Here is a 54177-nt window from a genome sequence, read left to right as displayed (position 1 = left end):
CTAATCCAACGGCTCGGCGGAAGGGTTAAGGACGCGGGCCAAACTTCCGGTAAGCCTAACGCGTAAGCATCGGCATCCGGTCAATGCGGCCGTGCGGGATCAGAAATCGTTAACGGCGCCTCTGCGTGTCAGGTGAACGCGTTCTCGATGATCGAATGGATGCCGATCGCGATTGTGACCGCGCCGACCGCCATCTGCAGGCCGCGATTGGCCCAGGTCAGCCAGCGCGCGGAGGCCGCGAGCGGCACCGCGATCACGCTGGACAGCACGCCCATGCCGATCATCGAGCCGACGCCGAACAGCGCGACATAGCCGAGCCCGATCACCGGGTTCGGGGCCTGCGATACCGTCAGCACCAGGAGCGCCGCCGAGCCCGCCATGCCGTGCATCAGGCCGACCAGCAGCGTGCGCCAACGGATGCCGTGGGCGTGGCTATGCGCGGCACGGACATGCGGTAGGGTGGACGCAGGCGCCACGGCTTCGCCGGCGTGACTGTGGGCGTGGAAATGCGTCATGCCGCCGTCATGCGAATGGGTGTGGAAGTGCACGCGGTCGCGCCACAGCCGCCACCATACATGCGCGCCGAGGCCGACCAGCATGACGCCAACCGCGGTCTCGATCGGCTGCGCCACCGTCTCCGGGATCGCGTGCCCGAGCAGGATCGCCGCGCCGGCGAAGATAAACAAAGTGAGCGTGTGACCGAGCCCCCAGGTCAGGCCGTGCTTGACGATGTCACCGACATGGGTACGGCGCGCCGCGATGCTCGATACCGCTGCGATGTGGTCCGGCTCCAGCGCATGCTGCATGCCGAGCAGAAAGCCAAGACTCAAGATTCCGAACATCAATCCCCCGCGCCGACGCATGACGGCAGATCAAACACCACATCGCCGATCTTGTCAGGCCGGCAGCTCGTCAACCCAGCACCTCGTCGAACAGGCCTTGCATCGCCGCCCAGGAGCGGCGATCGGCCCGCGCGTCGTGGAGCGCCGACTTCATGATCGAGCCGTCGGCGGTCGGGTTGGTAAAGCCGTGCAGCGTGTTGCCGTAGCTGATCACCTGCCAGTCGGCAACCTTGCCGGCGCGCATCTCGTTCTCGAACGCCGCGACCTGATCGGACGGCGCCAGCGGATCGTCGGCTCCGGTCAAGACCAGCACGCTCGCCTTCACCGCACCCGCTGCCGCAGGCTGCGTGGTCGAGAGCACGCCATGGAAGCTGACGACGGCCTTGAGGTCAACGCCGGCGCGCGCCAGCTCGAGCGCGACGGTGCCGCCGAAGCAGAAGCCGATCGCCGCGCATCTCGTCGCATCGACCTCCGGCAATGCCGTGAGCGCCGCGAGCGCGGCGCGGGCCCGCGCCCGGAGCGTGGCGGGATTGGTGCGCAAATAACTGATCAGCGTCATCGCCTGCTGCAGATCGGCGGCCTGCCGCCGATCGCCGAACATGTCGGCGGCAAGCGCCACATAGCCGTGCTCGGCAAGCCTGCGCGCCCGCTCCATCGCGAAATCGCCGAGCCCAAGCCCTTCGTGGAACACCAGCACGCCGGGACGCTTTGCGCCACCTTCCTTGAAGGCAAGATAGCCGCGCAGATTGGCATCGCCGGCGGTGTAGTCGATATCGCGTGCTTGCATCCAAATCCCCTCAAAAGCGCATAGCCCGGAACGCATCATGCGCGCACGTTTCGGAACTTCACATTGGTTTGAACGCAGGGCAAAGCCGCGCCGGAACGGGCACGGCACGGCGAGATTAGCTCGTCACAACGACGAGAGGAGATCCTGCATGACACAGCTCAAGATCCTTGGCGCAGCAGCCCTGCTCGCTTCGGCACTGGCCACCCCCGCGATGGCGCAACAGACCATCGGCACCGCCGCCCGCTGCTCGAACGCCGCTCCGGACGCCCGATGCCAAACCATGGCGCCGGGAACGACTCCCACCGCCTACCATCACCGCACCTATCGGCGGGACCGCGACTGGCAAGGCAGCTATAACCGCTATGACCCCGGCCCGGCCGACGTTGCCGCGGGCGTGGTCGGCGGCGCGGTGGGCACGGCGGCCGCGATCGCGACCGCCCCGTTCGGCGGCCCCGATTATTATGGCCGCGCCCCGATCGGCGGCGAGGAATATGCCCGGCAGAACGGCTTTGTCTGCACCCCCGGCACCTGGTTCCGCGGCAGCGACGGCCTCCAGCATCCCTGCCAATAGCTCCGGCGAAACGCTGATGCGCAAAAGGCGGCCCTCGGGCCGCCTTTTTGCTGCCGGGCCGGTGGGGGCGATGCGGTCGATCAGCTTTCCGGGTTCTGGCCGTCAGGTTCTGGTCTTCAGTTCTGGTCCTACCCCGCCAAGTCTGCTATGCGAGCCCGCAAATCATTCCATGTAGCCGGCTTAGCTCAGCGGTAGAGCAGCAGTTTTGTAAACTGAAGGTCGGGGGTTCAATCCCCTCAGCCGGCACCATCTTTTCGCGAAATCAATCAGACGGTCGGTGGGCCGTGCCTCGGTACGGAGTACCCAGCATGGTCGCCTTGGCGGGTTGGACAACCGGCTCGTGGAGGCTTGCACTCGCCGAAATCATTCCGCAAAATTGCCCGACAGGGAGCCATGAGCGGATTTCGGGCAGGCACCGGATGACGGAAACGCAGCTGCGGGCAAGGACGTCGTTGCTGAAGGCCATGCTGTTGGTCTGTGCCCTGCTGATGGGCTACTCGGATCTCACCACCACCAACGAAATCCTGCAGCGCGGAATGGGCGAACTGAACCCATTCATGTGGCTCACTCAGGAGTGGCTAGGTGAATGGTGGCTTGTTGCCAAGCTGGGTTTGACCTACCTCGTGATATGGCTGCTTTGGCACGGCAAGAGCGAACGCCAAATGGCTTATGTGGTCGCCCTCATTGCACTGCCCGTCTACAACAATCTGTTCATCCTGGCGGGCGCCAATTGAGCTGACCTCGCGGTTGTGCCGATGAGCCGCCGGTAGCGCTGCCTGGCAGAGTTGCCAAAGGCTCGCTGTTTCACAATGGACACTGCCAAACGCGGTTCCGATGATGAACTGGCCCTATTATCTCGTCGGCGTTGCCGTCGTCCTGCTCCTCGTCGCCTATCGCCTGCATGGCGGGCTGTACAGGAAGGATACGCTGCGGGACGAGCAACTGAATCGACTGATCGATGAACGCATCGATCGCCTGGACCTTAAGCGCGACAAAACGCGCGGGCCGTCCCGGCTATGAAGACTCGCAAGCCACCCTCGTCGCGCGCAGCTTCAGTCGGCCGAGATCGACCGTCGGCCGCAGCAGCCCCGCCAGCTCGTGGGAGAATACGGCAGCTGCGAGCATGGCGAAGCGGGCTTTGACGGCGGCGAACTGGCCGCAGCAGGGTTCTTCGACGCAGACGCCGATGCGGTCCGCCGCTGCAAATCCCTTGATGATCCCGTGAATGCCGACCGTCCTGCCGCCGACGTTGCCTTCAAACCGAAGTGCCTGGGCATCGAGTCCTCCATCCAGATCGACACGGCTTGCGCCGCGCATTGTCCTTGATCCAAGCCGAGCACGTATTCGCGGTTCAATCAAAGAGCCTCGCTTGGATTACCCACAACGTTCAACGGAAGCCGTAGTCTTCCGGTCCCCACGACCATTGGATGATATGCATCATCTCATTGTACTTTGCGCGACGCAACTCGCAAACCTGCCACTGAAAGCCAACGGCGAACCGCGCGCCAATGAAAGCCTCCGCCGGTCTCAGGCGCGCCTCGGATGTCAGCGATCATTCGGCATAGCCGCTCGATATCGACAGCAGCCTGGAAACAGCCGGACGCCCTGTGCGTTGGCAGGAATCGTGGGATCATCCCCGTAGGATCACTCACCCCTCGCCTTGTCTCTGTCCTTGCAGCCCGAAACACGGTATGCAGAATGAGGGGTGGGACTCAGCCAATGACCTATTTGATCCTTGCCCGGGATGGCACCAGTCGGATCGTGCTGAAGCGCGACAGCGAAGATGCGGCCGAGAAGAAGGCGCGCGAGCTGAAGGAGATGGGTTGGTTCGAGGTCGAGGTCCGCGAGGACAAGGCGGGCCACCCGGTCGCGGCTACAGTGACTGATCGGCCCAACACCCTTCAATAACGCTTCCCTTCAATGAAGCCCTCCCTTCAATGACGGCTCGATGAACCTTTGCCGGACGGCCCTTACACATGTGTGAGGAGCCCACGATGTCCGACACAGCCCATTATCGTTTCCAGTCCGATCAGGCGCGGCGGCTGGCCCGCCAGGTCACCGACGCCGCGGTTCGTGAAAAGCTGCTCGAAATGGCCGAAGAGTATGGCCGCTACGCCGACCAGATCGAGGCCCGCAGCGTCGAACAGGCACCTGCCCAGGCGATGACTCACTAGGCCGGACCCGACCGCTGCCGCCGGGCCCATCAGGCCGATGTATTCGCACGCTCGGGTCAGTTCATGACGCACTTTCTCAAACTTGGCACCCAACCGCGCGAAAGCGCCTGAGGATTTGTTCGGAACATTCTGCCCCTTCACGCAATTTTTCCCGCATGAGGGTCCGCGAAACCGACCGCAATCTACTGCTTCTGGGCAGCTTCACCCTGCTGAGCTTGGTCGCTGCCGGCATCGTCGCTTTGCTCGATCCGGCGCCCGCACCGGCAAGCGCCGCGCCCCGGCCTGTAGCGAATCAGGTGCCGACCGCCAGTCAGGCACCGGTCCGGGTCGTCGGTATCCCGTTCGTCCCGAACACCAATCCCCGCCAGCGCTGACTGTGCTCGCATGCAGGTCACGTCACAATTTTGTCACCGTGCCTGCAAAAGAGACGTCTTCGTCAACCATCATGATGGCGAGTGCTTGATTCCCGGGGGTTGCTCTGCTGCAATCCGCGCGCTCAAGGTGCGCCATGAAGTGGATGAAGGAACGCGATCTCCTGATCGCGCAGACAATGGCTTTCGTACAGTCGGTGAAGGGCAAGCTGCCCGACGCCGAGCTGCCTGCGGCTGCCCCGCGGACCGCCGTGCCGCCTGCACCTGCTCCGCTGCCCGCCACCGCGACGGCCGTGGTCGAGGCAGCCTTTGAGGCAAAGCCGGCCTTGGAGGCCAAGCCAGCCTTGGAGGCAAAGCCCGCCTTGGAGGCAAAGCCCGCCTTGGAGGCAAAGCCCGCCTTGGAGGCAAGGCCCGCCGTGGAGATCAAGCCTGCGGCCGAGGGGCAAAGGGTGGTCATGCCGCTGCCGGTGCCGACCGTGCTCGAAGGCCTGCCCCCCGCACCCCCGCCCTTGACGGTCACCGTCGTGGAAGTCCCACCGGCGCAGCCGCCGCATTTCGCCAAGCTCGACATCAGCGGCGACTTCGGATCCGAGGTGCGGGAGCGTGTCGCCAACTTCCGCGCGCAGCAGCAGCGCTTCCTGAAGGAGCGCGAGGAATATTGCACGACGACCATGGCCAAGGTCCGCGCTGCGATCCGCGACAACAGCGAGCTACCGCGATCCGGCAAGTAACCGGCGCCCCTCTTGTCCGGACGTTTGCTGACCCTCAGCCTCGCGCGCCTGATTTCACCGGCTCGGTCAGGAAGCGTCCGCTCGATCGCGCCGGCGCCGGCTCTTCCATGGCGTCAACGCCGGGCTGCCTGCCTTCCGCCATCGATCGCAGGCCGGCCACCGCCTGGGTCATGCGTTCGGCGAATTTGGCCGCGGCGCCATCGAGGAACGCCCTGTCCTTCGGCTTCGGCTTGGCGATCCGCAGCTCGAAACGGGACGTTCCGTCTGGGCCGTCGAGAATGGCCCGGGTCATGATGATGCGCGGGGCTCCGGGCACCGGCAGCGTGATGCCGACCGTGAAGTAATCGACCGGACGCCAGTCGAGTGTCTCCTCGACATTGGTATGGTTGCCGTGCGCGCAATGATTCCTGGTGCCGACACCGCGTCGTCCCTTGCCCGATTCCTCGACGATGTCGTCGGCGTCCCACCATTTCCGCCATTGCCCGGGCACGGTGATGAACTCCCACACCGTCTGCCGCGGCGCGGCGATGTCGAACTCCAGGATCGCGTAGGCGTCTTCGCGCGTCACCTCCATCCGCATTTGCGCGTCGTCGTGCTGCCACGCCGCTTCGAGATCGCGCGCCCACAGCGTCACATGGCCGATGATGTCGATGGTCTCCTGATGCGGGATGAGACCTTGCGCCACCGGATCGACGCCCATGGCGCGGATCGCCGCGTCGCTGTAAAGCGCGTAGGCCCGCCCGCCGAGCTTCTCGCCGACCGTGTTCTTGAGCAGCCGGTGGACCAGGATGACGTCGCGCCCGGCGAGCTCTTCCCGGCCGCCCATCTTCTGCTTCACCATCTCGCCATGATGGACGACGAACTTGAAATCGAGATCGCCCATCGCGACGCAGGCCTTGCACTCGCAGGTCGAGGCCTGGCGGATGTCGCGCAGGCGGCGGCGGAATTTGAAATAGGCGCCCTCGATCGCGTCCTGCAGCAGCGAGCCGTCGATTGTCCCGGTCGAGTAGACGAACGCGGCGTCGCCCTCGAACTTGGCGAGGCGAAACGGCGGGCGCAGCCCCTTCACCACCACGTCCATGAAATCGGCGATGATGTCCTGGGCATGGTCGAGCTCGACCGCCGCGAGGAAATTGGTATAGCCGGAGATGTCGGCAATCGCGAAATATGCCGCTTCAGCCTTCGGAAGCATGGGGACCTCCCGCGTAACCTCTTCGTGCGATTGCGCAGTCTGTCATACCGCGCCATGCAAGGTCGAGGGCGGCGACTCTTGTCCTGACGCGCTTTCGGAGCCGCGAACCGGTATCCACTTCGCTTGAAAACGCTTTACCGCCCGCCGATCTTCTCCAACACCGGCAGCAGATGCTTCAAGAACTCGCTTGGGTTCTCGCTCATCGGGAAATGCCCGAGGCCTTTCATGATGGTGGCCTCGCAGCCGGCAATGCCGCTGGCGACCGCCAGCGTCTCCTCCGGCGTGCAGGAATAGTCGTGCCCGCCCGACAGCACGAACAGCGTCGATCTCGGCGACGCGGGCGCGGATATCGCCGTCGACCTTGTAGAAATGGAGGTCGCAGCGCGTGGGCCGCGACATACAGATTTTGGCTGGAGCCGAATTTTCCTGGAGGCAAATTTCCTAAAGCCAGGACCAGACCAGCGCCACGTTGGCGGCGCAGGCCGCGAGCAGCACAACCGCAAGCGCGAGCTGCACGCGTTCGTAGGGGGGCTGGTGGATCGCTCTCATGGCTCGGAGCATCCGGCGATTCTACCCGGGGAGTCCCGGGGATTCTTTTTTCCGGGGTTTACGGCTCATTAAGGACTCAGGCCCCGCCGGCGAAAGGTTCGAAATGATTCATGTTTTCAGAGGCTTGCCTGAAATCTTGCTCACGGTTCCGTGATCGGAACGGCGATCTGGCCTGAAACCCGGGGGGCGGCCTTGGCGTTGTCGGTTGTTTGGCGGAGGACGAATGCCGTACGCGCTGTTCTATCAAGACGCCAAGCTGAGCAAGGCCTATCCGACCGAGGCCGACGTCTGGAAGCTTGCCCGGAAATCGGGCCTGGTGGTGGATACCGTCTCCGAGGAGGAGAAAGCCTCGCCGCGCCCGGTGCTGGACAATGACTATGAGATCCGGCCCTGCCAGCCCGAGCCGAACGAGGACCCGGTCAAGAACAAGGCCGATGCCGATCGTGAAGCGGGTCTCGAGCCACGCTTGAACTGAACGACGTTGAATTGAGGGACAGCGGATCGTCCGGTGCGCAGGGGCGGACCGGATATTGATGCGGCCGTCCTGCAACCCTTACGGCGTCGCCGTCGCCAGCGACGCCTGTTCGGCGGCGAGCGATACGCAGATCTTCCGCCGATGCAGACCGCGGATCGACCCGGTCACCTTGAGCACCTTGCCGGCCGTACAGGAGGCGTCCTGCACGAACACGACCTCATAGGGCGCAAGCGCCAAGGGTTCGGATTTGAGGATGGTCTGGGCAAAGCACGGAACGGAGACCGCAGAGATGATCAGCCCTAACGCAAAACTACGCATGTTCGTTTGTCCACCAGCCCGGCGATCCCACAATAGCGCATCACGATGAAAGTTCCGTGCAATGCAGGAATTATTTTTTGCATTGCACGATCAGGCGTGAATATCGCCTGAACAAGCAAGCGTCAGGCCAACAAAAAGGCCGACCCGAAGGCCGGCCTTTTCGAACGCAGTGAATGGACGTCGCACTCAGTAGCGGGAGCCCACCGGACCGCCCCAGCCGAAGCGGTAGTTGACCCCGAGCTTGACGGTATGTTCGTCGTTCCGGAAGCTCGCGCCGACAATGTCGGCCGGACCGCTGGTGAAATTGGTCTTGCCGAAATTATAGTACTGGTACTCGGCCTTCGCCGACCAGTTCGGGGCGAACATGTATTCGAGGCCCGCGCCGACCGTATAGCCGTCCTTGTGACCGCCATCGGTGGTGAAGGCCGCCGGCACGCCGCCGACCGACGCCGTGATGTTGTTGTTGTCGCGCCAGGCGTAGCCGCCCTTGGCGTAGAGCAGCGCTGGCCCCCAGGTGTAGCCGAGGCGGCCGGTCACCGAACCGAGCTGGTCGGTATTGCCGGTCACGACCGTTCCGGCGGGGAACACCAGACCATTGTTCGACGAACTCGGCAGCCAGGAGTACTGCGCCTCGATACCCATCACCCAGTTGGGCGCGAACTGATAGTCGAAGCCGCCCTGCACGCCGCCCATGAAGCGCGCGTCGCTGCCCATCAGATTGGTGCCGTCGGTGAACGCGCCGCCAACGTGGCCGCCGATATAGAAGCCGGTCCAGTTGTAGACGAGCGCCGGAGCGGTATAGGGCGGCGGTGCCTTGGTATAGGTGCGGGCCGGCATGTCGGCCGCAAATGCCGGACCAGCAAGGGCGGCCAGCGCGACCGTGCCGAGCAAAAACGTCTTCATCTCTGATCCCCGTTACGAACGCTGCGCTGTTAAGACAAACAACGTGACGCCAATTAGGTTGCTTTGGGGCAATGCCTGACCTGTGATGTTTCCGAGCTGTGACGGGGTCGCAACAACGCCCGTTTGTTCCTTGCCACGGAAGGCTTTTTCACCGGTTAAGCAGCCCTATTTCGGCTGTATGTAAGTCGCAAACGGCTAAGGTGAAGTTCAGCGCTCCCCGAAAAGTGATCGGAGTTCGCTAACGATCCGGCCAGACTTCAGCCGCCGCGATCTATGGCGCGGGCATGATCTTCCCGGAAAATCGCTTCACACTTTCCGGATCACGCCTAGCGCGACATCCTTTCCAGCTCCGGAAATGCCGCATAGGACGCGCCGGCGCAGGCTTCGGCGGCATTGTCGAGGATGCGGTCGAGTCGGCCGTCGACGAACAGGACGCCGCGCTCCCGGGCCGGGCGGTAATTGCCGTCGGATTCCTTCGCGCTGTAGCGCAGGCAGACCACGTAGCGCAGCCGGCCGCCGACCGTGCGCTGCACCGGCTCGGCGATCCCGCCTTCGCGGACCCCAACCGGGTTGTTCAGATAGGTCCGCATGAAGGCCAAGATCTGGTCGCGGTAACGGTCCGGCAACGGCTGGTTGGCGACGCCGCGATCATCGGTGAAAGTTGTCGAGCTGCCGCCGTCATCGCTGGTGAGGCAGCCGGCAAGCGGGATCGAGAGCAGCAGGATCGCTGCCAGTCTTGATGAAGTCCGCAAAGTCAGCTGTTTCATGTTGCCCCGGTGGCGTCTCATAAACCGCCAGGGAGGGAATTCGCAACTCGGTTATTCCCACCAGGCGCAACCGAAGCCCGGACGCACTCCGGCCCGCCGCCATTGGGGAAGCAATGGACGGACGGGCCGGTTCTGCATCCGAAAGGCGCAGCGGGGCAATGTGGATCGAACGACGCCCCTCGGATCAGGGTTCAGCCTCGTTTCATCAGCCGCGCTTGGCCGGCACGACGTGCTTGGTCGCGACCTTGGCATGGACGTGCTTGGTCGCATGCTTCGGCGACTTCACCTTCAGCATGCCCATGTGCTTGTGGTGGCGGTGATGGCGATAGTGCTTGTGGTGCATCTTGGCGTTGGCGTTGCGCACCTTCGAGGGCAGCTGCTCGCTCTTGATGACGGGAGCGGCCTTGGTCGCCGGAGCGGTCGAGGTCGCCGGCGCGGGGGTTGCGGTCTTGCCGGTTTCGGCGGCGAGCGCGGGCGCTGCGATCACGGACATGGCGAGCAGCGCGGCGGAAATCGTCTTCAGCATGGTGGTCCTCCTCTTCGGGATCGAGAGGTCTCCGGCCGGATGGTCGGCCTCACCGATCAATGCACGTGACCTTAGGGGCCGCGCACTGAACCCGTTCTGAAGGGCATGGACGGAATTCATTCATGTGAATGACATCTTGGTCATGTTGCCGGCGCGGCCGGCGACGCGCTGACATCACACAATCGTGGATTCGGCCGGGAATGTTCTGCACCCTTGGGTGTTCAAGTCATCAGGCTTCGGTGTAGGATTACCGAGCACGATCAGGAACGATCAGGAGCAACCAGGAATGAGCAAGTCGCCGAAGTTTCATGGGAAGTTTTTGGGCCTCGCAGTGCTTTCGATGATGCTCGTCGCTGCGCCGGTCATTTCGGCCTACGCCGCAGGCAGCGAGAATCCCGCGCCGCCGGCTTCCGACAGCGGCAGCAAGGGCAAGAAGGCGAAGAAGGACAAGAGCTCCGCGATCGACGATCAGAAGTTCCTGGCCGGCTACCGTGCCGCCTACGCCACGATCTACGACAAGCACGACTACACCGCCGCGATCGAGCAGCTGAAGGCGCTCGGCCAGGATGACCGTGCCGACGTCGCCAACCTGATCGGCTATTCCTATCGCAAGCTCGGCGACTACAAGGTCTCGCAGATCTGGTACGAGCGTGCGCTGAAGGCCGACCCGGCCCATGTGCGCACCTGGCAGTATTACGGCCTCTGGCAGGTCGAACAGGGCAACCGCGATCAGGCGCAATATCACCTGAACCGCATCGCCCAGCTCGCCGGCACCAACAGCGACGAATATCGCTCGCTCGCCGCCGCGCTGGAGAAGCCCCCGGGCACCGGCCTCGTTTACTGAGCAAGGCAAGCGTTCAAACATCGAGCCGGCGCAGCCACAACGACTGCGCCGGCTTTTTGCTGTCCCCTCGCCGCTCGATGGGTGGAGCGCAGCTATGGGTAGTGCTCGAGGCGCCGGTCAGGCTTATGCGGACGGCTTGCGCCGACCGTGCCGCTGTCGGCCGGCTTCGCTGACTTCGCGGTCGGCGGGTCGCCGTCACCGGCCGACTTGCCGGGGTTGATCGCCTGGCCGGTGGTGGTGACGTTGGCCGCCTGCCCGGCCCCTGCCGGACCGGCCGAAGGACCCGAGCTCTGCGCCAACACTGTTCCCGACAGCACCAGTGCCGCCATCAGTATTGCCGCGTTGACTGTCATGGAGGGGCCTTCTGCATCCGAATGATGCACAGCAACGCGCCGCTGCCACGGACGTTCCCCCCGCACCATCATTTAAGGTAAATACGAGGCGAATTCCGCTGCCCGCGGTTTGCCGGCTGCCGGCTCCATTTCAGCCGCCAGCCCATCCTGCGCGGAGCAGCGGTACAGCCGCCGCCTCACTTCGCCTTCTGGATCGCGGTGACGGTGAAGCCGCCGTCGCCCTCCTGGGCTTCGAACCTGACCTTGTCGCCGACCTTGACCTGCTTGAGCAGCGTGGGATCCTTGACGCGGTAGACCATCGTCATCGGCTCGTCCATGCCGAGGCTCTTGGCCGGGCCGTGCTTGAGCGTGATCTTGCCTGCGCCCTCGTCGATCTTCTTGACCTCGCCGTTGATGAACGCGGCCTGCGCGAAAGCGGCGCCCCAAGGCCCACTAAGACTCAGCGCCAGCGTAGCTGCAGCTGCAATCCGGATCATCCTGTTCATCGTCGTCATCCCTTCTTTTGTTGCCATTTTCATTTCACGATGACGCGGCCGGTCATCCCGTAGTCGCGGTGATCGGGGATCAGGCAGGAATATTCGAACGTCCCGGCCTTGGTGAACTTCCAGACGATCTCCGCGGTCTTCTTCGGCGCGAGGCGGACGCCGTTCGGATCGTCATGCTCCATATGCGGATGCTTCTTCATCACTTCGGCATGCCTCAGATTCTCCTCGGTGGTCGCGAGCAGGAACTCGTGATCCTCGGTGCCGGCATTCTTGATCACGAAACGGATCTGCTCGCCGCGCTTGACCTCGATGCGGAACGGCGTGAACTCCATCTCCTTCATCTCGACCTCGACCGTGCGCGACGGCTTGCTCGGATCTCCGGGCTCGCCAGCCGAATAGGATTGGTGATCGTGTTTTTCGTGGCCGCGCGACGGTACTGCTGCGATTGACAGCGCAATCAGCGCGACGCCGATGCTGGTGAGGTGTTTCATTGGATTCTCCATTCTGTGATTGATGCGTGCTTGTCGTGGGATGGCGCGTCGATCCGCTACATCTTCATTCCCTTCATCGATGGCTTGGTCTTTCGCTCGCCAGCCGCGGCTGACGCGCGGGCTCGGCCGCCGGCGTGTCGACCTCATAGGCAACCGTGCCCGGCGGATAGTCGTAGGGACCGGGATCTGCGTAATCGTCGCGGCCGAGCCCCTCGCGGATCTTCATCACCGTGAACATGCCGCCCATCTCGATCGGGCCGAATTGTCCTGTACCCGTCATCATCGGCAGCGTGTTGTCGGGCGCGGGCATCTCCATGTTGCCCATCGCCATCCCGGTCGATCCCATCACCATGGCGTCGGGCGCGAGCTTGCCGACGGCCTTCGCCAGATCCTTTCGCGACACGCCGATGAAATTGCGCACGTCATGTCCCATCGCGTTCATTGTGTGGTGCGACTTGTGGCAGTGAAACCCCCAGTCGCCCGGATTGTCGGCGAGCATGTCGAACGCCCTGACGGCGCCGACCGGCACGTCGGTGGTGGTCTCCGGATATTGCGCGCTCTCAGGCACCCAGCCGCCGTCGGTACAGGTCACCGCGAAATTGTGCCCGTGCACATGGATCGGATGGTTGGTCATGGTCAGGTTGCCGATCCGCACGCGGATCCTGTCGCCGAGCCGGATCGGCATCGGATCGATGCCGGGATAGACCCGGCTGTTCCAGGTCCACATGTTGAAATCGGTCATCTCGTTGACTTTCGGCAGATAGGTGCCGGGATCGATCAGGTAGCTGCTCATGATGAAGACGAAGTCGCGGTCGACCGGACGAAACGCCGGGTCGCACGGATGCACGATGAACATGCCCATCATGCCCATCGCCATCTGCACCATCTCGTCGGAATGCGGGTGGTACATGAAGGTCCCGCTGTTCTTCAGCACGAACTCGTAGACGAAGGTCTTGCCCGGTTTGATGTGCGGCTGGTTGAGGCCACCGACGCCGTCCATGCCAGCAGGCACGATCATGCCGTGCCAGTGCACCGTGGTATGTTCAGGCAGCTTGTTGGTGACGAAGATGCGGACCTTGTCGCCCTCGACCGCTTCGATGGTCGGGCCCGGCGCCTGGCCGTTATAGCCCCACAGATTGGCCTTCATGCCGTCGGCGAATTCGCGCACCACCGGCTCGGCGACGAGATGGAATTCCTTCCAGTCGCCGTTCATCCGCCACGGCAGCGACCAGCCGTTGAGCGTCACCACGGGCCGGTAGTCGGGCCCGCTGGTCGGATGCAGCGGCGGCTGCATCACCGCTTTGTCCATGGTCGGCGCTTCCGGAATGGCGGCGGCCTGCGCGCGTCCACTGACCGCGCTTGCTGTCACCAGCGCCGCGGTGCCGAGAAATCCACGTCGTGAGAACATTGTATTGGCTCCATTCAATGATCGCCGCCTGCCGCGGGTGCGGCCGAGGCGACGGAAGATGGTGTCGATGGCCCGCCCGCCGGGCCGCCGCCATTGATCGCGGTCTGCAGGTCGGATTGCGCCAGCCAGAAGTCGCGTTTGGCGTCGATCGCCGCGCGCAGCGAGGCGAGCCGCTGCCGCGCCTCGGTCAACAGCGCGAACACGTCGACCTGCATGCTGGAGAAGCGCAGCTGCATCTCCTCGGTGATGATCTGCCGCAGCGGCAGCACCTCGCGCTGGTAGTGGCTCGCGATGTCGTAAGCCGAGCGATAGACGCGGTAAGCGTCGCGCGCCTCGGAGCGGACGTTGATCGCCTTCTCGGTCAGACGGTTCATCGCCTGCCGGTAGGTCTCCGCCGCCTGCCGCACCCGCACCTCGCCGCCGTCGAAGATCGGGATCTGGAACTGGACGTCGAAGCCGCGCTCCCTGAACGGCGGGCCTTCGGGATCGCGCGTCCGCCTGTCAATGCCGGCGACGTCGAGCAGCGTGACGAAGCGCGTCTCATCGGTGAGATCGAGCGCCTTGGCGAGTGCGACAATCTCCATCCGTGCGATTTGCAGGTCGACACGGTGGCCGACCGCCGCGACCTCGATCGACGGCTGGTCCAGCGGCCGCTTCGGCAGCGCCGGGAGCTGGTTCGGAATCCGGAAGCCGAGATCGCCGTCCCACAATCCCAAGAGACGCGCCAGCCGCTCGCGCGAGCTCGCCGCGTTCTGCCGCGCGCTGGCAAGATCGGCGGTGATCTCGGCATAGAACACCTGCTCGCGGGCTTGGTCGAGCTTGTTCATGCCGCCGGTCTCGCCGAGTTTTTTGGCAAGCTGCGCCGTCGATTCGGCGGTCGCCTTCGCATCCGTCAGCAGCGCGACCGTTTCGTTCGCGGCCACTGCCGCGATATGACTGCGCCGCACCTCGGCGGCGAGCCGCAAAGTAGCGAGCGCGGCCTTGAGCTGCGCCTGACGAAAGCGCTCGCGCGCGATCTCGGAGCGCGCCGGCAGGGTCGCCAGCGCCAGGATGTCGCCGACCACCTGCCGCTCGACCTCGCTGGCGCCGCCTCCGGTGATGCGGGAGGCCGAGAAGGTCGGATTCGGCGGCAGGCTGTCGGCGACCAGATCCGTCTCCGCCAGCGCGAGCTCGTTATAGGCGGCCTGCAAGCCTTTGTTGTTCAGCAGAGCGAGCTGGACGGCAGCATCCGCCGTCAGATTGCGGGCGAGCAGCCGCTTCACCGCGGCGTCGACAGTCGCGGCCTCGTCCTGGGTGCGAACGAAGGCAACGTCCTTGCCGATCGCCTTCTCCGTCACGTCGGAGACAACTCCCATGCCGCTGTCGGGCGAGAACGAGGCGCATCCCGCGAGCGCGGATGTCAGCAGCAGGATCGGCGCAATGGCCAGATATCGCATGGCGCCCTCCTACCGATCCGACTTCGATTTCGCCGGCGGCGTCACGCCATCGTTGCGCTCGCGCCAGGGCAGCGGCGTCGCCGGCCGCAGGCTGCTGTAGGGCGCGATCGTCGAGCGGTAGCCGACGCTGGCCGTGTGCGCCGACGGGTTGGCCGGATCGGCTGCGCTGGCGACTGGCCGGCCGTCGGCCATGCAGCCGGCGAGCGGTGCGGCCGCGACGATGGCAGCCGCGATCCGCGACACGAATGTGAACGGCGCGCGCCGGCCAAGCCGGTTGCCACGCGGTGTGGCCACGGCGGCGAGCCTCGCGCCGAAATGCGAATACATGGGTCTGTCCCGATCTTCAGATGAATGACAGGCATGCGCACGCACGCGCGCGGCGCAGCCACGATGTCAGCTGCGGATCAGGCGATGGGGGGACGATAGAGTCGCGCGGGCGCCTCGCCGTGCAGGCTCTGGAAGGCTTCAGTGAGACGGGTCGCGATCGGATGCAACGGACCGGCGACGAGCGGAAGAACGGCCGGCAGCGCCGACACGCACATCATCGCGCAGCACGGTCCCGGGGCGCTCTTGCCATCGTGGCTGTGCTTGACCGGCGGTTCGGCGCCATCGGCCGCGTGATGCATATGCATGCCGGCATGATCGTGGCCGGCATGAACGTGCGCGGCGCCATCGGCGTGCGCCATCGAGGCATCATGCACATGCACCGCGACGGCCGGCTGGACCCGATCGGTCAGGCACGGAAACGGCGCTCCGAACGCAAGCGCGATGGACGGCGCGAGCACGCAGAACAGATAGGCCAGGATAATGGCACATCCCGCCCGCACCCGCCCTGACCTGCTCAGTCGCACTAACACCCGCCCGATCGCTCCGATCGCACCCAAGCAGCATGCTAACCGCAAATCAGCCTGCTGCGAACCGGGAGCAGCTATATACCCCCTTAGGGTATCATGCAATCGGTCACGCCTGCTTCAACACCGCCGGATCGACCGGCATCTTCCGCAGCCGCTTCCCGGTCGCTGCGAAGATCGCGTTGCCGATCGCGGGCACGATGCCCGACGTTCCGGTCTCGCCCATGCCGCCGGGCGGCTCGGTGCTCGGTACGATGTGGACCTCGATGGCTGGCGCCTGATCGATGCGCAGCATCTGGTAGCTGTCGAAATTGGTCTGCTCGACGCGGCCGTCCTTTAGCGTGATCTCGCCATAGAGCGCGGCGGTGACGCCGAAATTGATGCCGCTTTGCAACTGCGCCTGCACCGTGTCGGGATTGACCACGGTGCCGCAGTCCATCGCGCAGACGACGCGGTGGACGCGGACCGAACCGTCCTTGGCCACCTCCACCTCGGCAATTTGCGCGAGGTAGCTGCCGAACACGAATTGCAGCGACACGCCGCGGCCGCGCCCGGCCGGCAGCTTGCTGCCCCAGCCGGCCTTGGCCGCCGCGAGCTCGAGCGCCGCCCTGGCGCGCGGCGACTTGCCGAGCAGCGCCTTGCGATAGTCGACCGGGTCCTGCTTGGCGGCCGCCGCCATCTCGTCAATCATGCTTTCGGTGACGAACACGTTGTGCGAAGGCCCGACGCTGCGCCAGAAGGAAGTCGGAATGCCGGGCGGCTCGACCCGGACATATTCGACGTGGAAGTTCGGAATGTCGTAGACCAGATCGATCGCGCCTTCCGTCGTGTCGGGGTCGAGACCGTTGCGGAAAAACGGCGGCGCCCATCGCGCGATGACGGAAGAGCCGGCGAAGCGGTTGTTCCAGGCGACCGGCTTGCCGGATGCATCGAGGCCGACCGCAATCCGGTCGCACCAGTACGGCCGGTACATGTCGTGCTGGATGTCTTCCTCGCGGGTCCACACCACCTTGACCGGCGCGTCGACCTGCTTTGCGATCTGCACGGCGCGGATCACGCCGTCGACCTCGAGCCTGCGGCCGAAGCCGCCGCCGAGCAGATGATTGTGCACCACGACCTTTTCCGGCGGCAGGTCCAGCATCTTCGCAGTCACCGCCTGCACGCGCGAGAGCGCCTGGTTGCCGACCCAGATCTCGCAGCCATCGGCGCGCACATGCACGGTGCAGTTCATCGGCTCCATCGTCGCATGGGCGAGGAACGGCAGCTGATAGCTCGCCTCGAGCTTCGTCGCTGCAGCCGCCAAGGCCTTGTCGGCGTCGCCGACATTCTGCGCGACCGCGCCGGGCTTCGTGGTGGCGGCTTCGAGCTCGCGCGCGATATCCGACGTGGCGAGCTTGGCGTGAGGCCCCTCGTCCCATTCGATCGTGAGCGCCGCGAGACCTTTCTTCGCCGCCCCCATGTGATCGGCCACCACGGCGACTGCGTCGTCGAGCTTCACGATCTGGCGGACGCCGTTGACGGCCTTCGCCGCCGTATCGTCCACGCGCTTGACCTTGCCGCCGAACACCGGCGACTGCGCCAGCGTCGCGATCTTCACACCGGGTGGCCGTGCGTCGATGCCGTAGACCGCCGAGCCGTTGATCTTGGAGGGCGTATCGAGCCGCTTGGCCGGCGTGCCGATCAGCTTGAACTCGGCCGGGCTCTTCAGCGTCACATTCTCCGGCACCCGCATCTGCGCCGCGTCAGCCGCCAGCTCGCCGTAACCGAGCTTGCGTCCCGAGGCCGCATGATGCACCTCGCCGTTCTCGGCGCGGCATGTCCCAGGCTCGACGTTCCAGCGCTTCGCCGCGGCGGCGACCAGCATCGCTTTCGCGGTGGCGCCGGCCTTGCGCATCGGCTGCCAGGCGCCGCGCATCGCGTTCGAATTGCCGGTGGCCTGCACCCCGAGCAGCGGATTGGCATAGAGCTTGTCGCTCGGCGGCGCGTGCTCGAGCTGGACCTGCGTCAAGCCGATCTCGAGCTCTTCTGCGATCAGCATCGGGATCGAGGTGTAGGTGCCCTGCCCCATCTCGACATAGGGCATCGTCAGCACCACCTTGCCGTCGCTGCCGATCCGGATGAAGGCATTCGGCGCGAAGTCACCAGCCGCCACAGCCTCGCTTTCGCGGCCTGCAAACGGCAGGCTCACGCTCAGCAGCAGACCACCGCCCGCCACGGCAGTGGCACGAAGGAAATTGCGCCGCGACAGATCGGCGGCGCGCTCAGACAGATTGTCCAACAGCGTCATGGCTCAACCTCCCGACTGCGCGGCTTGCTTGATGGCTTCGCGAATGCGGACGTAGGTGCCGCAGCGGCAGATGTTGCCCGACATCGCGTCGTCGATGTCCGCATCGGTCGGCTTCGGCTTGCTCGCAAGCAGCGCCGAGGCCGACATGATCTGCCCGGACTGGCAGTAGCCGCATTGCGGCACCTCGTGCGCGAGCCAGGCGTCCTGGATCTTCTTGCCCGCCGGCGTCTTGCCGACCGCCTCGATGGTCGTGATCTTGGAGTCGCCGATGCTGTCGATCGTCGTGATGCAGGAGCGCACCGCGCTATCGTCGAGATGCACCGTGCAGGCGCCGCACAGCGCCATGCCGCAGCCGAACTTGGTGCCGGTCATGCCGAGCACGTCTCGCAACACCCACAGCAGCGGCGTATCGCCGTCGGCATCGACCGAATGACTGGTCCCGTTGATCGTGATCTGGAAAGGCATCCTGACACTCCTGTCCTGGTTCGAGCCCCGCGCGGGATCGCGTCCCTCGGGGCGAATTCGGCGGTATTTCGAAGCAATCGAACCCTCATCGCGTCGATTACTCACTCATGGTAATAAATAGAAATCTTACAGGCTATAAGCGACGCTTTGGTCCACAGTGAAATGACAATTGGTTTATAATCATGGATCGACTGACCAGCATGTCCGTGTTCGCCCGTGTCGCCGATCTCGGCTCCTTCACCGCGGCGGCCAAGGAGTTGCGGATGTCGCCGACCATGATCGGCAAGCATATCCGCTTTCTCGAGGATCGGCTCGGCTCGCAATTGATCAACCGGTCGACCCGGCGGCAGGGCCTCACCGAGCTCGGCCGCAGCTACCTCGATCACTGCAAGCATCTGCTCGAACAGGCCGAGGCCGGCGATGCGCTGGTCGAGGAGGCGTTGAGCGCGCCGCGCGGCAAGCTCCGCGTCGCGACCTCGGTCGCCTTCGGCTCGTACAGCCTCGCGCCGGCGCTGGTTCGTTTCATGAGAATGTATCCGGAGGTGTCGGTCGAGCTCGTGCTCAGCGACAAGATGGTCGATCTGCTCGAGGAAGGCCTCGACGCCGCCATCCGGGTCGGCACGCTGACCGACTCCACCATGATGTCGCGCGCACTATCGCCTTACGCCGGCGTGGTTTGCGCCGCGCCGAGCTATCTCGCCGAGCGCGGCACGCCGTCCCATCCAGGCGATCTGATCCACCATGAATGCCTGCGCTATCCCGGCTGGTCGGACGCGCGGAGGTGGAGCTTCTTTGGGCCGGAGGGCGAAGTGCATGTCGATGTCGGAAGCCGCCTCACCATCAACAACGCGTTCGGCATCCGCTATGCGGCGCTGGCCGGGGCCGGCATCGTGCTGATGCGCGATGAGCTGCTGGCCGAGGATATCGCCGCGGGGCGGCTCCAGGTGCTGCTGCCGAACTACACGACGCAAGCCCGCGCGCGGCAGATTCTGTGGCCGAGGCACCGCAAGATGACACCGAAGCTGCGGGCGCTGATCGACTTCATCGTGGAGACCTATGGCTAACCAAACCCGCTCACTTCACCAGCGCCTCGACCTCCTTGCGGAATGCCTGGCGCGAGCCGTCGCGGGAATAGAACATGTGGCCGCCGGGGTAGACCACGAGCCTGGTGCGGCTCGGACCCGCGAAGGCCGGCAGCTGGTCGAGGATGATCTTCGAGGCGAAGTACGGCGTTGCGAGATCGAACAGGCCGTGACCGATCAGCAGCTTCAGCTTCGGATCGAGCGCCAGCATCTGGCGTAGCTGCGTCACCGATTCCGGCGGGCTGATGCCGTGGCCGAACTCCCAGCCCTTGTTCACGCTTTCGCTGAGCAGATGATAGGAGCCGTCCGGCCGCCAGTTCAGTCCGCGCGTGGTGAGATCGACGGCGGCGCTGGTCAGCGGCGCCATCAGGGGATCGCCGGACGGATCGTTGAAGCGGAAGGAGCTGGAATCCGGATAGGGATCGAAGCCTTCGATCGAGGCATCGTAGCGGCCGGTCACCTTGCCGTTCTTGCGATCGAACTCGCGGCGGAATTCGCCGATGTCGAAGCGGCCGGCGAGCCGGCGGCTCACCGCCGGATCGATGCCGGTCAGGCTTGCGACCTTGTCGGCGAGCCGCGCAGTGGCCTCGGCATCGGCCTGCCCCTTGACGAGATCGAGCAGGAAATCGCCGCGCGCGTAGCTCTCGACGTCGGCGAGATCCTCGCGCGTCACCGGCGCCTTGGCCTGTCGCGCGACCGCCGTCATGGTCGGCAGGCTCGCGACATATTGCAGGATGCTGGAGCCGGTATAGTCGCGGAAATCGAGCACCGGCGAGATCAGGATCAGGCCGCGCACGCCGACGCCCTGCTGCATTTGCAGATTGCGCACCACCTTCGGTCCGCGAATGCCGCCATAGCTTTCGCCGGCGACATATTTCGGCGAAGTAAGCCGGTCATGTTTCTCCAGCCAGCGGCGGATCACCAGCGCGACCGAATTGGCGTCGCCGTCGACCGTAAAGAAGCGCTTGCGCGCCTCTTCCGACGTGGTGACGAAACGGCTGTAGCCGGTGCCGACCGGATCGATGAAGATGAGATCGGTGAAATCGAGCCAGGTGTCGGCGTTCGGTTGCAGCTCGGGCGATGCCGACGACACCGCACCATCGCCGTCGAACGGCAGCCGCCACGGCCCGACATTGCCGAATTGCAGCCAGGCCGACGCGGAGCCCGGCCCGCCGTTGAACAGGAACGTTACCGGACGGCTCGCCTTCTCGGCGCCATCGAGCTGATAGGAGGTATAGGCGATGTCGGCGAGCGGCTCGCCCTTGTCGTCGAACACGCGGATCGAGCCCGCGGTCGCGCTGAAGTTGAGCGTGCGGCCGGGCAGCGCGACCGATTGCTTGGTCGTGGAATCCGGCGGCAGGCGGTGCTGCTCGGCGGCAGGCGTGGTGGCCGTGGCGTTGGCGCCGGAGCCGGAGCCGGTCTCGCCGCGCCCTGCCCGTCCCTTCTGGCCGCTTGGGTTCTGACCGCTCGCGGCCTGCGCGCTCGGCGACGGCGATGGCTGCGACGCCTCGTCGTCGGCCCGCGCCGCGGTTGCGAGGCAGGCCACCAGCAACGCCGCGGTGAGCCGTGTCGCAAAACTGTTAGCCATGCCGTTCACTCCCTGGGCCGACATTTACGCATTTCATCCGCAAACTGCGCTAGCTTGGCGGCACCGGCAAGGCATGCGGTCCGCTCCCGGACCACCTCGACAAGGCCGCCCGGGATGTATAGACGAGCGCGGCGTGTTCCGTGCCAAACGAGTTCGTGAGCGATGGCTAGCTCCAAGCGGTATGACAAGATCGCCTTCGTCGCCAGCGCGAGCTCGGAAGCGCAGGCGGCGCTCGAGCAGCTGACTGCGATGTACGGCAACCATCCGGCGGCCGATGCCGACGTCGTGGTTGCGCTCGGCGGCGACGGATTGATGCTGCAGACGCTGCACGCCAACATGCGCAGCGGCAAGCCGATCTACGGCATGCATCGCGGCACCGTCGGCTTCCTGATGAACGAATATTCCACGCATGATCTGCGCACGCGGCTTGCGGCCTCGCGGGAGTCGCTCATCAATCCGCTGCTGATGCGCGCGACCGACATCCACGGCGCGGTACATCTGCATCACGCCATCAACGAGGTCGCATTGTTCCGGCAAACCTACCAGGTCGCCAAGCTGCGCATCCTGATCGACGAGCACGAGCGGATGCCCGAGCTGATGGCCGACGGCATCCTGGTGGCGACGCCGGCCGGATCGACCGCCTACAACCTCTCCGCCCAGGGGCCGATCCTGCCGATCAATGCGGCGCTCCTGGCGCTGACTCCGATCAGCGCGTTCCGGCCGCGGCGCTGGCGCGGCGCGCTGCTGCCGAACTCCGCCTTCGTGGTGATCGAGGTGATCGAGGACGAGAAGCGCCCGGTCGCCGCGGTCGCCGACCATGACGAGGTCCGCGACGTTCGCCGGGTCGAGGTGCTCTCCGACAAGACGATCGCGATGCGGATGCTGTTCGATCCCGGCCACTCGCTGGAAGAGCGCATCCTGCGCGAGCAGTTCGGCTATTGACGGCGCGCGGCATCCCCCCTAGCCCGGCAACCAATCATTAACCCCGGGCGGGATATGGTTAACGTCGGGTAATACCGCATTGGCGAGGTAATGCCCTATCAGGGCCGGACCATGTATCGCATCGATTTCAACAAGCTGCGATTTTTGATTTGCGACGACAATCCGCACATGCGCCGCATCCTGCGGACGCTGCTGCATTCGTTCGGCGCGCGCGAGGTCTATGAGGCCGAGGACGGCGCCACCGCGCTCGAGATGTACACCCACTATGTGCCCGACATCGTCATCACCGACTGGTCGATGCCGATCTTCGACGGGCTCGAGCTCGCGCAGATGATCCGGCAGCCGGAGTCCAAGGGCAATCCCTATGCGCCGATCATCATGCTGACCGGGCATTCCGAGAAGCGCCGCGTCACCGTGGCGCGCGATGCCGGCGTCACCGAATTCCTGGCCAAGCCGATCTCGGCCAAGGGCCTCTACCAGCGCATCATGAACGTGGTCGCCAATCCACGCCCGTTCATCAAGACCAAGACCTATTTCGGCCCCGACCGCCGCCGCAACACCACCAACACCTATATCGGTCCCGAACGCCGCGGCAGCGGCGAGGTCGAAATCCTGCAGCAGCCGTCGCTGCTCGAGAAGGCGCGCTCCGCCATTTAGGAACCGTCATGGCCAAGGACAATTCCAAGGACAAACCAGGCGCCATCGAGGTCAAGAGCTTCGGCACGCACCATGTCATCACGCAGCCGAATCCGCTGCGCAAGGTGCTGCTGCGCGTTCCCGAGAGCGATCTCGACGATCCAGTCGGCCGCGCCGAAAAGGCCCTCGCAGGTCTGTCGGGCGAGTTCAAGGAATGGATGACGATCGAGGCCGACCGCCTCTCCGCCGCGCACGCCACCGTGCTGCGCGAGGGCTTCAACGACAAGACGCGCGAGGAGCTGTTCCGCGCTGCGCACGACATCAAGGGCGATGCCGCGACATTCGGTTATCCCTCGGCGGCGGCGGCGGCCGAGAGCCTGTGCCGCATCATAGAGCACGCGCCCGACCTCGCCGCGGTGCCGTCTCAATTGATTGCCCACCACATCAACGCCGTGCAGGCGATCGTGCGGAACCGCACCAAGCTCGACACCGCGATCGTGGCCGGCGTGCTGAGCAAGCAGCTTCGCGGCATCGCCGATGAATTCCTGACCCACGCCAACCGCGACCGCCCCGAGCATCTCGAGGCCATCCTCGCGCCGAGCATCGTGCCGGGCGAATAGCAGCGCGCCGCGGCAGCGGCCACGGCTTCAGATATCGTCAATGTCGGGAAACGCGGCCTTCAGGCCGCGATCAGATCATCGTCGTAAGGCAGCACCGCGATCGCGTCTTCGGCGGCGAGCTCCTCGCAGAACATGCGCGCATCCTCTCGGGCCGATTCCGTCGCAAAGCGGCGCAGCAGGATCAATAGCGGCCCGGCGGCCGAATGATCGGTCTCGCAATGGGTCAGCACGCGCTCGACCATGCGGCGATGCAGCCGCGCCGCACCGTCGCCGCTGTCGACATAGCCGACCTCGTGGCTGGCCTCGAGCGCGACGCGGAACGCCGCGTAGGTGGATTCCGGCAGGCCGGCGCGCCGCAGCAACGCCTGCAGGCCGTTGCCGCCGCGGTCGTTCAACAGCGCGGAAACCCGCCCATAGGGCAGTCCGGACAGCTCGGCGAGCGCGGCGCCAAACAAATCGAGATTGCCCGACAGCAGCGCGCGCAGGATCAACCCTGCGGTGAGCTGACCGGTGGCGCGCAGATGCGTGATCAAATTCTGCATGTCGTCGCCGAAGGCGCGCGCGGCGATGTTCACCGTGGAACGCTCCTTCGCCTCGCCGGCGATGCGGTCGGCACGGTCGGCGCCGAGCCAGTTTCGCGCGACGACGAACTGCGCCAGCGTGTCGGAGAGCTTTGCGACCAGAGCCAGCCGCGTCGCCGACGGCAAATCTTCCAGCTGCAGCATCGATTCCCTGATCGCCGCGAGATGGCCGTGACGCTCGACGATGCGGTCCCAGGAGAACGGCGCAAGCCCGGCGTAGGGATTCTCGATCAACTCGAGCGCGGCCGCCGCCGAGCCGACTTCGGCAATCGCCGCCGCAACCGAGGCCGGCAGACTGGCGCGGCGCGCGATCGCGCACTGCATCTCGTCGGAGCCGGTCGCGACGATGTCGACCAGGTCGGCATCGATCAAGAGCGGTGAATGCTCCAGCACCGGCAGCGCGATCGCCGGCTGATCGGCCGACAGCGCCTGCACGATCGTGGCCGGCGCCTCCGCGCTGTACGCAAACACCTCGGCCATCGCCTGTCGCACCAGCGGCGACGGGTCGTCGAGCAGCATCAGCAGCGCGCCCTCGGCTGCGATGCGGTCGTCCTCGGTGAGATCCGAAATGAGCCAGGCGCGGGCCAACGCCCGTGTCGCCTCTGCCCGCTCGCCCGCTGGAGCGGTCCTAATCCAACTAATGAACTGCCGAACGATCATGGTCCTGCCGGCTTACGCAACGAGACGGCATCGACATACGACGCCACTACAAGGAAAAATAAACCATGACGCTTAACAAAGGGTTCACCATAAACGTTTGGGATTATTGACGTTTCGTTAAGACGGCCACGGCGCAGGGGCTGCGCGCGTGCAGCAAGACGGCGCTAGCCGTTGCTGTAGGTGCCGTTCGGGTCGCTGAACAGATCAAGCCGCCCGGGCGCGCGGACCTTCGGCGTCGCCGACGTGGTCAGCGCGGAAGAATTGCCCCACAGTTCGTGCACCGCCGGGGAGATCGGCTCCGAACGGTCGCCGCCCTGGTAGAGCGAGCGGAACGCCGGCGCCGGCTGCGCCGAGGCGACGGTCGAGATCGCACCGGCCGATGAGGCCGCGCGAGCATTCGGGAAGGTCGAAAGATAGGACGCGGTGTCCATGGACAGCGGTTGCGTCGGCGCAGCACTTGCGATCGCATTCGGGCTCATGGTGCCGCCGCCCGCCGCGGCAAAGGCCGTGCGCGTGTCGCTCGAATTCGCAGCCGCGGCGTAGCGTGTGGTCAACACCGAATAGACCTGGCTGACGCTGCGCGCGCTGCCCGACTTGTCGTAGAAGATCGACTGGTTGGCGGCCGCCGCCTTCGGAAACATCGCGGCGGCATTGGCGCTCGGACTGTCCTCGGCGCTCGAGATCAGCTTGCCGGCGCCGCCGACGCCCATGAAATGCGCCATATAGAGCTCGGCGTCGGTCGGGCGACGACCGAGCGTGCCGGTCAGCTTGAAGCTGTTGGATTGCGTCAGCACCGCCGCCATCGAGGATGCCGCATCGGGATCGTCGCGCAGCTTCATGACCGCGCTGCGCGCAGAGGGATCGCTGACCGAATAGCTGCCGTCGGAATTCCTGGTGATGGCGTCGGCATACTGGCCGTAGCCGAGCTGGCTTCCGGCCTCCTTGACGGTGCCGAGCCAGGTCTGGTCGATGAATTGATAAAGCCCATGCGCCGACGAGGTCGTGGCGCCGGCCCGCGGATTGAAATTGGATTCCATCTTGGCGGTGGTGAGCAGATATTCGAAGCTCGTACCGGTGGTCGCGGCCGCCTGCTTGATCGAGCCGGCGACCTTCAGGCGCGATGCATCGACACCTGCCGAAGCCGTCGCATTGAAGAGGTCGACCGCCATCTGTCCGGGTGCCTTGCCGGGCGCCGGCAATCGGCGCCCATGTCCCGTCAAACTGCCGCAATTATGGTTAACGGCGCGTTAAGATCCAGCAAGACCCGTTATTTGCGATAGACCTGCGCCGGATCGAACAGCCGCTCGGCGTCGACGAAAGACAGGCTGACATGACCGCCCTCGTCCTTCACGGCGCGATAGAAGCAGGAACGCCGTCCGGTGTGGCAGGCGGCGCCGATCTGCTCGACCTTGATCCACACCGCGTCCTGATCGCAATCCATCCGGATCTCGACCACGCGCTGGGTCTGGCCCGAGCTCTCGCCCTTGCGCCACAGCGCGTTGCGCGAGCGGCTGAAGTACCAGCCCTCGCCGGTCGCGATCGTCTTGCGCAGGGCTTCGTCGTTCATATGCGCGACCATCAGCACGTCACCGGTCGCAGCATCGGTCGCGACGCAGGTCACAAGACCTGCCGCATCGAATCTGGGCTGGAAGGCCAGCCCCTCTTCGCGGTCGTGATCGTGGGTCGGTGCGGACACGAAAAACCTCGCTTGGACAAATGCGAGATTACCGGTTCGGTCCTCGCACCAGGGACAGGAAACGCTGCTGCTCCGCCGGATTGTCGCGGAACATGCCGGTGAAGCGGCTGGTGAAGGTCGAGGCACCATGCTTGGCGACGCCGCGCACCGACATGCAGGTATGCTCCGCCTCGATCAGCACGGCAACGCCGCGCGGCTTCAGCACCTCGTCGATCGCGGCCGCGACCTGCGCGGTGAGATGTTCCTGGGTCTGCAGGCGGCGGGCAAAGATATCGGTCAGCCGCGCCAGCTTGGAGAGACCCACGACGCGCTCCACCGGCGTGTAGGCGATATGCGCCTTGCCGTAGAACGGCATCATGTGATGCTCGCACTGCGAGGTGAATTCAATGTCGCGGACCAAAACGAAATCGTCGTAGCCGGCGGTCTCGCCGAAGGTACGGTTCAGCACCTCCGCAGGGGCCTGATGATAGCCCTGATAGAGCTCGTCATAAGCCTCGACGACGCGGCGCGGCGTATCGAGCAGGCCCTCGCGGAGCGGATTCTCGCCGATATAGCCGAGCAGCGTCTTGACGGCCGCCTCAGCTTCGGCCCGCGACGGACGTGGCTGGTCGGCTCGAACGGCGGCGCCCATGAACTCGGAAGGGTCGAGCTCGGTCTTGGCGTCGGTTGGCTTGTTGGGGCGAATCGGCTTGATCAAGGCGTCCATGTCTTCTCCGTTCGACCGGCCAGGCATTTGCCTTTGGGCCGGATGTGTCACCGGGCAGACGGGGCGGATCGTCGAACCGCCGGGCGCCTGAGTCCCATTTTTGTAGCACCGCCGCGGCGCAAGTGGCCCGCGGTGGAAGCATAGCCGGGCTATGTTTCGGACGATGCCGTTCATATATAGGACGGTGAGACCCAGCCGCCAAGAGCGCCCGGCGTAGCCGGAACCAGGCATCTGTCCCCATGCTGAACGACATTTATAACAAGCGGATCATCGAGTTGGCCGGCAATATTCCGCGCCTCGGACGACTGGCCGAGCCGGACGCCAGTGCCACCGCCCATTCGAAATTGTGCGGTTCGACCGTCAAGGTCGACCTCAAGATGGACGGCCCCGTGGTGACGGACTTCGCCCATGACGTGAAGGCCTGCGCGCTCGGCCAGGCCTCCTCCTCGATCATGGCGAGCCATGTGGTGGGATCGACCGCCGACGAGCTGCGCGAATTGCGCGAGACCGTCCGCAAGATGCTGAAGGAAAACGGTCAGCCTCCGCAGGGCGGCAAATGGGCCGACATCGCACTGCTCGAGCCGGTGCGCGACTACAAGGCCCGCCACGCCTCCACCCTGTTGACCTTCGATGCCGTGGTCGATGCGATCGGCCAGATCGAGGCCAAGGCAAAGCAGCCGGCGTAAGCCCCGGCTGCAAACCTTATTGCGACGGCTGGATCGGCGCCGGCGCGGCGGTGCCGCCGGTCGGCACCACGGCTTCGGCGGTCTTGGTCGCCTTCGCGGCCTGCGGCAGCGCCTCACCTTCCATCGCGCTACTCACGAAGCGATCGCCGTTCTTGGGCTTGGCCTCGGCGACGGGGATTGCGTTGTCCTGATGCGGCAGCACGTCGGCAACCGCATCCGTGGTGACGAGGTTGGTCACCCGCAACTCGGCCGCCGACAATTCGTGCAGGTCTTCCCACGGCGGCACGCTGAGTGCGAGCGACAACAGCTCGCCTGCGCCACCCATATCGAAGGTGTATTTGGCAAGACGGCCGATATCGCGCTCGACGATCATCAGGTCCTGCGCGGTGTAGCTGGCGGCCTTGGCGTCGTCGGCGCGATCGCCCATCCAGATCTGATGCACCCGGATGTGCGCGGCCGGTGGCACATAACGCGTCTTGCCCGACAACAGCAGGAACACGCACATCGACTCGCAATAGGCGTCCGGCAGCACGCTGGCGCGATCGCCTTGCGCGGCCTGATTGACGACGCTGGTACCGACTGTGGTCAGCGCGCCGAGACCGCGGAAGCGGCGGCCGAGCGCGATCGCGTCGTTGACCGAGCCGCCGCTGGAGTCGAGCACGATAGTGGCGCCGGCAAGCTGGCGGCTGCGCGCGAACTCGTCGAATTCCTTGGGGCTGTCGGCCGTGATGATACCGACCGCCGACACCCAGCCACGGCAATTCGGCTGGCATGCGATCCAGCTGAACTTCATCGGCAGCTTGCGTTCTTCGAGGGCCGAGCTGGTCTGCGTGGAGTTACCCGCCCATGTGACGGTGCCGGAAACCGCGAAGCAAAGAGCAACGGCGCTGGTGAGCACCCAACTGCGCAACGAGAGCGACCTGACGAGCCTCAATTTGGTTCCTTCCCCCAAGCCCTTGGTGATGCGAGCGGTGGCAATTGGCCCCATGGCAATGCGCCACGAGTCTGTCATCGGCGCGTCATGGGAACGGTAGCGTTGCTGACCTGGACCGTCCATAGGACCCTTGCTGCACCGCGACCAGCGCTGTGCGATAACGGTGAACTGTGGCGCAAATATCTGCAATTGAACAGTTCCTTCGCTTGGAACCCCCGCAAGATTACGTACATACTTGCGTATGCCATCGACAGATCATTCAACGCCGCACCATCCGCAATGCACGGACTGTGCCAGCGCCATGCGCCGCATGCCGCGCAATTTCGGCCGCGCCTTGATCTGGATCTATCGGCACACGCTGTCGCCGCTGGTCGGCTACAACTGCCGGCATCTGCCGACCTGCTCGGTCTATGGCGATGAGGCGATCGAGCGCTTCGGACTCTGGGCCGGCGGATGGATGACGCTGGCAAGATTGCTGCGCTGCCAGCCCTGGGGAACCTCCGGCATCGACAATGTCCCGCAGACGGAGCCGCTCGGGGCACGCTGGTATCTACCCTGGCGCTACGGCCGCTGGCGCGGCGTCAACGAGGGTTGACGCGGCGTCAACGACGCTTGATCTGCTGCAGCGCTCCCAAACGCCACGCGCATGGCTGTTCCCGCGGAACTGTGGCGATCGTTGACGCATTATTTCATTACCCGCATGGGATCCCTTGGGATCCCCTTGGGGAGGAAACAACAATGCGCTGGAAACTCAGCCACAACGGGCACGATCCCCGGCAGATCGATTTGCTGGCCGTGCTCGCCCTGCTCGTCGTGATCGTTGCTGCCTACGGCTACTTCACCCACAATCCGAACAAGCCGAGCACGACCGCATTCATCGTGCCCAGCCAGAGCGTGAAGTGGTGACGCGCGGCGCGCCTCACGTGGACCAGTCCTCACTTTGCTCTAAAACGCTCTCGCGCGCGCCAAGCGCAAGGCTCACTCGGCTGCGGCAGTGCGCGCGGTCCGTCGCGGTCGGGTCATGACAACGACCGCGAGCGCCGCCGCGACGAAGGCCGTGGCCACATAGCCCGCGCTAAAGAGCCATTCGCGCGCGAACAGCAATCCGCCGATCGCGGAGCCGATGGCCTGGCCGACATACAGCACCGAGGTATTGAGCGAGACCGACGCCGACGCGAGCGCCGGCGCCGCGCCGACCAGGCGCACCTGCTGCATCGAATTGGTCGACGCAAAGCCGAGGCCCCACACCGCAACCGAGGCGGCCATCAATGCGTAGGCGCCGGCGCTCACGGCCCAGCCGGCCACGCCGGCGAGCAGCAGCACCGTGAACAGCACCGACGTATTCCAGGCGCCCCAGGAATCCACGATGCGGGTCGCGATCGCAATGCCGACGAACCCGAAGATGCCGTACAGCGCGAACACGATGCCGACGGCGTCGGCATCGGCGCCGGTCAATTTGCCGAGCAGCGGCCCCATGAAGGTGAACACCACGAACTGGCCGGACATCTGCAACGCCGTGATCGACAGCAGCAGGATGACGGTCGGATTGCGGCCGAGATCGGCCCAGGTCCTCAAGTCGACCGGCGCACCATGCAGTCCGCCGGGCAGCCGCCACCACAGCAGCAGGCAGCTCACGAGCCCGGTCAGCGCGATCACCCCGTAAGTCGTGCGAAAACCGTAACGGCTTGCGATGAAGGTGATCAACGGCAGCCCGATCGCAGCGGCGAGCGACCAGCCGAGGAAGATATAGGCGATCGTGCTGCCGCGCTTCTCCACCGGCACGATCAGCGCCGCGGTGCCGGCCGCCTGTGGCGTGTAGAGGACACCAACCGCGAGCATCACCAGGCGGATGATCAGAAGATTGTCGTAGTCCGGCGCGAAAGCAGATGCCGCGTTGGTCAGCGCCAGCACCAGAAGCGTAGTCGTCAGCAGCGCGCGCCGTTCGAACCGGCTGGTCAGCCACGCCGTCAGCGGCGAGCCGACACACAGCACGATCGCGCCGAAGGTGATCAGCAGACCCGCGGTGTGAATCGTGACACCGAGGCCATCAGACAGCTTCGCCAGCATGCCGGCCGGCGCCAGCACCGAGCAGCCGGTGACGATATTGCCGAGCATCAATGCGGTGGGAGCGAAGCGTTTCACGCCGCGTTGATAGCAGACCTCGAAATCAATGCAACTGCATCTAAATGCATGGCACCTGATCGATGGCACGTGATCGGATGGTACCGCTTGCGCTCACGGCGCCGGCGATGCGGCCGGCACCGCGTTGACGCTCGGCGACACCGCGGCCGGCAGCGGGGTCGCCGGCTTCGGTCCAACGCTCGTCGCCGGGCACGACGCCAGCAGCTGCGTCCAGCCCTGCTCCAGCCCGGTCGTGTCGATATCGAATGTCGTGAAGCCCGGCTTGATGTCGGACTTCACGTCCGCCTTGGCATCGGACTTGGGGTCGGACTTGCGATCCGCCTTGCCGTCCGACGACGGCGTGCTTTCGCCGATCTGCAGATGCGGAACCGCCAACATCGCCTTGACGATGTCCGAACTCACCGGGTCGCTCCAGACCTCGTATTTGCCGAACCGCGCCGGCAACCTGCCGAACGCGACGGTTCGGGTGGCGCCGGCCATCATCACCACCATGCTCTTGCCGGCGGCGCCCTCGTCGAACTCGCGCACGAACATCAGCCGTCCGCGATCCTTGTTCTCACAGAACAGGCGCCACTCCATCATGCGGAACGAGCTGCCGTCGCCCTTCTTCTGCTGCGCGATCTTGCGGACGTAGGGCCGCGTTTCCTTCTCCACCGCCCACATCGTTTCCGGCAGCGGTCGCGTATCGATTCCGAATCGATAGAGCTCCGGCCGCGTCAGCACGTGCAGATTCTCGAACTTCACGGTCCGGATCAGCTCGCTGAGCTCATGGCTGATCCCCATTGCCGCGAGGAACAGGTTGCGGTCGCGATCGGCGCTGACCATCTCACGCCGCCTGAAATCGGCGACGACCTGCGGCGGCGGATGGCCGTGGACCACGAACATCAGCCTGGAGTTATGTACCGCGAGCACCGAGTCGGGTGCCACTTCGCGGTCGGTCGCGCCCACGAACAGATAGGCGCAGGCCGAAACGCACATCGCGTTGCGCGTGGTGAGTTCGGCCTCGACCTCGCCTTTCGCAGCCTTGATCTTCTGGCAGGCGGCGTCGATCTCAGTGCCCGCGGAACAGGCGCCCACTCTGGTGCGGCCGACCCGGGCAATCGCCTTGCGTGCACGCAGAAACCGCGCGATCGCGTAGGACTGCTCGACGTTTCCGCCCGGCGAATGAACGTAAATCGGAAGCTGCGGGTCCTTGACGGCAAGCAGGAAGCTGCGAATCCGCGCCGCGGCGTTCCGATCGATCTCGCCTTCGATCGCGATCCAGCGATCGCAACCGGCGCCGCAGGCATTCGGCGGTCCCTTGGCGAGGTAGATGGTCAGCCTCTTCGCAAATCCGGCCTTCTCCACCGGTGTTTCTTCCGCCCGCAAGATGCCCGGGACCAGAAGCAACGCCACGAAAAGCAGGAGACGGGAAAACATGAACCTTGCGGAGCGCGCGATGGCGGGACAGTCGACATTCGACGTTAAACGATGATCGGCAGCGTCGCAACGATCAGAGCCGTCACGTGCAGGCGAGTTCTCCTGAATTCGGTGCGGCTGACGGCCCATTTTCTTGATATTGCCGGATTGCAGGCGTCAAATCCCCTGCTATACCGCTGCTTTCCGCTTACCTGCGCTCGTTCGCAGGAGTGAGCTACAGGAGACATCGATGGCAGAATCGCCCAAATCCGAGTCCGGATTCCAGTACAGCCTCTCTAACCTCAAGCCCGCAGAACCCGTGAACAAGATCGCCCTCACCTTCCCTGACGGAGCGAGGCGCGATTTCCCGAAAGGGACCACCGGCCTCGACATCGCCCGGGGCATTTCGCCCTCGCTGGCCAAGCGCACCGTCGCGATGGCGCTCGACGGCACGCTTGCCGACCTCAACGATCCGATCGAAGCCGACGCAAAGATCGAGCTGATCGGCCGTGAAGACCCCCGCGCGCTGGAACTGATCCGGCACGATGCCGCCCATGTGCTCGCCGAAGCCGTGCAGTCGCTGTGGCCGGGCACCCAGGTCACGATCGGCCCGGTGATCGAGAACGGCTTCTATTACGACTTCTTCCGCAACGAGCCGTTCACCCCGGAAGATTTTGCCGCCATCGAGAAGCGGATGCGCGAGATCATCGCGCGCGACAAACCCTTTACGAAAGAGGTTTGGGATCGCGAAAAAACAAAGCAGGTGTTCCGCGAAAAAGGCGAGGCCTTCAAGGTCGAGCTGGTCGACGCGATTCCCGGCAACGAGCCGATCAAGATCTACTTCCAGGGCGACTGGTTCGATCTCTGCCGCGGCCCCCACATGACCTCGACCGGCAAGGTCGGAGGCGCCTTCAAGCTGATGAAGGTGGCCGGCGCCTATTGGCGCGGCGATTCCAACAATCCGATGCTCACCCGCATCTACGGCACGGCATTCGCCAAGCAGGAAGACCTCGACGCCTACCTCAAGCAGATCGAGGAAGCCGAGAAGCGCGACCACCGCAAGCTCGGCCGCGAACTCGACCTGTTCCACTTCCAGGAGGAAGGCCCCGGCGTGGTGTTCTGGCACCCCAAGGGCTGGACCATCTTCCAGCAGCTGATCGCCTATATGCGGCGCCGGCTGCTCGGCGACTACAACGAGGTCAATGCGCCGCAGATCCTCGACAAGGTGCTGTGGGAGACCTCGGGCCACTGGGACTGGTATCGCGAGAACATGTTCGCGGCGCAGTCCGCCGGCGACGAGGCCGAGGACAAGCGCTGGTTCGCGCTGAAGCCGATGAACTGCCCGGGCCATGTGCAGATCTTCAAGCACGGGCTGAAGAGCTACCGCGACCTGCCGTTGCGGCTCGCCGAGTTCGGCGTCGTGCACCGCTACGAGCCGTCGGGCGCGATGCACGGCCTGATGCGGGTGCGCGGCTTCACCCAGGACGACGCCCATGTGTTCTGCACCGAGGAGCAGCTCGCCGATGAGTGTCTCAAGATCAACGAGCTGATCCTGTCGACCTATTCCGATTTCGGCTTCGACGGCGAGCTCACGGTGAAACTCTCGACGCGGCCGGAGAAGCGGGTCGGCACCGACGAGATGTGGGATCATGCCGAGCGCGTGATGGCGACCGTGCTGTCGGAGATCAAGGCCAAGGGCAGCAACCGGATCCGGACCGAGATCAATCCGGGCGAAGGTGCGTTCTACGGACCGAAGTTCGAATATGTGCTGCGCGACGCCATCGGCCGCGACTGGCAGTGCGGCACGACCCAGGTCGACTTCAACCTGCCGGAGCGGTTCGGTGCGTTCTACATCGATCACGACGGCTCGAAGAAGGCACCTGTCATGGTGCACCGCGCGATCTGCGGCTCGATGGAGCGCTTCATCGGCATCCTGATCGAGCACTATGCCGGCAACTTCCCGCTTTGGCTGGCGCCGACGCAGCTCGTGGTCACGACCATCACCTCCGAGGGCGACGAGTACGCCAAGGTGGTGGCGGCAGCGGCGCGCCGCGCAGGCTTGCGGGTCGAGATCGACCTGCGCAACGAGAAGATCAACTACAAGGTCCGCGAACATTCGCTGGCCAAGATCCCGGCCCTGCTGGTCGTCGGCAAGAAGGAGGCCGAGACCCATTCGGTCTCGGTCCGCCGCCTCGGCAGCGAACGCCAGGTCGTGATGCCGACCGACGAGGCAATCGCCGCACTGGTGGATGAAGCAACGCCGCCGGACGTGAAACGGGCACGATCCGTCGCCTGATCTTCACAATCGGTCTAAACCGGCTTTCGCTGGCTTGGTCGTGCCCCCATCTTGGGGGCACGACTCCACTTGAAGGACATGTCCGTGCCCGACGCCATTGAACTCCTGAAGACACGCCGCTCGATGAAACCGCGTGAGATGACCGGCCCGGGCCCGTCCGCGGCCGAGCTCGAGACGATCCTGACCATCGGCGCGCGCGTGCCCGACCACGGCAAGCTGGCGCCGTGGCGCTTCATCGTGTTCGAGGGTGAGGCCCGCGCCCGCGCCGGCGACGTGATCGCCAAAGTGTTTGCCCGCAAGAATCCCGGCGCGCCCGCCTCCGATATCGAGGTCGAGAAGAAGCGCCTGACCGATGCGCCGCTGGTGATCGGCGTGGTCTCCTTCACCAAGCCGCACCCGAAGGTGCCACCTTGGGAGCAGGAATTGTCGGCCGGCGCCAGCGCGATGAACATCGTCACCGCGGCCACCGCGCTCGGCTACGGCGCCTGCTGGCTGACCGGCTGGTTCGCCTTCGACCGCGACGTGCTCGATGGCCTCGGCCTGAAGCCCGACGAGAAGCTGGCCGGGCTCATTCATATCGGCACGCCCACCAGGCCGAGCGAGGATCGCCCGCGCCCGGCGCTGTCGGATATCGTGACGCGGTTCTGAAACCGTAGACCCGTCATTGCCGGGCTCGACCCGGCAATCCATCAACAAAGAATCATTTTTCTCCAAGAGGATGGATGGCCGGGTCAAGCGCGGCCATGACGAGCAGACAGAGCTCACGCCGCCTTCGAGGCACGCTCCGCAAAGCCGCTTATCAAGGCCGCGATCTCGTGCCCGGGTCTCGCCGCGCTGAACAGGAATCCCTGTACCTCGTTGCAGCCTTCGGCGCGCAGCCAGTCGAGCTGATCCGTCGTCTCGACCCCTTCCGCGGTCGTGGTGATCCTGAGGCTGCGGCCGAGGCCGGAGATCGCGCGCACGATCGCCAGGCAGTCGGAGCGCCGCGCCAGGTCCTTCACGAAGGAGCGGTCGATCTTGATCTTGTCGAACGGGAAGCTGCGCAGATAGCTCAGGCTGGAATAGCCAGTGCCGAAATCGTCCATCGAGATGCTGACGCCAAGCTCGCGCAGCTGATGCAGGATCGCGAGATTGGCCTCGGTCTCCGCCAGGAACACCGACTCGGTGATCTCGAGCTCGAGCCGGCGCGCCGACAGGCCGGAATGCGCCAGTGCAGAGATCACGGCCTGGACCAGATTGCGGCTGCGGAACTGTACCGGTGACAGATTGACGGCGACCTTCACGTCGGCAGGCCACTTCATCGCCTCGGCGCAGGCTTCGCGCAACACCCATTCCCCGAGCGCGACGATCAGGCCGATGTCTTCGGCAACCGGAATGAACTCCGCGGGCGAGATCATGCCCTTCTGCGGATGCCGCCACCGCAGCAGCGATTCGAAACCCGAGATGCGGTCGGCCGCGATATCGACCAGCGGCTGGTAGTGCAGCTCGAATTCGCCGTTGCTGAAGGCCGCGCGCAGATCGCGCTCCATGTCGCGTCGCTTCTGCGCCTGCTGATCCATCTCCGGCTCGAAGAAATGATGCACACCGCCGCCCTCGGACTTGGCGCGATACAAGGCCATGTCGGCGTTGCGCATCAGTTCTTCCGACGTCGTGCCGTCGCCCGGCGACAGCGCGATCCCGACACTGGCGCCGACCACGACTTCGAGCCCGTCGATCGTGTAGGGCGCGCTCAGCACATCGATCAGCCGTTCGGCAAAGCCGCTCGCCGCGTTAGGCGAGACGTCGGCGGCAAGCACGATCGCGAACTCGTCGCCGCCGAGGCGGGCCGCCACATTGTCGTCGCGGACCACCTCGCGCAGCCGCTCCGCCACCAGCTTGAGCAGCCGGTCGCCCATCGGATGCCCGAAGGAGTCGTTGACGTTCTTGAACAGATCGAGATCGATGCACATCACAGCGACGGGCTTATTGCCGCTTAGGCCGCGCTCCAGCGCCTCGCGCAGGTGCTCCTGGTAGAAGTCGCGGTTCGGCAAGTTGGTGAGACCGTCATGGTGCGCCATGTGCGCGATCCGCGCTTCGGCGGCGCGGCGCTCGGTGATGTCGACCACTGCGACCAGATAGCCGTCACGGCCCTCGAACGCCACCCTGCGTCCGAAGGTCAGCACATGGATCTCGGTGCCGTCGGCCCTGATGTGCCGCCAGTCGCGGCTCGATTGATAGACGTCGCCGATCTCGCGCAACGCGGCACTGTGCACGCCCCACTCGTCCTCCGGCCAGATCTCGCGCAGCGTCATGCCGAGAAATCTCTCCCGGCTGTACCCATAATGCTGAACGGCAGCGTCGTTGACGCTGAGGAATTCCATCGTGCCGGCGTCGAATACCCACATCGGCATCGGATTGTTCTCGAACAGCAGGCGGAACGACAGCTCGCGCTGCTTCAGCGCGGTGACGTCGGAGACGGTCAGCGACAGCATGTCGCCGAACGCCGTGACGCCGAGCCGCAGGCAGCGATCGCCGCTGTCGATCTCGAACTGGCCGCCGGGACCGCCGCCGACGAAGCCGCGCAGGCGATTCATCACCGCCGGCGCCGCAAGCGGATTGCCGCCGGCGCTGAGCCGGCGCCACAGCAAATCGGTTGCAGGCTGCATCAGCAGCCTTGCGGCGCCCTGGTTGAGATGCACGATCTGGAAGTCGGCCGGCTCGCCCCGCGCGTCGCGGATCGCGGCGAGCGACAGCACGCCCTCGTCGGTGGCCGAGAAAATCGTATCGAGAAGACTGTACTGTGCATTGCGCTCGTTGACATAGACGCCGACCAGGATGCCGCCCCAGCGCGACCGCGTCGGCAACGCCAGTACGTCGAAGGTCCGCACCAGGCCGTCGCGCACGCAATGCGCCGACGCCAGATAGGGCCGGCAGTTCTCGCGCGCATTCGCGGCGGCTTCGGACAACGCCGTCGCGCAGTCCGGCGGCAGCGCGCTGAGCGGAATGTCCCAGCGCTCGTCGTTCAGCCAGGTCTGGACGTAGCGGCCGGTGTGCGAGACGCTCAGTACGCCGTCGACGTTCCGCAGCAGCACGATATGATCGGCGAGCCGGCCGAGACTGCCGAGCATCACGTCCTCATAGTGCGGCAGCTTCTCACCTGGACGAACCGCGGCCTGCCACTTGCGTTGCAGAACCGGAACGTCGGCGAACATCTCGGAATTGAACTTGGCCGCTGTCTTTGCTGATTTTTTGTTGGCCATGACCATGGCATGCCCCGTTCACGCGAACGCCGGAGCATGATCCGGAAGAGCGCGAAGCGCTTTTCGAAAGATCATGCTCAGGCAAAAAGCCAAGGCGCGATGACGACACGACGTGAACTCAACGCGCATTAGTCCCCGTGGCATCCAAGTCATGCCGCGGCTTAACGCCGTGTAAAAATAGCGAGCCCGTGCGTCGCCGCCACCGATTATGACAGCTCAAATTCGCGCGATGGTTAGTTCACGTTAGAGACTATGACAGCTGCATGAAATGCAGCGCGGCCGTACCGTCAGCGCGCCACGACCTCGACTTCGCCATCGACGCCGTTGACGACGTTGAACGGACGCTCGAACACCTTGCCCTCGTTCTTGGCGATCGCGCGATACTCGCCCTCGGAGAGCACGACGCGCGGAAACGCGCCGATCGATTCCTTGATCACGTCGCCCCCCGGTGTGATCACCGACCACGCGGTGTTGGCGAGCGCCTCGCCGCCCTTCTCGCTGACCAGCTTGAGGGTGATGACGGCCGCGCGATGCGTGACGGTGACGTCGGTCAGCTTGCTCGCCGAAACGCGAATGTCGGAGCGCACCACCGAGTTGGCGTCGCCGTAGTTGGAAACGATGTAGTAGGTCCCCTCCGGCAGCAACGCGACGTCGCCGGCGGACACGTTGGGCACCAGCGGGCCCCGGTCCGATCCGTCGAACTGGCTGCCCTTATAGATCGCGAACGAGATCTGGTTGGCCGGGATCTTGCTGGAGCCGACCCGGCCCTCGATCCGCAGCCCGCCGGCAGGCAGCACGAAGGACTCGCGGTCGGTCTCCGACTTCAGGCTGACGGCACGTACCGCGCTGACGAGGCCGAGCGCGACGTGGACCACGTAATTGCCGGGCGGCAGCACGACGTTGGGCGTCGCTCCGCGCTCCTCGCGGATCAGCTTGTAGGTGCCGTTGTCATCCGGCCTGTCGGCGAACACCCGCCACACCAGCCCGCCATTGATCACCGGCAGGTCCTTGCCGTACCGCGCCGTCAGCGACAGCACCGCTTGCCCCGCGGTCGGCGAGCCGGCCGGCGGCGTCACCGGAGGTACGGTCGCAATGGACGGCTGGACGATGGTCGGCTGGGTCAACGGACCGGGCAGAACGGGCCCTGAACCCGGCCCGGACGGCGGCGCCAAATTGAGCGCCGGGCCGGAGGGTACGTCCGGAACCGAGGCGGGCGGGATCGGCGGCGGCCGGTCGCTGAAGAACTGCGCCGACACGGAAGTGGGGATCAGGGGGAGCAAAAATGCCGCAAGCGTCAATAGCGGAAGGAGCCGCATGCCCCGCCCGCATCCGCCGATGCCGTTGCCCCTCGAAGTCATCACCATGCTTTTCAACGAAAACGCGGCAAATTCAAGCCTTCGTGCAAGGCGATCCAGGTGCGTCCAAGGCTTTGTCACATTCCCGAGGGCGCCGTCCCCGGCTTGGAACCGCTCGATCAAGCCGATGTTAGCCCTATCGTCGCGGTCCAGTCACATTCCCTGCCTACCGCGGACCACTCGGGCATGAATCATGCCTTCAGGGAATAACCATGAAACCGGACGATGCTGGCGTAGCCGTGCCGCGCGGCCTAGTCTCGTGCTGGCAGGAGATTTGTCGTGTTGGATAGCTGGATGGGCCGCGGCCAAAAGAGCTCCGACGGCCCTGGCAAGGTAGGATTGGGAACGGTTCGCCGTCCGGTGATCGGACTTGCGCTGGGCGGCGGCGCCGCGCGCGGCTTTGCCCATATCGGCATCATCAAGACCCTGCTCGCCCATGGCATCGTCCCCAACGTCGTGGTCGGCACCTCGATCGGCTCCGTAGTCGGCGGCGCTTATGCGGCCGGCCACATCGACACGCTGGAGCAGTGGGCCCGCAGCCTGCAGCCGCGCAGCGTGCTCGGCTACCTCGACATCCGCCTCAACGGCTCCGGCCTGATCGGCGGCACCAAGCTGGCTGCCGAGATCGAGGCGGCGCTCGGCCAGGTCATGATCGAAGACCTCGCGGTCAAGTTCGCCAGCGTCGCAACCGAAGTCCGCACCGGGCACGAAATCTGGCTGACCCAGGGCCGCGTGGTCGACGCCATGCGCGCCTCCTACGCCCTGCCCGGCATCTTCGCGCCGGTGCTGATCGGCGACCGCTGGCTGGTCGACGGCGCGCTGGTCAACCCGGTGCCGGTCTCGGCCGCCCGCGCACTCGGTGCCGAGATCGTTATCGCGGCGAACCTCTCCAGCGATGTGTTCGCGCACTCGACCACGATCTACAATCACGGGCCGTCGGCCGCGCCCGAGGTGACGGTCGCGGTGACCGCCGAGGCAGAAATTGAGCCGGAACCTCCGAAGCGGCGGTTCGGCCGCTTCTTCTCCGCCGAACGAACCGTGAAGCGGGAGTTTTTCGGCAGCGCCAGTCGGCCCGGGATCTCGAGCGTCATGGTCGACGCCTTCAACATCATGCAGGACCGTATTACCCGTGCGCGCCTCGCCGGCGATCCGCCTGACATGCTGATCTCGCCGCGCGTCGGTCAGATCGGCTGGTTCGACTTCCATCGCGCCGACGACCTGATCGCACACGGCATCCGCGCCGCCGAACGCGCCATCGGCGCGATCGAGGAAGCCATCGATATCCTGGTGCCGCCGTCCAACGGCGCGGGCACCACCGGGAAATAGCCGCTCAGGCGGTCTTGATGTAGTCGCGCAGCGCTTCCTGCTCGTGCTCATATTCCTGCACGCGGCGCTTGACGACGTCGCCGATCGAGATCAGCCCGACCACCTTGCCGTCCTCGACGACAGGGAGATGGCGAAACTTGCCGGTCGTCATCATCTCCATCAGGCCGCTGACGGTATCGGATTCGCGGCAACTCACGACCTTCTTCGTCATCACTGCGCTCACCGGCTCGTCCAGCACACCCGCGCCGCGCTCCGAGAGCACGCGCACGATGTCGCGTTCCGACAGAATGCCTTCCATTCGGCCCTGCTCCATCACCAGCACGGCGCCGATCTTGCGCTCGCCGAGCAGCTTGACCGCGGCGGAGAGCTTCGCGCCGGGCGCGACGCTCATCACCTGATGGCCCTTTGAATCAAGAATGGAACGTACCGTCATTGTCGCCTCCCTGAATCCGTTCGGCGCCCGCTTCAGCGGGTCGAACCTGCTCGCCAGAGTCTTCAATCAACAGTTCCGCGCCGATTCGGTTTCGGGGCGCGGTCGGTAGCTGGGCTCGATGTGCCGGCCCGCTTTGTTCTGTGTCGCAAAGATGATGATGGAATTCGAACCGAGCCGCAAGCGGCGATCAGACGTGGCCGGACTGGTCCACCGACGACGCATCCGCAGCATCTTCTCGCGCGCGCGGAATCGGATCGAACAGCGCGAACAGCAATAGCCCGGCGAGGAAGCCGCCGATATGCGCCTGCCAGGCGACGCTCGCGTCCTCACCGCCAAGCGACAGCGAGGTGGCGCCGAACAGAATATTGACGCCGAACCAGATCGCCAGGAACGCGAGCACCCGTCCGTTGCGCAGCGCCCGCCACAGCGACAGCGCGGGCACCTTGGCGGCCGCGTCGGCATCGCCCCGGCTGAACGACAGGAAGCTGCCCTTCACAAAGGCGAAGCGGATCGCCGCCGCCATCGTCCCCGACACCGAGGCCGACGCGCCGATCATCGGCGCTATGGCGTGCTCGTGAGTCAACAAATGCGCGAGCGCGCCGGCGGCCGCCGTCACCGCCATAAAGACAAAGAAGCGCACCGCGCCGAAGCGCCGTGCCAGCGCGCTACCGAACGGCAGCAGCCACAGCACATTGAAGCCGATATGCGTGAGGTTGGCGTGCAGCAGCGAATAGGTGACGAAGGTCCAGACCTTGGCGCCGTCTCCGCCCGGGAAGGTGACGTCGAGCAGCGTCGAATCGTAGCGCTTCGGGATGAAGCCGAAGACATCGATGGTCCAGTTTTCCATCTCCGGCGGCAGCAGCACCCGCAGATGGATCACCGCGATCAGGAGGACGTAGGCGGTGAGCGCCGCCGGCAACGTCAGGATCGGCTCGCGCGGCGCCTGCGGCGGCGGCTCGAGCGGGGATTCGGGATGGGAGTCCAAGGGGTCGGCGACCTCGCACGCGGCTGTGCATCCCAGATAGGCGGCTTTCACACCGCTGTGCAAGTGCACAATCCCGAAATCGGACACCGCTGGTGTCCCGGACGCGTCGCAGCACGAAAGTATTGCGACGCAGAGCCGGCCCTGCAGCGCATCGCCTCGCGCTGCACTGCCTCCGGGACACGATATCTTGGCAAAAAGATAAGGGAGGGCGCTGAGAACGCCCTCCCTGATCGGCTGGTCTTCTCGTGCCCCAGAGGGATCGGGAGAACATCCCCACCCCTCCCCGCACGGTGACCAAACTGTTTGACGCCACCTGTGTACCAACCACGCCGGCGCTTGGGGCAGCCGGCGAACGGGAACGCGCGGACCCTACGCGCAGGTTCCACGGCCGCCAAGGACATAGTTAAATTTACGTTAACAACACAAAGCTGCCGATAAGCCGCCCAAACCGCGGCCACGGCATGGACGCTGCACAGCCTTCCCTGCACAACAGAGAAGGGAAGGCGCCTGAGCAAGACCGGGACAGATGTGTCCCGCCGAGCCAGGTGCCGGGCAAGGTTCTTTAGATGAAACACAGCTCCAGCCGCGAGTTCTTCGCCTATTGGAATGCGAAGCGCGGCGCTGCGCGTGCACCCGACCGGAGTGAATTCGAACCGTCCGCGGTGCGCGAGCTGCTGTCCGACATCTTCGTGCTGTCCTATGACGGCGAGACCCGCTTTCCGTTCCGCGTCGCCGGCACCCGCACCTCCGCCCTGCTCGGCTGCGACCTCAAGAACCGCAGCTTTTCCGCCCTTTTCACCGGCGAGAGCCGCGGCGAGATCGAAGACATCATCACCTGTGTCGTCGAAGAGACCCTGCCGGCCATCGCCGGTGTCACCGCCACCACCGAAACCGGCTCCAGGGCGCACCTTGAACTGCTGCTGCTGCCTTTCACCGCCCGCGTCCATATGCCGGCGAGCCTGACCGGCCTGCTCGCCCCGTTCGAGGACGACGTCACGAGGCTGCACGACCTCGTCCTGACCTCGTGGCGTTACCTGTATCCCCAGGAGCGGCTGGTGCCGCGGACCCTGCGCAAGCTCGCCATCGCGCGCGGCCTGATGGTCTATGAAGGGTTGCGCTAGCTCCTGACACCTTGCCCGGTCCAGCGACGAGACCGGCGCCACGCCGGTCGCTTGCACTGCGGGCCGCGGAACTCTATTAGCTGTTGCGCCGCCATGGCGGGGTGACCCGCTTATTGCAGCTGCGGCGGGGCTCGGCATGTTTCGCAATTCGATCAGGCAGAAGATCGTCGGCATTGCCGCGGGACTGATTGTCCTTGCGGTGATCACCTCGCTGCTGTCGATGGTGATGGCGGGTCAGGTCGGCCATCTCCTGGATGAGCTCACCAACCGCTACATCCCCGCCTACGGTCATCTCGCCCGCGTCAACATCCGCTCGCTGGAGCGATCCCTGGCGATGCGCCGGATGATGATGGCAAAGATGCAGGCGCCGGGAGAAACCAGCGGCTACGACGCGGCGCGCAAGACGTTCGACGAGATCGAGCCCCAGATCAAGCGCGAGGCCGACGCCGCGCGCGCGCTGATCGATTCGATCATCGCCGATCCCTCGACCCCGTCGGACAACGCCGCTCTCGGGCGCCTCGATGACCGCATCGACAATGCCGTCAACGACCTCTTGATGCGCCTGAATGCCGAGAACAAGACGCTGCTCGACCAGCTCGACGCCCAGGACTTTGCGGCCGCGAAAGCGACCACGCTCCGCGCCGACGTCCTGCGCGACGACTTCAACAACAGAATCGAAGGCATTCGTACCGACATGCTGGCGCAGGTCGCTTCGGCCGCAGCGAAGGTGATGGGCGCCCAGCAGCGGGCGATCATCATCTCCGGCGTGGTGACCGCGATTGCCGCGATCCTCGGCTTCGTGTTCGCGATGCTGGTCGGCAGCGGCATCACGCGCCCGGTCATGCGCCTTCTCGAGAGCACCCGCGAGGTCGAGGCCGGCCGACTCGACGGCGCCATTGCCATCACGACCCAGGACGAGATCGGCCAGCTCTCCGCCGCCTTCAACCGCATGATCGAGACGCTGCGTCACAACCAGCGTATCCGCGAGACCTTCGGCCGCTACATCAACCCGCGGATCGCCGAGGGCTTGCTCGAGCAGCCGGCGATCGCCGCCACCGAAGGACAGCGCCGCATCATGACGGTGATGTTCTGCGACATGAAGGGCTTTACCAGCTTGAGCGAAGGCGTGACGCCGCGCGGTCTCGTCAAAATCATGAACCTCTATCTGTCGACGATGTCGGCGCCGGTCCATGCGCATCGCGGCATCATCGACAAATATATCGGCGACGCCATCATGGCCTATTGGGGCGCCCCCTTCGTCGAGGAAGCCGAGCAGACCCATCTGGCCGCGCTCGCCGCCATCGACATGATCGGCCAGGTCAACCAGCTGCGCAAGGATCTGCCCGAACTGCTCGGCGTGCGCGCAATTCCGGCCGATTGCGACATCCGGATCGGGATCGCGACCGGTGAAGCGCTGGTCGGCAGCATCGGCTCCGAATTCATGATGAGCTACACCGTGCTCGGCGACACCGTGAACCTCGCCTCACGGCTGGAAGGCGCCAACAAGTTCTACGGCAGCCGCAGCCTGATCTCGGAAGCCACCGCGAGCGCCTGCGCTGCGACCATCGAGCTGCGCGAGATCGACCGCCTCGTCGTCGTCGGCCAGACCCAGCCGGTCGCCGTGTTCGAGATCATCGGCAAGAAGGACGAGTTGACGCCGGCGCAGATCGAGTTGCAGCATCGCTACGCGGATGGTCTCGCCGCCTATCGCGACCGCCGCTGGGACGACGCCGAGCGAGCTTTCACCGCGGCGCTGGCTGCGGCGCCCGCCGACGGCCCGTCGATCGCGATGAAGACGCGCGTCGCAGCGTTCAGACAAAATCCGCCGGCCGCCGACTGGGATGGTGCCTGGCATCTGGAGCAGAAGTAGCGGCAGTTGCAGCACGCATTGGCGCTGGCCTGCCCTTCGCACTGCTCTCGCACGACCGCACAATCTAACACCGATGTTAGTTTCGGCTCCGTTGTTCGACGTCGCGACCCAACAGCGCGCACATGCAAGCATGACATCCGGAAGCGACAACGCCATTGCCGCTTCGGCAAACAATTTTTCAAATCGCGCGGAATGCTCTCCTCGATCGGGAGTTAGTGCTTCAGAGCAATGACTGTCCTTCTACTCGGGAGGTGTGCATGTTCAAGTCACCAACGCAGCTCGCAATGCTTGCGGCATGTCTGACAGCGCCTATCGTCCTGCTCCCACCGCACACCGCCATCGCCGCCGGCGGAGGTGGTGGCGGCGGCGGAGGAGCAGGCGGCGGAGACTTCTACGGATCGAGCTACGGCACGCCCACGCCGGCGTATCCTCAAGCGAAGGACAGAAAGACCACACACAGGGTCAAGAAACCGATCAAGCAATCCGGCTTCGACGACCCGGCATTCCGCGACGGCTATCGCGCGGCCTATGCGACGATCTACGAACGCAACGACTACGCTGCCGCGATCGATCAGCTGCACGCGCTCGGCCGCGACGATCATCCGAACGTCGCCAACCTGATCGGCTACTCCTATCGCAAGCTCGGCGACTACAAGCAGTCGCAGGTCTGGTACGAGCGCGCGCTGAAGGCCGATCCGAGCCACGTGCTGACGTGGAACTACTACGGCCTGTGGCAGATCGAACAGGGCAATCGCGACCAGGCGCAGTATCATCTGCAGCGGATAGCCGAGATCTGCGGCACCGACTGCGAGGCGTATCGCACGCTGGCGGCGGCGCTGGAGAAGCCGCCGGGTACGAACCTCGTCTATTGAACGCGCCGGCGTGAAGCGGGCATGAGCGAATGCGTGATCACCGGATCTGAAAGAGACGATGCTGCGCTGCGGCCTGGTGCCGGTCGCCGCCTGACCGCTCGGCGCGAGAGGCTTGCAGCGCCGGCGGCCCAGCTCAAAACCGCGTCGTGCCGAGCGGCAGGCCGAGCTTCGCGCGCCCGGTCAGCGTATAGCTGTTCGGCGTCATCGCGACATGCTTGATCGCCGCCTGGACGTCGCGGATCGAACGCTCGAGCGTGCCGGTCTCGAAGATCGCGGCCGTCCCGGCGGACGCTGCGATCATTTCGACGATTCGGGCGGCGGTTTCGCCGGCGTTGGCGCAGGCGATCCGGTGCAGCAGCCGTGCTTCCACCAGCCGCTCGCCTCCGATGTCGCTCGCCGCCATCAGCTCCGTCATGCCCTCGACCAGCAGCGCCCGCGCCGACCGCAACGCCGTTTCGGCACGGCCGACCATCGCCTGCACCAACTCGCCGTCGCGCAGCTGGCCGGCGCCTCCGAGACGGGGCTTCTTGCCCGCGAGCGCGATGAAGGCGTCGAGCGCGCCGCGCGCGATCCCGAGCGGCACCACCGAGACCGTCCAGGAGAACGCCGATACACCCGGCAGGCGGTATGGGATGCCCGGCTGGGTCGGCTTGAAGTCGACCAGCGGGTGGGTGTGGCTGTCAGGCACGAAGCAATCCTGCATCTCGAAGTCACAGCTTCCGGTGGCCCGGAGCCCTGACGCGAACCAGGTGTCGTGGAGATGGACGTCGGCGCGATCGACGTAGCAGCAGATCGGCGGGCCATCCTTGCCGTCGGGGCCTTTGACGCTCGCCAGCCCCATGAACTTGGTCGCGTGAGGTGCACCGCTGCCGAACGGCCAGCGACCGCTGACGCGGTAACCACCCTCGACCTCGACCGCCGTTCCGATCGCCCCGGTGGCGGCGGCGATGAACGCCAGCGGATCGGCGAACCAGCCCCGCGCCACCCCCTCCGGCAGGTAGCCGCCGGCCCTGCTCATGCCGCCGCCATTGCCGACCAGCCAGCCCACCGAGCCGTCGAGCGCCGAGGCTGCCTCGACGATCGTCATGAAGTCGAGCGGCGAGAATTCCGGCCCGCCCAGCGCTTTCGGCAGATACAGCCGAAACATTCCGGCCTCGGCCAGGGCGCGGACCACGGCGTCGGGAAGCCGGCGCTCGCGGTCGAAATCGGCCCGGTGCTCGGCAATCAGCGGGGCAAGCCGCGCGAGTGCGGTCAAATGATCGGCAACACTGGGGGTGGCAGGCTGGGGCATGACGCCTTTCCTTTCCGAAAGCTGGCAATATCGGGAGTTCAGCGCGAAGACGCGGATTTTGCCATGGCACTTGGCGTCGCAGCGGGATTGTCATCTCTTTGTCATGAATTGTGCAGACAGGTTCAGCGGACCAGTTTCGGGGACACGCATGGACTATTTCAAACGCTTCAACTTCTTGTTCGCCGCGCCGGTTTTCGAGGCCGACGACCTCGAAGGCATCCGGTTCAACCAGATCATCACGGAGATCGAGCGCTCCGGCTTCGAAGTGGTCCGCGCCCGCAAGCTGGAAGATGCCGAGATCGCGGTGCAGACCGATGCGGCGATCGGCTGCATGGTGGTCGACTGGGGCAAGAAGGGTCTTGAGGGCAAGACCGCGGCGTTGATCAACCTGATGCGCCGGCGCGGCCTCGATTTCCCGATCATCCTGTTGATCCGCCGCAAGCGCTTCGAGGACCTGCCGGTCGAGGTGCTGGATTTCATCGACGGCTACGTGTTCCTGTCCGAGGAAACCCCGCCCTTCATCGCCAAGAACCTGATCTCCAGGCTCAAGCAATATGCCGAGAACCTGAAGACGCCGTTCTTCGGCGCGCTGGTCGACTATGCCGAGGAAGGCAACCAGCTCTGGACCTGCCCCGGCCACAATGGCGGCGTGTTCTATAGCCGCAGCCCGATCGGGCGGGTGTTCGTCGAGCATCTCGGCGAGGCCGTGTTCCGCGACGACCTCGACAATTCCGTGCTCGACCTCGGCGACCTCCTCACCCATGAAGGACCGGCGCTGAAGGCGCAGAAGGAAGCGGCGCGGATTTTCGGCGCCGAGAAGACCTATTTCGTGCTCAACGGCACCTCGACCTCCAACAAGGTCGCGCTCGGCTCGCTGGTCACCGACGGCGACCTCGTGCTGTTCGACCGCAACAACCACAAGGCCGCCCATCACGGCGCGCTGCTGATCGGCGGCGGCATCCCGGTCTATGTGCCGACGGTGCGCAACGCCTGGGGCCTGATCGGCCCGATGCGCTGGGACCTGCTCGACGAGGGGAGCTTGCGCGACCAGATCCGCAAGCACCCGCTGGTCAAGGACGAGAACGCCTGGAAGAAAGAGCGTCCGTTCCGTGTCGCGGTGGTCGAGCAGTGCACCTATGACGGCACCATCCACTCCGCCGAGATGATCCTGAAGCGGATCGGCCATCTCTGCGACTACATCCTGTTCGACGAGGCCTGGGCCGGCTTCATGAAGTTCCACCCGATCTATTCCGGCCGCTTCGCGATGGGACTTTCGAATCTCGGCCCCGAGGCGCCCGGCATCATCGCCACCCAATCGACCCACAAGCAGCTCGCGAGCTTCTCGCAGGCCTCGCAGATCCACATCCGCGACCGCCACATCAAGGGCCAGAAGCGCCGGGTCGAGCACCGCCGCTTCAACGAAAGCTTCATGCAGCACGCCTCGACCTCGCCGTTCTATCCGATCTTCGCCTCGCTCGACGTGGGCGCGCAGATGATGAAGGGCCGCTCCGGCGAAGTGCTGTGGGACGACACGATCCGGCTCGGCATCGAGCTACGCAAGAAGATCCGCGCCGTGAAGCGCGAGTTCGAGGAGAAGGAGACGCGCGCGGAGCGGCGCTGGTTCTTCGAGCCGTTCGTGCCGGACCGCGTAATGATCCCCGACGTCGCCCGCGAGAACGGCGTGCACAATGTCGCTTGGGAGACCATATCGACCGATCAGCTCGCGACCAATCCGTCCTATTGGCAGCTCAGTCCCGGCCAGACCTGGCACGGCTTCCCCGAGCTGACGGAAGGCTTTGCCATGACCGACCCGAACAAGCTCACCTTGCTGACGCCGGGCTTCGATCACGCCACCGGCGCCTATGCCGACCACGGCATCCCCGCGCCGGTCGTGGCGCAGTATCTGCGCGAGAACCAGATCGTCGCCGAGAAGAACGACCTCAACTCCCTGCTCTTCCTGCTGACACCAGGCGTCGAGGCCAGCAAGGCCGGCACGCTGGTGTCGGGGCTGGTCGCCTTCAAGAAGCTGCACGACGACAATGCGCTGGTCGAGGACGTCATCCCCGAATTCTTCCGCCGCCGCCCGCAGCGCTACACGGGCGTGCGGCTGCGCGACCTCTGCGGCGACATGCACCGCTTCTTCCGCGACGGGGGCGTCAGCACCTTGCAGGCCAGGCAATTCCTGCCCGAGCATCTGCCTGACATCGCGATGTCGCCGCGCCAGGCGGCGCAATACCTGATCCGCAACGACGTCGATTATCTGCCAATCGACCAGATCTTCGGCCGCATCGCGGCGACGCCGTTCGTGGTCTATCCGCCCGGCATCGCCACCATCGTGCCCGGCGAGCGGCTGTCGGAACGCAGCAAGCCGATGATCGATTACCTCAAGATGTTCGAGGCGAGCTTCAATGCCTTCCCGGGCTTCGAGGTCGAGGTGCAGGGCATCTACAAAGAGATCGACGACACGGGCCGGGTCCGCTTCTACACCTATGTCGTGTCCGAATAGCCAGCGGACGCAGCACAATGGAGAATGATCACAAGATCACCGTCCGCCCCTCGCGCGACAGCGACGTCGATGCGATGCTGTCGATCTACCGCTATCACATCCGCCACGGCATCGAGGAGAGCGTCGATGACAGCGGCACGCCGGAGCCCGACGACCTGCGCGACCGCCGCAAGAACCTGCGCAACACCCGCCTGCCCCATCTCGTCGCGCTGTGCGACGGCGAGGTGGTCGGCTACGCCTATGTGGTCCAGTTCCGCAAGCGCCCGGCCTATCGCTACACGGTGAAGCATTCGATCTATATTGACCACCGCTTCACCGGCAAGGGCGTCGGCGGCCGGCTGTTGCAGGAACTGGTCGACGCCTGCGCCGCTTCCGGCTTCCGCCAGATGATCGGCTATATCGACAGCGACAACGCCGCATCGCTCGCGCTGCACGACCGCTTCGGCTTCACGCGCGTCGGCCATTTGCCGGGCGTCGCCTATCGCTACGGCCGCTGGTCCGACACCGTGATGGTGCAGCGCTCGCTCGCCGCCGGCGCCACCGCCCCGCCGCCACCCGCGCCGCTGTCGCGGCGGTGATGGGGACTACGCGGGCTCCCTCCATTCGCCGTCCTGGCGAAAGCCAGGCCCAACCACCGCATTCGGTGATGAACGGGACAGCCGTCATCGCCCGGTCCATGCGCGCAATTGCGTACAGGCCGGGCGACGACAGTTGCAGTGAGGGACGAATTGAGGCCGCCCTACTCCAGCGTGAAGCCGACCCGCAGCGTGACCTGGTAGTGCCGGACCTTGCCGTCTTCGATATGGCCGCGGGTCTGCACCACCTCGAACCATTTCATTTCCCGGATCGTCTTCGACGCGCGGCTGACGGCATTCTCGATCGCCGCCTCGATGCTCTTGTCCGATGATCCGACCAGTTCGAGGATCTTGTAGACGTGGTCCTTGTCGTCCGTGGTAGGCATGTCGACCTCCTCTGTGGATGCGCGATCCGGACAATTTGCACTCCGATCCGGACAGTCCGTCGTCCGATGCGCCGTCGTTAAACGACGAATGCTGCGCGGCAACACACCGGTTGACTTGGATCAACGTGTCACGGCGCCTTTGGTGCCAGCATGCATTTGGTGCCGGTCGGGCACCTGCCCTTGTCGGCTCCGTTACCTATGGTAGCATGCTTTGATCTCGTATTCGGGAGCGATCGATGTCCACAGCGTCCAGCTCACCCGCTACACCTCCTCACAGCCTCGGATCCGGGCTTGCCAACCTTCGCGCGAAGTGGGGCTGGATCGTCGCCCTTGGCGTGATCTACCTGATCGCAGGCGTGCTCGCCTTCGGCAGCGTGTTCTTCGCCACCGTCGTCAGCGTGCTGTTCGTCGGCGCCATGATGATCGTCGCCGGCGTTGCCGAAATCATCAATGCGTTCCAGTTCAAGACGTGGGGCAAGTTCCTGTTCTGGCTGCTGCTCGGCGCGCTCTATGTCGTTGCCGGCTTCATCACCTTCGAGAACCCGCTGCTCGCGGCCGCAACGCTGACGCTGTTCCTCGGCATCGCGCTAGTGGTCTCCGGCATCGTCCGCATCTTCCTGGCGTTCGGCATGAACTCGGCGGCGCCGTGGGGAATGGTCGCGATCTCCGGGCTGATCACGCTGGTGCTCGGGGCCATGATCCTGGCGCGCTGGCCGGTGTCGAGCCTGTATGTGCTCGGCATTTTCCTCAGCGTCGACCTGATCTGCGCCGGCGTCAGCTGGATCAGCATGGGCATGGCGCTGAAGCAGCGCGCGTGAGGCGCGAATCCGGAGCGGGTTAGCGACAGCGTAACCCGCCGCAAATCTCACGGGCGGAACGATGGCGGGTTATGCTTGCGCTAACCCGCCCTGCTGATCTCACGGCTGCGCGAGGTGCCAGGCGCCGTTGAGAAAACCGTCGCCGTTGGTGTCGCCGGCCTTCTGGTCCTTGGCGAAGGTATAGAGCGGCTTGCCCTTGTAGGCCCACTGCTTCGAACCATCGTCGCGCGAGATGATGGTGTAGCCGCCTTCGGCCTTGTCGCTGGCCTCCGCCTTCAGCACCGGCCAATTCATCGCGCACGGGCTGTTGCAGGCCGACTTGCCCTCGGTGTCCTTGTCGAAGGTGTAGAGCGTCATGCCCTTGGTGTCGGTCAGGACCGAGCCCTTCGCCGTGGTGCCGGTCTTGGTCGGCGGCGCGGCAAGGACAGCGGATGCGAGCGCGAACGAAGCGGCGGTAGCGAGCGCGAGTGCGAGTGTCGTCTTCATGAGTCTCCCTTTCGAATGCTGATGGCTTGCATGCGTAAGGACGCTGAAGGGCGCACCGTATTCCGTTGGCGGCGCGTGAAGAATTTTCGGCCGAGCGCCGGACGTGAGGGGAATAAAGCCGAGAGCGCGTGCGGATACCGGCAGCTACCGTCTGATCTCCTCGGCCGCGCGCACCAGCGGGCGGTCGGAGAGCTGGATCGGGCCGGAGAACGGCGTGCTCATTTCGAGGATCAGATAGATCGCGGCCGCGATCAGCGCCGCCGCGGCGACATAGGTCGAGACCACCACCGCATTGCGCGGCGCGCGAAAGCCGAGCGTGGCGAACATCAGCGTCAGCCACCCGACCAGGATGCAGATCAGCGGTGACGGGAACGACCCGTCGGACTGCTCGACGAAGGTCCAGCGCTGCTGCACCGCCTGGCGATAGACCGAGCGCGCGTCGTTCCACAGCGCGATCTTCTGCTCGTCGTTGAACTTCAGCTCGCGGAGACTGTTGCCGACATCGTCGAGCAGATGCTCGGACACCTCGTTAGCGCGCGAGATCGGGGCATCCTTGAGGGCCTGCTCGACATAGGCGAGCAGCCGCTTGCGCGGCTCGTCGGCGCTGGGGCCGAGCGGCCGCAGGCTGCGGTCGAGCAGGATGAGGTCGGTGGCGAAGACATGGAGGTTGCGGTCGACCGCCGCATAGGTGTTGGCCGAATTGTTCATCATCAGGCCGAGCAGCAGCGACGGCATGGTGACGAACAGGGTCGCGACCAGCCGTACCGAGGTATTGGTCTCGTCGCTGCGGTGATGCTCGCCGAGCCGGGCATGGACCGCCATGGTCGCAAGCGCGGCGCCGCCGAGCAGCATGAAGATCAGGATGGCGACGACGACTGCAACCACGGCTTGCGGAGACCTGCGAGAGAATCACGTGCGCAGGATAGCAAGTGCCGCGCGGCGGCGCATGCCCGGTTGACTGGCCCTTGCCACGCGCTATCCAGTCCGGACCGGCCTTGGCGCTCCGGTAGGCGCGCCAGGGCGCCCGAGGAGAGAAGCACGTGCATATTGTCGACGACAGCGAGGTCAACCGCGTCCTGAGTTTTCCGATCCTGATCGAGGCGATCGAAGCCGCACACCGGCGGCCGAAGATCGCGGTGCACGACAGCTATCTCGGCGACGACAGGGGCCAGCAGCTGGTGACCCGCAGCGCGGTCGATGCCGGCCGCTTCATGATGACCAAGCTGTACACCAGCTTCCCGGGCAATCTCGCGCACGGCAAGCTGCCGGCCGTGCAGGCGGTCTGCGTGCTGTTCGACGGCAATGACGGACGGCCGCTGGCGGTGATGGACGCCGCCGAGATCACCCATTGGAAGACAGCCGCGGACTCCGCGCTCGGCGCCAAGCATCTGGCGCGGCCGGATGCCGAAACGCTGCTGGTGGTCGGCGCCGGCGAGATGGCGCGCTGGCTGGTGCGCGGCCATCGCTCGGTGCGGCCGTCTCTGAAGCGGGTGCGGATCTGGAACCGGACGGTCGAGCGCGCGCAGGAGCTCGCCACGCTGCTGGAGGGCGACCGCATCGCCGCTGAAGTCGTCACCGATCTCGATACCGCAACGCGCGAGGCCGACATCATCACCACCTGCACCCGCTCGCGCGAGCCGCTGGTGAAGGGCGCCAACCTGAAGCCCGGCACCCATCTCGATCTGGTCGGCGGCTTCACCCCCGAGACTCGCGAGTCCGACGACGAGGCGGCGCGGCGCGCGCGCATCTTCGTCGACCGAAGGGAATCCGCCTTCGACGGCGTCGGCGACATTTTGCAGCCGATCGCGAGCGGCGCGATCAGAGAAACCGACGTGCTCGGCGATCACTACGACCTCGCGACCGGCAAGGTTGCCGGCCGGCTTTCGGATAGCGACATCACCTTCTTCAAGAACGCCGGCGGCGGGCATCTCGATCTGATGACCTGCGAGACCGTGCTTGCTCAGCTGGGGAAGGAGCTAAGGTGAGCTCCGCGGGTTAGCGCAGCGTAACCCGCCCTACGCTTTTCTACGTCTCCCGCAGCCAGACCTCTCCGATCGAATGGTCGGCGCGCTTGCGCAGCACGACGTCGGCCCGCGTTCGCGTCGGCAGGATGTTCTCCCT

General features: G+C 65.1%; 62 protein-coding genes and 1 tRNA gene (1 of these 63 cut by a window edge). 28 read left to right on the top strand and 35 right to left on the bottom strand.

Features of this window, described 5'->3' with window-relative positions; all coding sequences use genetic code 11:
* Window positions 1-128: 128 nt before the first annotated feature.
* Both AKN83_RS31250 and AKN83_RS31245 read right to left on the bottom strand, forming a co-directional pair.
* Window positions 129-842: a HoxN/HupN/NixA family nickel/cobalt transporter gene (locus tag AKN83_RS31250; protein WP_050402811.1), complete on the bottom strand. Its 714-nt coding sequence runs from the start codon at window positions 840-842 to the stop codon at window positions 129-131.
* Between the two features lie 70 nt (window positions 843-912).
* Window positions 913-1629, bottom strand: a complete 717-nt coding sequence (locus AKN83_RS31245) for a dienelactone hydrolase family protein (RefSeq protein ID WP_172803649.1) — start codon at window positions 1627-1629, stop codon at window positions 913-915.
* Between the two features lie 148 nt (window positions 1630-1777).
* Here AKN83_RS31245 and AKN83_RS31240 point away from each other — a divergent pair, with 148 nt between their 5' ends.
* The 4 genes from AKN83_RS31240 (at window position 1778) to AKN83_RS31225 (ending at window position 3220) form a co-directional block, all read left to right on the top strand.
* A complete protein-coding gene (locus AKN83_RS31240) occupies window positions 1778-2200 on the top strand; it encodes a hypothetical protein (protein ID WP_050402813.1) in 423 nt (140 codons plus the stop codon).
* 174 nt (window positions 2201-2374) lie between these two features.
* Window positions 2375-2449: transfer RNA gene (locus AKN83_RS31235), tRNA-Thr, on the top strand.
* Window positions 2450-2508: 59 nt separating this feature from the next.
* The gene (locus tag AKN83_RS31230; RefSeq protein ID WP_157113653.1) at window positions 2509-2934 is read left to right on the top strand and encodes a DUF5658 family protein; all 426 of its coding nucleotides are present in this window, start codon (window positions 2509-2511) and stop codon (window positions 2932-2934) included.
* A gap of 100 nt (window positions 2935-3034) precedes the next feature.
* Complete coding sequence (locus AKN83_RS31225) at window positions 3035-3220, top strand: hypothetical protein (protein WP_050402814.1); 186 nt, start codon at window positions 3035-3037, stop codon at window positions 3218-3220.
* Here AKN83_RS31225 and AKN83_RS31220 read toward each other — a convergent pair.
* Complete coding sequence (locus AKN83_RS31220; protein WP_050402815.1) at window positions 3215-3517, bottom strand: hypothetical protein; 303 nt, start codon at window positions 3515-3517, stop codon at window positions 3215-3217. The genes AKN83_RS31225 and AKN83_RS31220 overlap by 6 nt on opposite strands.
* A 402-nt stretch (window positions 3518-3919) precedes the next feature.
* Here AKN83_RS31220 and AKN83_RS31215 point away from each other — a divergent pair, with 402 nt between their 5' ends.
* The 4 genes from AKN83_RS31215 (at window position 3920) to AKN83_RS31200 (ending at window position 5476) form a co-directional block, all read left to right on the top strand.
* Window positions 3920-4108, top strand: coding sequence for a hypothetical protein (locus tag AKN83_RS31215; RefSeq protein ID WP_050402816.1), 189 nt, complete (start codon window positions 3920-3922; stop codon window positions 4106-4108).
* Window positions 4109-4194: 86 nt separating this feature from the next.
* Window positions 4195-4374 (top strand): hypothetical protein, encoded by a 180-nt coding sequence (locus AKN83_RS31210; RefSeq protein ID WP_050402863.1) that lies wholly within the window; start codon window positions 4195-4197, stop codon window positions 4372-4374.
* A 155-nt stretch (window positions 4375-4529) separates the two neighbouring features.
* Complete coding sequence (locus AKN83_RS31205; protein ID WP_050402817.1) at window positions 4530-4748, top strand: hypothetical protein; 219 nt, start codon at window positions 4530-4532, stop codon at window positions 4746-4748.
* A gap of 134 nt (window positions 4749-4882) precedes the next feature.
* Window positions 4883-5476, top strand: a complete 594-nt coding sequence (locus AKN83_RS31200) for a hypothetical protein (RefSeq protein WP_063695616.1) — start codon at window positions 4883-4885, stop codon at window positions 5474-5476.
* Between the two features lie 34 nt (window positions 5477-5510).
* Here the strand turns inward: AKN83_RS31200 and AKN83_RS31195 are convergent, their stop codons facing one another.
* Window positions 5511-6668 carry a DUF2652 domain-containing protein gene (locus AKN83_RS31195; protein ID WP_050402819.1) on the bottom strand — a complete coding sequence of 386 codons (1158 nt, stop codon included), beginning with the start codon at window positions 6666-6668 and terminating at the stop codon, window positions 5511-5513.
* A gap of 134 nt (window positions 6669-6802) precedes the next feature.
* A complete protein-coding gene (locus AKN83_RS31190; RefSeq protein ID WP_050402820.1) occupies window positions 6803-6982 on the bottom strand; it encodes an alpha/beta fold hydrolase in 180 nt (59 codons plus the stop codon).
* 458 nt (window positions 6983-7440) lie between these two features.
* On the opposite strand from AKN83_RS31190, the gene AKN83_RS31185 reads away from it, so the two are divergent.
* Window positions 7441-7692, top strand: a complete 252-nt coding sequence (locus AKN83_RS31185) for a hypothetical protein (protein WP_050402821.1) — start codon at window positions 7441-7443, stop codon at window positions 7690-7692.
* A 78-nt stretch (window positions 7693-7770) separates the two neighbouring features.
* Here the strand turns inward: AKN83_RS31185 and AKN83_RS31180 are convergent, their stop codons facing one another.
* The 4 genes from AKN83_RS31180 to AKN83_RS31165 form a co-directional block, all read right to left on the bottom strand.
* Window positions 7771-8010, bottom strand: a complete 240-nt coding sequence (locus AKN83_RS31180; protein ID WP_050402822.1) for a DUF6719 family protein — start codon at window positions 8008-8010, stop codon at window positions 7771-7773.
* A gap of 186 nt (window positions 8011-8196) precedes the next feature.
* Complete coding sequence (locus AKN83_RS31175; RefSeq protein WP_050402823.1) at window positions 8197-8913, bottom strand: outer membrane protein; 717 nt, start codon at window positions 8911-8913, stop codon at window positions 8197-8199.
* Window positions 8914-9239: 326 nt separating this feature from the next.
* A complete protein-coding gene (locus AKN83_RS31170; RefSeq protein ID WP_244522171.1) occupies window positions 9240-9680 on the bottom strand; it encodes a hypothetical protein in 441 nt (146 codons plus the stop codon).
* 205 nt (window positions 9681-9885) lie between these two features.
* Complete coding sequence (locus tag AKN83_RS31165; RefSeq protein ID WP_244522170.1) at window positions 9886-10206, bottom strand: His-rich protein BRANT; 321 nt, start codon at window positions 10204-10206, stop codon at window positions 9886-9888.
* Between the two features lie 286 nt (window positions 10207-10492).
* Here AKN83_RS31165 and AKN83_RS31160 point away from each other — a divergent pair, with 286 nt between their 5' ends.
* Complete coding sequence (locus tag AKN83_RS31160) at window positions 10493-11050, top strand: tetratricopeptide repeat protein (RefSeq protein WP_050402825.1); 558 nt, start codon at window positions 10493-10495, stop codon at window positions 11048-11050.
* Window positions 11051-11142: 92 nt separating this feature from the next.
* Here the strand turns inward: AKN83_RS31160 and AKN83_RS31155 are convergent, their stop codons facing one another.
* The 9 genes from AKN83_RS31155 to AKN83_RS31115 form a co-directional block, all read right to left on the bottom strand.
* On the bottom strand, window positions 11143-11403 hold the full coding sequence (locus AKN83_RS31155; RefSeq protein ID WP_063695615.1) for a hypothetical protein: 261 nt from the start codon (window positions 11401-11403) through the stop codon (window positions 11143-11145).
* A gap of 176 nt (window positions 11404-11579) precedes the next feature.
* On the bottom strand, window positions 11580-11888 hold the full coding sequence (locus tag AKN83_RS31150) for a copper-binding protein (protein ID WP_050402865.1): 309 nt from the start codon (window positions 11886-11888) through the stop codon (window positions 11580-11582).
* Between the two features lie 29 nt (window positions 11889-11917).
* On the bottom strand, window positions 11918-12379 hold the full coding sequence (locus AKN83_RS31145; protein WP_172803647.1) for a cupredoxin domain-containing protein: 462 nt from the start codon (window positions 12377-12379) through the stop codon (window positions 11918-11920).
* A gap of 73 nt (window positions 12380-12452) precedes the next feature.
* Window positions 12453-13787 carry a multicopper oxidase family protein gene (locus tag AKN83_RS31140; protein WP_050402828.1) on the bottom strand — a complete coding sequence of 445 codons (1335 nt, stop codon included), beginning with the start codon at window positions 13785-13787 and terminating at the stop codon, window positions 12453-12455.
* Between the two features lie 14 nt (window positions 13788-13801).
* On the bottom strand, window positions 13802-15223 hold the full coding sequence (locus tag AKN83_RS31135; RefSeq protein ID WP_050402829.1) for a TolC family protein: 1422 nt from the start codon (window positions 15221-15223) through the stop codon (window positions 13802-13804).
* 9 nt (window positions 15224-15232) lie between these two features.
* Window positions 15233-15550 carry a hypothetical protein gene (locus AKN83_RS31130; protein WP_050402830.1) on the bottom strand — a complete coding sequence of 106 codons (318 nt, stop codon included), beginning with the start codon at window positions 15548-15550 and terminating at the stop codon, window positions 15233-15235.
* Between the two features lie 77 nt (window positions 15551-15627).
* Window positions 15628-16080 (bottom strand): hypothetical protein, encoded by a 453-nt coding sequence (locus AKN83_RS31125; protein ID WP_050402866.1) that lies wholly within the window; start codon window positions 16078-16080, stop codon window positions 15628-15630.
* A gap of 103 nt (window positions 16081-16183) precedes the next feature.
* The gene (locus tag AKN83_RS31120) at window positions 16184-18361 is read right to left on the bottom strand and encodes a xanthine dehydrogenase family protein molybdopterin-binding subunit (protein ID WP_050402831.1); all 2178 of its coding nucleotides are present in this window, start codon (window positions 18359-18361) and stop codon (window positions 16184-16186) included.
* 3 nt (window positions 18362-18364) lie between these two features.
* Window positions 18365-18826: a (2Fe-2S)-binding protein gene (locus AKN83_RS31115; RefSeq protein WP_050402832.1), complete on the bottom strand. Its 462-nt coding sequence runs from the start codon at window positions 18824-18826 to the stop codon at window positions 18365-18367.
* Between the two features lie 182 nt (window positions 18827-19008).
* On the opposite strand from AKN83_RS31115, the gene AKN83_RS31110 reads away from it, so the two are divergent.
* Window positions 19009-19890, top strand: a complete 882-nt coding sequence (locus AKN83_RS31110; RefSeq protein ID WP_050402833.1) for a LysR substrate-binding domain-containing protein — start codon at window positions 19009-19011, stop codon at window positions 19888-19890.
* Between the two features lie 10 nt (window positions 19891-19900).
* On the opposite strand, the gene AKN83_RS31105 is transcribed toward AKN83_RS31110, so the two are convergent.
* Window positions 19901-21496, bottom strand: a complete 1596-nt coding sequence (locus tag AKN83_RS31105; protein ID WP_050402867.1) for a S10 family peptidase — start codon at window positions 21494-21496, stop codon at window positions 19901-19903.
* A gap of 162 nt (window positions 21497-21658) precedes the next feature.
* Here AKN83_RS31105 and AKN83_RS31100 point away from each other — a divergent pair, with 162 nt between their 5' ends.
* The 3 genes from AKN83_RS31100 to AKN83_RS31090 all read left to right on the top strand — a co-directional run bounded on the left by AKN83_RS31100 (window position 21659) and on the right by AKN83_RS31090 (window position 23694).
* Window positions 21659-22438, top strand: a complete 780-nt coding sequence (locus AKN83_RS31100; protein WP_050402834.1) for an NAD kinase — start codon at window positions 21659-21661, stop codon at window positions 22436-22438.
* A gap of 111 nt (window positions 22439-22549) precedes the next feature.
* Complete coding sequence (locus AKN83_RS31095; RefSeq protein ID WP_050402868.1) at window positions 22550-23095, top strand: response regulator; 546 nt, start codon at window positions 22550-22552, stop codon at window positions 23093-23095.
* A gap of 8 nt (window positions 23096-23103) precedes the next feature.
* Complete coding sequence (locus tag AKN83_RS31090) at window positions 23104-23694, top strand: Hpt domain-containing protein (protein WP_050402835.1); 591 nt, start codon at window positions 23104-23106, stop codon at window positions 23692-23694.
* 59 nt (window positions 23695-23753) lie between these two features.
* Here the strand turns inward: AKN83_RS31090 and AKN83_RS31085 are convergent, their stop codons facing one another.
* From AKN83_RS31085 to folE, 4 genes are all read right to left on the bottom strand, one after another.
* Entirely contained in the window at window positions 23754-24935 is a 1182-nt protein-coding gene (locus AKN83_RS31085; protein ID WP_050402836.1) for a DUF2336 domain-containing protein, read from the bottom strand.
* A gap of 164 nt (window positions 24936-25099) precedes the next feature.
* Window positions 25100-26104: a transglycosylase SLT domain-containing protein gene (locus AKN83_RS31080; protein ID WP_157113652.1), complete on the bottom strand. Its 1005-nt coding sequence runs from the start codon at window positions 26102-26104 to the stop codon at window positions 25100-25102.
* A 98-nt stretch (window positions 26105-26202) separates the two neighbouring features.
* A complete protein-coding gene (hisI, locus tag AKN83_RS31075; protein WP_050402837.1) occupies window positions 26203-26631 on the bottom strand; it encodes a phosphoribosyl-AMP cyclohydrolase in 429 nt (142 codons plus the stop codon).
* A 28-nt stretch (window positions 26632-26659) separates the two neighbouring features.
* Window positions 26660-27337: a GTP cyclohydrolase I FolE gene (gene folE / locus AKN83_RS31070; protein ID WP_050402838.1), complete on the bottom strand. Its 678-nt coding sequence runs from the start codon at window positions 27335-27337 to the stop codon at window positions 26660-26662.
* A 239-nt stretch (window positions 27338-27576) separates the two neighbouring features.
* On the opposite strand from folE, the gene AKN83_RS31065 reads away from it, so the two are divergent.
* The gene (locus AKN83_RS31065) at window positions 27577-28023 is read left to right on the top strand and encodes an iron-sulfur cluster assembly scaffold protein (RefSeq protein WP_029080129.1); all 447 of its coding nucleotides are present in this window, start codon (window positions 27577-27579) and stop codon (window positions 28021-28023) included.
* Between the two features lie 16 nt (window positions 28024-28039).
* On the opposite strand, the gene AKN83_RS31060 is transcribed toward AKN83_RS31065, so the two are convergent.
* On the bottom strand, window positions 28040-28816 hold the full coding sequence (locus AKN83_RS31060; RefSeq protein WP_244522168.1) for a COG3904 family protein: 777 nt from the start codon (window positions 28814-28816) through the stop codon (window positions 28040-28042).
* On the opposite strand from AKN83_RS31060, the gene AKN83_RS41475 reads away from it, so the two are divergent.
* From AKN83_RS41475 to AKN83_RS40755, 3 genes are all read left to right on the top strand, one after another.
* Entirely contained in the window at window positions 28749-29057 is a 309-nt protein-coding gene (locus AKN83_RS41475; RefSeq protein ID WP_244522175.1) for a hypothetical protein, read from the top strand. The genes AKN83_RS31060 and AKN83_RS41475 overlap by 68 nt on opposite strands.
* Window positions 29058-29258: 201 nt before the next feature.
* The gene (yidD, locus tag AKN83_RS31055) at window positions 29259-29552 is read left to right on the top strand and encodes a membrane protein insertion efficiency factor YidD (RefSeq protein WP_050402839.1); all 294 of its coding nucleotides are present in this window, start codon (window positions 29259-29261) and stop codon (window positions 29550-29552) included.
* 143 nt (window positions 29553-29695) lie between these two features.
* Complete coding sequence (locus AKN83_RS40755) at window positions 29696-29863, top strand: hypothetical protein (protein ID WP_172803646.1); 168 nt, start codon at window positions 29696-29698, stop codon at window positions 29861-29863.
* 72 nt (window positions 29864-29935) lie between these two features.
* Here the strand turns inward: AKN83_RS40755 and AKN83_RS31050 are convergent, their stop codons facing one another.
* Complete coding sequence (locus AKN83_RS31050) at window positions 29936-31072, bottom strand: MFS transporter (protein ID WP_050402840.1); 1137 nt, start codon at window positions 31070-31072, stop codon at window positions 29936-29938.
* A 120-nt stretch (window positions 31073-31192) separates the two neighbouring features.
* Window positions 31193-32518, bottom strand: a complete 1326-nt coding sequence (locus AKN83_RS31045) for a COG3904 family protein (RefSeq protein ID WP_050402841.1) — start codon at window positions 32516-32518, stop codon at window positions 31193-31195.
* A gap of 229 nt (window positions 32519-32747) precedes the next feature.
* Here AKN83_RS31045 and thrS point away from each other — a divergent pair, with 229 nt between their 5' ends.
* Window positions 32748-34793, top strand: coding sequence for a threonine--tRNA ligase (gene thrS / locus AKN83_RS31040; protein ID WP_050402842.1), 2046 nt, complete (start codon window positions 32748-32750; stop codon window positions 34791-34793).
* Window positions 34794-34877: 84 nt separating this feature from the next.
* Complete coding sequence (locus AKN83_RS31035) at window positions 34878-35441, top strand: nitroreductase family protein (RefSeq protein ID WP_050402870.1); 564 nt, start codon at window positions 34878-34880, stop codon at window positions 35439-35441.
* A 113-nt stretch (window positions 35442-35554) separates the two neighbouring features.
* Here the strand turns inward: AKN83_RS31035 and AKN83_RS31030 are convergent, their stop codons facing one another.
* Both AKN83_RS31030 and AKN83_RS31025 read right to left on the bottom strand, forming a co-directional pair.
* The gene (locus AKN83_RS31030) at window positions 35555-38038 is read right to left on the bottom strand and encodes a putative bifunctional diguanylate cyclase/phosphodiesterase (RefSeq protein WP_063695613.1); all 2484 of its coding nucleotides are present in this window, start codon (window positions 38036-38038) and stop codon (window positions 35555-35557) included.
* Between the two features lie 281 nt (window positions 38039-38319).
* Window positions 38320-39390 (bottom strand): hypothetical protein, encoded by a 1071-nt coding sequence (locus tag AKN83_RS31025; RefSeq protein WP_050402871.1) that lies wholly within the window; start codon window positions 39388-39390, stop codon window positions 38320-38322.
* A gap of 276 nt (window positions 39391-39666) precedes the next feature.
* Here AKN83_RS31025 and AKN83_RS31020 point away from each other — a divergent pair, with 276 nt between their 5' ends.
* A complete protein-coding gene (locus tag AKN83_RS31020) occupies window positions 39667-40713 on the top strand; it encodes a patatin-like phospholipase family protein (RefSeq protein ID WP_050402843.1) in 1047 nt (348 codons plus the stop codon).
* Between the two features lie 4 nt (window positions 40714-40717).
* On the opposite strand, the gene AKN83_RS31015 is transcribed toward AKN83_RS31020, so the two are convergent.
* Both AKN83_RS31015 and AKN83_RS31010 read right to left on the bottom strand, forming a co-directional pair.
* Window positions 40718-41146: a CBS domain-containing protein gene (locus AKN83_RS31015; protein WP_050402872.1), complete on the bottom strand. Its 429-nt coding sequence runs from the start codon at window positions 41144-41146 to the stop codon at window positions 40718-40720.
* 187 nt (window positions 41147-41333) lie between these two features.
* The gene (locus AKN83_RS31010) at window positions 41334-42131 is read right to left on the bottom strand and encodes a rhomboid family intramembrane serine protease (protein ID WP_050402873.1); all 798 of its coding nucleotides are present in this window, start codon (window positions 42129-42131) and stop codon (window positions 41334-41336) included.
* A 566-nt stretch (window positions 42132-42697) separates the two neighbouring features.
* Between AKN83_RS31010 and AKN83_RS31005 the strand changes: the two genes are divergently transcribed.
* The 3 genes from AKN83_RS31005 (at window position 42698) to AKN83_RS30995 (ending at window position 45994) form a co-directional block, all read left to right on the top strand.
* The gene (locus tag AKN83_RS31005; RefSeq protein ID WP_050402844.1) at window positions 42698-43252 is read left to right on the top strand and encodes a PAS domain-containing protein; all 555 of its coding nucleotides are present in this window, start codon (window positions 42698-42700) and stop codon (window positions 43250-43252) included.
* Window positions 43253-43388: 136 nt separating this feature from the next.
* Window positions 43389-45122, top strand: coding sequence for an adenylate/guanylate cyclase domain-containing protein (locus AKN83_RS31000; protein WP_063695612.1), 1734 nt, complete (start codon window positions 43389-43391; stop codon window positions 45120-45122).
* Window positions 45123-45379: 257 nt separating this feature from the next.
* Complete coding sequence (locus tag AKN83_RS30995) at window positions 45380-45994, top strand: tetratricopeptide repeat protein (RefSeq protein ID WP_050402845.1); 615 nt, start codon at window positions 45380-45382, stop codon at window positions 45992-45994.
* A gap of 133 nt (window positions 45995-46127) precedes the next feature.
* Here AKN83_RS30995 and AKN83_RS30990 read toward each other — a convergent pair whose 3' ends face one another.
* The gene (locus tag AKN83_RS30990) at window positions 46128-47285 is read right to left on the bottom strand and encodes an acyl-CoA dehydrogenase family protein (protein WP_063695611.1); all 1158 of its coding nucleotides are present in this window, start codon (window positions 47283-47285) and stop codon (window positions 46128-46130) included.
* Window positions 47286-47433: 148 nt separating this feature from the next.
* Here AKN83_RS30990 and AKN83_RS30985 point away from each other — a divergent pair, with 148 nt between their 5' ends.
* Window positions 47434-49791 (top strand): Orn/Lys/Arg family decarboxylase, encoded by a 2358-nt coding sequence (locus tag AKN83_RS30985; RefSeq protein WP_050402847.1) that lies wholly within the window; start codon window positions 47434-47436, stop codon window positions 49789-49791.
* Between the two features lie 17 nt (window positions 49792-49808).
* Window positions 49809-50369, top strand: a complete 561-nt coding sequence (locus AKN83_RS30980; RefSeq protein WP_050402848.1) for a GNAT family N-acetyltransferase — start codon at window positions 49809-49811, stop codon at window positions 50367-50369.
* A gap of 161 nt (window positions 50370-50530) precedes the next feature.
* Here AKN83_RS30980 and AKN83_RS30975 read toward each other — a convergent pair whose 3' ends face one another.
* Complete coding sequence (locus tag AKN83_RS30975; protein ID WP_050402849.1) at window positions 50531-50752, bottom strand: dodecin; 222 nt, start codon at window positions 50750-50752, stop codon at window positions 50531-50533.
* Window positions 50753-50988: 236 nt separating this feature from the next.
* On the opposite strand from AKN83_RS30975, the gene AKN83_RS30970 reads away from it, so the two are divergent.
* Complete coding sequence (locus AKN83_RS30970) at window positions 50989-51570, top strand: HdeD family acid-resistance protein (RefSeq protein ID WP_063695610.1); 582 nt, start codon at window positions 50989-50991, stop codon at window positions 51568-51570.
* Between the two features lie 99 nt (window positions 51571-51669).
* Here AKN83_RS30970 and AKN83_RS30965 read toward each other — a convergent pair whose 3' ends face one another.
* A complete protein-coding gene (locus AKN83_RS30965; RefSeq protein WP_050402850.1) occupies window positions 51670-52056 on the bottom strand; it encodes a COG4315 family predicted lipoprotein in 387 nt (128 codons plus the stop codon).
* A gap of 144 nt (window positions 52057-52200) precedes the next feature.
* Entirely contained in the window at window positions 52201-52941 is a 741-nt protein-coding gene (locus tag AKN83_RS30960; RefSeq protein ID WP_050402851.1) for a bestrophin-like domain, read from the bottom strand.
* A gap of 155 nt (window positions 52942-53096) precedes the next feature.
* On the opposite strand from AKN83_RS30960, the gene AKN83_RS30955 reads away from it, so the two are divergent.
* Window positions 53097-54041, top strand: coding sequence for an ornithine cyclodeaminase family protein (locus tag AKN83_RS30955; RefSeq protein WP_050402852.1), 945 nt, complete (start codon window positions 53097-53099; stop codon window positions 54039-54041).
* 40 nt (window positions 54042-54081) lie between these two features.
* Here AKN83_RS30955 and coaA read toward each other — a convergent pair whose 3' ends face one another.
* Window positions 54082-54177, bottom strand: partial view of a type I pantothenate kinase gene (gene coaA, locus AKN83_RS30950; protein ID WP_050402853.1) — the final stretch only. 837 nt of this gene lie beyond the right edge of the window; only the last 96 of its 933 coding nucleotides appear in the window; its start codon lies off the right edge, out of view; its stop codon occupies window positions 54082-54084.

The organism is Bradyrhizobium embrapense, from assembly GCF_001189235.2.
Lineage (GTDB): Bacteria > Pseudomonadota > Alphaproteobacteria > Rhizobiales > Xanthobacteraceae > Bradyrhizobium > Bradyrhizobium embrapense.
The sequence above is the reverse complement of the archived record's forward strand: the minus strand, read 5'-3'. Positions and strand labels throughout refer to the sequence as shown.

Bases quoted from the DNA above. Each gene is read 5' to 3' on its own strand.
- AKN83_RS31250 (WP_050402811.1), bottom strand. From the start codon at position 842: ATGTTCGGAATCTTGAGTCTTGGCTTTCTGCTCGGCATGCAGCATGCG.
- AKN83_RS31245 (WP_172803649.1), bottom strand. From the start codon at position 1,629: ATGCAAGCACGCGATATCGACTACACCGCCGGCGATGCCAATCTGCGC.
- AKN83_RS31240 (WP_050402813.1), top strand. From the start codon at position 1,778: ATGACACAGCTCAAGATCCTTGGCGCAGCAGCCCTGCTCGCTTCGGCA.
- AKN83_RS31230 (WP_157113653.1), top strand. From the start codon at position 2,509: ATGGTCGCCTTGGCGGGTTGGACAACCGGCTCGTGGAGGCTTGCACTC.
- AKN83_RS31225 (WP_050402814.1), top strand. From the start codon at position 3,035: ATGATGAACTGGCCCTATTATCTCGTCGGCGTTGCCGTCGTCCTGCTC.
- AKN83_RS31220 (WP_050402815.1), bottom strand. From the start codon at position 3,517: ATGCGCGGCGCAAGCCGTGTCGATCTGGATGGAGGACTCGATGCCCAG.
- AKN83_RS31215 (WP_050402816.1), top strand. From the start codon at position 3,920: ATGACCTATTTGATCCTTGCCCGGGATGGCACCAGTCGGATCGTGCTG.
- AKN83_RS31210 (WP_050402863.1), top strand. From the start codon at position 4,195: ATGTCCGACACAGCCCATTATCGTTTCCAGTCCGATCAGGCGCGGCGG.
- AKN83_RS31205 (WP_050402817.1), top strand. From the start codon at position 4,530: ATGAGGGTCCGCGAAACCGACCGCAATCTACTGCTTCTGGGCAGCTTC.
- AKN83_RS31200 (WP_063695616.1), top strand. From the start codon at position 4,883: ATGAAGTGGATGAAGGAACGCGATCTCCTGATCGCGCAGACAATGGCT.
- AKN83_RS31195 (WP_050402819.1), bottom strand. From the start codon at position 6,668: ATGCTTCCGAAGGCTGAAGCGGCATATTTCGCGATTGCCGACATCTCC.
- AKN83_RS31185 (WP_050402821.1), top strand. From the start codon at position 7,441: ATGCCGTACGCGCTGTTCTATCAAGACGCCAAGCTGAGCAAGGCCTAT.
- AKN83_RS31180 (WP_050402822.1), bottom strand. From the start codon at position 8,010: ATGCGTAGTTTTGCGTTAGGGCTGATCATCTCTGCGGTCTCCGTTCCG.
- AKN83_RS31175 (WP_050402823.1), bottom strand. From the start codon at position 8,913: ATGAAGACGTTTTTGCTCGGCACGGTCGCGCTGGCCGCCCTTGCTGGT.
- AKN83_RS31170 (WP_244522171.1), bottom strand. From the start codon at position 9,680: ATGAAACAGCTGACTTTGCGGACTTCATCAAGACTGGCAGCGATCCTG.
- AKN83_RS31165 (WP_244522170.1), bottom strand. From the start codon at position 10,206: ATGCTGAAGACGATTTCCGCCGCGCTGCTCGCCATGTCCGTGATCGCA.
- AKN83_RS31160 (WP_050402825.1), top strand. From the start codon at position 10,493: ATGAGCAAGTCGCCGAAGTTTCATGGGAAGTTTTTGGGCCTCGCAGTG.
- AKN83_RS31155 (WP_063695615.1), bottom strand. From the start codon at position 11,403: ATGACAGTCAACGCGGCAATACTGATGGCGGCACTGGTGCTGTCGGGA.
- AKN83_RS31150 (WP_050402865.1), bottom strand. From the start codon at position 11,888: ATGAACAGGATGATCCGGATTGCAGCTGCAGCTACGCTGGCGCTGAGT.
- AKN83_RS31145 (WP_172803647.1), bottom strand. From the start codon at position 12,379: ATGAAACACCTCACCAGCATCGGCGTCGCGCTGATTGCGCTGTCAATC.
- AKN83_RS31140 (WP_050402828.1), bottom strand. From the start codon at position 13,787: ATGTTCTCACGACGTGGATTTCTCGGCACCGCGGCGCTGGTGACAGCA.
- AKN83_RS31135 (WP_050402829.1), bottom strand. From the start codon at position 15,223: ATGCGATATCTGGCCATTGCGCCGATCCTGCTGCTGACATCCGCGCTC.
- AKN83_RS31130 (WP_050402830.1), bottom strand. From the start codon at position 15,550: ATGTATTCGCATTTCGGCGCGAGGCTCGCCGCCGTGGCCACACCGCGT.
- AKN83_RS31120 (WP_050402831.1), bottom strand. From the start codon at position 18,361: ATGACGCTGTTGGACAATCTGTCTGAGCGCGCCGCCGATCTGTCGCGG.
- AKN83_RS31115 (WP_050402832.1), bottom strand. From the start codon at position 18,826: ATGCCTTTCCAGATCACGATCAACGGGACCAGTCATTCGGTCGATGCC.
- AKN83_RS31110 (WP_050402833.1), top strand. From the start codon at position 19,009: ATGGATCGACTGACCAGCATGTCCGTGTTCGCCCGTGTCGCCGATCTC.
- AKN83_RS31105 (WP_050402867.1), bottom strand. From the start codon at position 21,496: ATGGCTAACAGTTTTGCGACACGGCTCACCGCGGCGTTGCTGGTGGCC.
- AKN83_RS31100 (WP_050402834.1), top strand. From the start codon at position 21,659: ATGGCTAGCTCCAAGCGGTATGACAAGATCGCCTTCGTCGCCAGCGCG.
- AKN83_RS31095 (WP_050402868.1), top strand. From the start codon at position 22,550: ATGTATCGCATCGATTTCAACAAGCTGCGATTTTTGATTTGCGACGAC.
- AKN83_RS31090 (WP_050402835.1), top strand. From the start codon at position 23,104: ATGGCCAAGGACAATTCCAAGGACAAACCAGGCGCCATCGAGGTCAAG.
- AKN83_RS31085 (WP_050402836.1), bottom strand. From the start codon at position 24,935: ATGATCGTTCGGCAGTTCATTAGTTGGATTAGGACCGCTCCAGCGGGC.
- AKN83_RS31080 (WP_157113652.1), bottom strand. From the start codon at position 26,104: ATGGCGGTCGACCTCTTCAATGCGACGGCTTCGGCAGGTGTCGATGCA.
- folE (WP_050402838.1), bottom strand. From the start codon at position 27,337: ATGGACGCCTTGATCAAGCCGATTCGCCCCAACAAGCCAACCGACGCC.
- AKN83_RS31065 (WP_029080129.1), top strand. From the start codon at position 27,577: ATGCTGAACGACATTTATAACAAGCGGATCATCGAGTTGGCCGGCAAT.
- AKN83_RS31060 (WP_244522168.1), bottom strand. From the start codon at position 28,816: ATGAAGTTCAGCTGGATCGCATGCCAGCCGAATTGCCGTGGCTGGGTG.
- yidD (WP_050402839.1), top strand. From the start codon at position 29,259: ATGCGCCGCATGCCGCGCAATTTCGGCCGCGCCTTGATCTGGATCTAT.
- AKN83_RS40755 (WP_172803646.1), top strand. From the start codon at position 29,696: ATGCGCTGGAAACTCAGCCACAACGGGCACGATCCCCGGCAGATCGAT.
- AKN83_RS31050 (WP_050402840.1), bottom strand. From the start codon at position 31,072: ATGCTCGGCAATATCGTCACCGGCTGCTCGGTGCTGGCGCCGGCCGGC.
- AKN83_RS31045 (WP_050402841.1), bottom strand. From the start codon at position 32,518: ATGTTTTCCCGTCTCCTGCTTTTCGTGGCGTTGCTTCTGGTCCCGGGC.
- thrS (WP_050402842.1), top strand. From the start codon at position 32,748: ATGGCAGAATCGCCCAAATCCGAGTCCGGATTCCAGTACAGCCTCTCT.
- AKN83_RS31030 (WP_063695613.1), bottom strand. From the start codon at position 38,038: ATGGTCATGGCCAACAAAAAATCAGCAAAGACAGCGGCCAAGTTCAAT.
- AKN83_RS31025 (WP_050402871.1), bottom strand. From the start codon at position 39,390: ATGACTTCGAGGGGCAACGGCATCGGCGGATGCGGGCGGGGCATGCGG.
- AKN83_RS31015 (WP_050402872.1), bottom strand. From the start codon at position 41,146: ATGACGGTACGTTCCATTCTTGATTCAAAGGGCCATCAGGTGATGAGC.
- AKN83_RS31005 (WP_050402844.1), top strand. From the start codon at position 42,698: ATGAAACACAGCTCCAGCCGCGAGTTCTTCGCCTATTGGAATGCGAAG.
- AKN83_RS31000 (WP_063695612.1), top strand. From the start codon at position 43,389: ATGTTTCGCAATTCGATCAGGCAGAAGATCGTCGGCATTGCCGCGGGA.
- AKN83_RS30995 (WP_050402845.1), top strand. From the start codon at position 45,380: ATGTTCAAGTCACCAACGCAGCTCGCAATGCTTGCGGCATGTCTGACA.
- AKN83_RS30990 (WP_063695611.1), bottom strand. From the start codon at position 47,285: ATGCCCCAGCCTGCCACCCCCAGTGTTGCCGATCATTTGACCGCACTC.
- AKN83_RS30985 (WP_050402847.1), top strand. From the start codon at position 47,434: ATGGACTATTTCAAACGCTTCAACTTCTTGTTCGCCGCGCCGGTTTTC.
- AKN83_RS30980 (WP_050402848.1), top strand. From the start codon at position 49,809: ATGGAGAATGATCACAAGATCACCGTCCGCCCCTCGCGCGACAGCGAC.
- AKN83_RS30975 (WP_050402849.1), bottom strand. From the start codon at position 50,752: ATGCCTACCACGGACGACAAGGACCACGTCTACAAGATCCTCGAACTG.
- AKN83_RS30970 (WP_063695610.1), top strand. From the start codon at position 50,989: ATGTCCACAGCGTCCAGCTCACCCGCTACACCTCCTCACAGCCTCGGA.
- AKN83_RS30965 (WP_050402850.1), bottom strand. From the start codon at position 52,056: ATGAAGACGACACTCGCACTCGCGCTCGCTACCGCCGCTTCGTTCGCG.